Below are 56,649 nucleotides of genomic sequence, written 5' to 3'. Positions count from 1 at the left end.
GTACCGTCGGTTCGGCGTCGAGCACCTGTTGAATCGAACTGGGTACCGCGGACAACTCTTCGAGGATGCTCGCCCGCTCGTTCGAGGACAGAGCGTCCCGCTGTTGGCCGAGATACACCGTCACGAGCGTCAGCGTCGCCACCTGCGATACGAACGTCTTGGACGCCGCGACGCCGATTTCCGGCCCCGCGCGGATGTACACCGTGTCGTCCACCTCGCGCGTGACGGTCGAACCGACCGTGTTCGTCACCGCGAGCGTTCGAGCGCCCGCACCGGCGGCCTTGCGAAGCGCGCGGAGCGTGTCGGCGGTTTCGCCGCTCTGGGTGACCGCGACGACGAGCGTTCGCCACGGGTCGCGGTTCCCCTTGAACTCGTATTCGCTCGCGATGTGCACCGAGACGCGAACGTCGGCGTACTCCTCCAACAGCCCGGCGGCGTACAGTCCGGCGTAGTACGACGTTCCGCACGCGACGATCTGAATCTCGTCCAAGGAGCGACAGTACTCCTCCGACAGGGAGAGGTCGAGGTCCACCGTCCCGGCGAGTTCGTCGATACGCCCCGAGAGCGCCTGCCGTACCGCCCGCGGTTGTTCGTGTATCTCCTTTCGCATGTAGTGCTCGTAGCCCCCCTTCTCGGCCGCGTCGGCGTCCCACTCGACGGTTTGGGGCTCGCGCTCGACCACCTCGCCGTCGTTGACGATGGTCACTCCCTCCTCCGTGAGGCGTGCGATGTCGCCGTCTTCGAGGAACGTGACCGTTCGGGTGTGTTCGACGAAGGCCGTCACGTCGCTCCCGAGGAAGGTGGCGTCGTCGTCGTGGCCGATGACGAGGGGGCTGTCCTGTCGCGCCGCGACGATGCCGTCGTAGCCGACGGCCGTGACCGCGATGGCGAAACTCCCGGAGAGCTTCGAGACGACCCGTTCGACCGCTTCGCGGAGGTCCACGCCGTCTTCGTTCAGGGCCTCCTCGATGAGGTGGGCGATGACCTCGGTATCGGTCTCGCTGGTGAACTGGTGTTCGTCGAGGAGGTCCGCCTTGAACTCCTCGTAGTTGTCGATGATACCGTTGTGCACGACCGCTATCCGCTCCGTACAATCGGTGTGCGGGTGCGCGTTTCGCTCCGTGGGTGCCCCGTGCGTGCTCCATCGCGTGTGACCGATGCCGCAGGTGGCGTTCGACGTCGACGGAACGGTCAGGTTGTCTATCTCCCCGCTTCGCTTGTTCACCTCCAACGAGTCGTCGAGGAGGGCGATACCCGCGGAGTCGTAGCCGCGATATTCGAGGTTCTTCAGACACTGTGCGACGATGGTCGAGCAACTTTCGTTTCCGATGTAACCGGTGATTCCACACATGAACTATCCTCTCCGTACAACTGCACCGTCTTCGATTCGTTCACGAACGGTCGTTCCGCTCTCCACCGTTACCCCGTCACCCACGATAGCGCCCGGAAGGACCGTGACGTTGCCACTGATTCGAGCGTTGTCTCCGATGAGACCGCCGAACGTCACGTCGTGATGGACGGTATCGTCCAGCGTCACGTCCGTAACGCCGCCTTCGACGGTGGTGTTCGGTCCGATGGTCGCGTTCGCGCCGACGATGCAATCCCTGACGACCGCTCCCGGTTCGATGGTCGCGTCCGGGAAGACGACGGCATCCTCGACGACGGCGTTCGCGCAGACCGTCGCGTTCTCGCCGACCGACGTTCCCCTGCAGACGACCGCGCCGGCGCGCACCGTCACGTCCTCTCCCATCATCACGTCGTCGTGGACGACCGCGCTGGAAGCGACGTGTGCCGTCCGAGCGGTGTCGCCTTCGCCGATGGAATCTTGCTTGTCCAACACGTAGCCGTTGAGCCAGAGCAAGTCCCACGGGTGTGAGACGTCGCCCCAGAGGCCGTCGTAGGGAATCGCACGCAGCGGATGGTCTTCGACGTAGTTTCGCAACGTTCGCGTCAGCGCCAACTCCCCGCGACTTTCGGTTTGGCGAATCGCGGCGAAGATGTCCGGGCCGAACACGTACACACCGGCGTTGATCTGTTCCGACGTCGTCGTCCCCGGTATCGGTTTTTCGATGATGTCGGTGACGGTCTGCTTGTCGCGTTCGACCACGCCGAACCGACTCGGCGTTTCGACCCGCGTCGTCGCAAGCCCCGCCGCCCCCGTCTGTCGGTGGTCGTCGATGAGCTTTTCGACGGCGGACGGTTCGATATATCGGTCGCCGTTCATCGCGATGAAGTCCGACCCGATGTACGGTTCGGCCTGCAAGAGCGCGTGTCCGGTACCCAACTGTTTTTCCTGTACCGCGTACGTGATATCGACGTTCCACCGGCGACCGTCGCCGAAGTACGTCTGAATCCGTTCACGGTGATAGCCGACGACGAGGACGATTTCGTCCACACCCGCCGCGGCGATGGATTCGATTACCGACTCCAAGAGCGGCTTGTTGCCGACCGGGAGCATCGGTTTCGGGCGACGATTTGTGAGGGGTCGAAGTCGGGACCCTTCGCCAGCAGCGAGAACGACCGCTTTCATCGTCAGTAACACGCCGACCGGACAGTATATCACTTTTCATTGACAATCTGACCGGTTGGTTCTGCCGTGCCTCCGCAAAGTTCTTGGAACGGCGTCGGAAGATAATCGCCGTCGGAACCGAATTCAAGCCGAGAGACGTCTGGCAGTCCATCCGAATCGAACCCCCGTCGAGCGACGGACACCGCGTTCATTCGGCCATCGCTGACCGGCGCTATCCCCGTTAGGTCGCTCTTGTCCCCGGGTTTCTTCCCATCCTAACCCCATCCCACCTCGATGACTGGCCGACGCGTGGCATCTCTCGATGTCCGATTCGAAGCGACCGCAACGACCCGTTTCGCGTTTACACCCGACGGTCGGTACGCTTTTTAGGATGACCTTGTAACAGTATCGACGACCACCGATCGGTTTGGTGATCGAAATTTTCCCTACAACGGGTTTTATGATTCCTCGCCGAGACCATACGGTCCGATGACGGCCAACACGATTCGCGGAGTCGTACGAATAGTCGACACTAACGTCAATCCCAGCACCGGTGCCAACACTAACGTCAATCCCAGCACCGGAGTCAGCACGAAATCGGCGTCGGTCCTTTCGGTGGTGAACTGAATGGAGGAGATAAGCGCGGACGCCGCACCGCCGAGCATCGGCCCGTTCTCGCAAGCAGTCCGTGACGGCGACCGGATTTACGTCTCCGGACAGGGCCCCGTCGACCCGGCGTCCGGCGATATCGTCGGCGATACCATCGGCGAGCAGACGACCCGGACGCTCGAAAACATCGACGCCGTTCTCGCGGCGGCGGGTCGCTCGCTGGACGACGTGGTGAAGGCGACCGTGTTCGTTCAAGACATGGACGACTACGACGAGATAAACGAGGTGTACGCGGAACACTTCTCCGCGCCGTATCCCGCCCGGAGCGCCGTGCAGGTCGAGGACTTGCCCATCGACATCGGCGTCGAAATCGAGGTCGTCGCGAGCGCCCGCGGGGAGGAGTGACGGCGTGAGAGCGGTTGCAGTCCGTCGCGGCGAGTCGGGTCCGCAACTGGTGGACGTTCCGAAACCGGACCCCGAGTCCGGCGAAGCGCTGGTTCGGACCCTCCGGGTCGGCATCGACGGCACGGACCACGAAGTCATCGAGGGAACCCACGGCGGCTTCCCCGACGGGTCGGACTACCAAATCCTCGGCCACGAGGCGGTCGGCGTCGTGGCGGACCCGAACGGAACTCGATTCGAAGCCGGAGACCTCGTGGTCCCGACCGTCCGCCGACCGGTGGGCGAGCCGAACGACTACTTCGCCCGCGGCGAACCGGACGTGGCACCCGACGGCACCTACCTCGAACGTGGCATCGTCGGCGCGCACGGCTACATGGCTGACTTCTTCACCAGTCCCGCGGAGTTCCTCGTCTCCGTCCCCGACGCGTTCGCGGAGACCGGATTTCTGGTCGAACCCGTCAGCAACTCTGAGAAGGCCATCGAGTACGCCTACGCCTCGCGCTCGGCGTTCGAGTGGCAACCGGAGAGCGCGCTCGTGCTCGGCAACGGCCCGCTCGGCCTGCTCACGCTGGCCATGCTCGTGAATCACGACGACTTCGAGCGGACCTACTGCCTCGGCCGCCGCGACAGGCCGGACCCGACCATCGACATCATCGAGGCGTTGGGCGCGACGTACGTCGATTCGCGCGAGACGTCCGTTTCGGAGGTTGCGAACGGCCACGAACCGATGGATTTCGTCTACGAGGCGACGGGCTACGCGCCCCACGCCTTCGAGACGATACGGGCGCTCGCGCCGAACGGCGTCGCCGCGCTGCTCGGCATCCCCGGTGACCACACGTTCGAAATCGACGGTGGGGACCTCCACCGCGAGCTGGTCCTCCAGAACAAGGCGCTCGTCGGCAGCGTCAACTCGAACGTCCGCCACTTCGAGGCGGCGAAGGAGTCGCTCGCGGCGTTTCCCGACTGGTTCACCGAGAAGCTGATTACGGGCGTGTACACCCCGGAAAACGCCGAAAAGGCCTTCGAAACCGGTGACGGCGTTATCAAGACCGTCGTCGAGTTCGATACGATGTAGAATCCCGCGCTGGCGACCCCGAGGTAGGATGTTCGCCGAGATAGGACGTTCGACACCACCTTCGTCGCGTCGTTTCCTCGCTCGGTTCTCTCCCACGTTTTTCGTCGCGTCGTTCCTCGTTCGTTTCCCACCTCCGGTTTATCGGCAATGACCGTTGTTGCTGGCGGCGTTCATACCGCGACCGCACCGCCCTCGACCCTCCCCATCGACTCCTTCGCGTTCGCTCAGTTGTCCCTCGCGCGCGTTTCTCGCACGCGCCGACCGCAAACGGGCCTCCCACTCACGCCGACCGTCCGCCGCCGTGTCACTCCTCGACGTGTGCGACGATTCGCTCGACGGCGTAGTCCGCCTCCTCGTCCGTGAGGCACATCGGGTTCACGGTGAACTCGCCCGCCGGAAGCGCGTCCGCGCCGACGAAGACGCGGGGTTCCTCGCGTCGGAGGCCGCCAACGATGTCCGTCGCGGTGACGCCCGCCACTTCCGGGTCGACGAAGACCACGACCTCGGGCGCGACGGCGGTCTTGTCGTCGGCCGTGAGCGACGGTTCGAGGCCGTCCATCTCGTCGAGTTCGGCGGCGATTCGACGAGAGCGTTCGAGCCACTCCTCGATTGCGGCGTCGTGGTCCTCCTCCACGAAGAGTTGAAGAGCGCGGATGAGACCGACGAGTTCCTCCTTGCCGACCTTCATCGAGCGTCCGATTCCCTGCCGCGGGACGCCGCCGAGTCGCCCCGGATGGACGAGTTTCGGGGCCGGTTCCCACACCGCCTCGGCCGCGTGCATGTCGAGGTGCTGGGCGGCGACGGACTCGATGAGGTCCGCGCCTCCGGCGAGGATGCCGGTGGTTTGGGGGCCGCGAATGGCCTTTCCGCCGCTGAATGCCACGAGGTCGGCACCCGCGTCGATAAAGGCCGAGAGGTTGCTCGTCGGCGGGAGTTCGGCGGCGGCGTCCACGATGACCGGGACGCCCTCGTCGTGTGCGATGTCGCACACGACGTCGAGCGGCGGTTCGGTGTACGACTTCTCGACGTAGGCCACCGCCGCCGTGTTCTCGCCGATGGCGTCGGCGATTTCCCACGGTTCGACGTTGCGCGACCCGGTGCCGAGGTGGCGGTCGTTGGTTCCCACGTCCACGATTCGCGCGCCGACGGCGCGGAGCGCGTGGTCGTAGCCCGTCCGGTGCGTTCGCGGCATGACGATTTCGTCCGGCACGCCCTCCGTCTCGGGCAGTCGCGCCATCGCGCCGATGTCGTCGCCCGCGATGCAGGCGGCCGCGCCGAGCGCCAGCGCGCTCGACGCTCCGGCGGTGACGTACCCCGCGTCCGCGCCCGTCACCTCGGCTACCAACTCGCTCGCCTCGGCCTGCAGGTCGGAGAGGCGGACGAACGCCTCGGACGCGCGGGCCATGGCATCCATCGCTTCGGGCCGGATTCGACTGCCGCCGATTCGCGTCTTCGTCCCCGTCGCGTTGACGACGTGCGGAACGCCCAACTCCTCGTAGATGGTTTCGTTCGACATACGATACCTTCCCATGGCACGGAACAAATAGGTTCGTCGTTCGTGTCTCGAATGATTCGAGTCGGTTGCAGATCGCCATCCCGGGAACTCCGCGCGTTGGGTATCGTACCTGTACCCGGTCGCACTGTATCTGGTCGCACCTGTACTCGAACGCGGACGAAACGGCCGACAACCTCGGCACAGGAGAGCATACGCGACGCGGGAACCTGGCGGCGTTCATACCGCAACCGCACTCCTCGTCCCTCCCCAACCTCCTCGCTCGTTCCCACGGGAACGTCACTCGTCCCTCGCACGGGTCGCTCACGTCGTTCGCTCCCGCGCGCCGACCGTGAACTCCGGGTCACTGTGGGTGGGTGAATCCCTCTTCGATTGCTCCCCGCCGCTTTCGTTCTACCCCGCCGCGTCGATACGTTCATGGTCGATGGCTGTGCATTGATACCACGCCACGACCATGCCAGACATCGAACGCGGAGCGAGCTATTTCGGCGTACAGGACCCCGAACACGCGGCGACCGACCTCGAACGACTACGCGAGGAGGGACTGACCGCCGTCCTCCACACCTTCAGCGAGCGCGACCAAGCGTTCTACCGCGAGACGATGCAGGATATCGTCGCCGCGAGTCGCGACCAGTCGTTGTCGGTTTACGTCAACCCGTGGGCCGTCGGCGGCGTCTTCGGCGGCGAGGAGTTCTCTCGGTTCGTCGCGCACAATCCCGACAGTCGGCAGGTCCTCAACACCGGGGAGCGCGTGCCCGCCGCCTGCTTCAACGACCCGGCGTTCCGCGAGTTCATGCGCGAGTGGACGCGCGACGCCGCCGGACTCGACGCGGACGTACTCTTCTGGGACGAACCCCACTGGCACGACGTCCACTGGTACGGCGACGACCATCCCCGCGACGTGTGGTGCTGCCGCTGTGAACACTGCCGCGACGGATTCCGCGAGGAGTACGGCGAACCGATGCCAGCGACCGAAACGGAGGCCGTCTCGTCGTTCCGGGAGGAGTCGATGCTCGACTTCCTCGACGAGATGATGGCGCTGGCACACGAGGCGGGCGCGGAAAACGCGGTCTGTCTCATGCCCACCGGGTCGGCCGACCACGGGCCGCGCAATTGGGCGCGACTCGCGGAGAACGAGCACATCGACGTGCTCGCCACTGACCCGTACTGGGACGCGTTCGCGGAGGACACCGACCCGGCGGAGTTCGTCTCGCGGTTCGGCGAGGAACTGGTCGAACTCGCGGACGAAAACGACCTCCGGAGCCAGTTGTGGATTCAGGGCTTCGGCCTGTCCGGCGATTCGGCGACCGAGGAGGTCCGGACGGCCACGCGAACCGCGCTCGACCTCGGTGCCGACAGCGTGTTCATGTGGGGCTACGACGGCTGTCGGACCATCTCGGAAATCGCGTGTGAAGACCCAATGGGCGTCTGGAACGCGTATCTGGACGAAGTGAACTGACTAACAAACGCGGTCGAGAACCCGCTTCCAGAGCGTCGGCAGGCCGTCCCACGACAGAAGCCCGTCGGGTGCCCAGTGGGGCGCACAGTCCGTCGCGTAGGCGAACGAACTCCCGTCCCCGAAGTCCCCGACGGCGAGAAACGGGTCGCCCCGCACCGTCGCCCACACCTCCGCGTCCGGTTTCGCCGTCGTCCGATTGTAGCCGAGGACGTGCGGCCACTCGTCGGGCAGGTCGGCGTCCGGCACGCCCTCGTTTCGCGGCACCGCTCCGTCGGGCGTTTCCACGCGGTCGTCGCCCGCCGCGATTTCGACCGGAAGCACGTCGCCGACCGGCGTGTGTCCGTAGCGCGCTTGCCCGCCTTTTCCCGCGAAACTCATGTAGCCGCCGACCATGCCGAGCGCGCCGCCGTCCTGAACCCAGTCGGCGAGGAGCGCACAGCGGTCGACGTCCGTGTCGCCGCCCGCCACTTGTTCCGTTATCTGGAGCGTGTCCGCGCCGACGTCGCTCAGAATAACGAGGTCGTACTCGTCGAGCGCGTCGGTCGTCCGCGGAAACGATTCGGCGGCGACGTGACACGGCTGATACGTGACCGACGCGCCGACCGATTCGAGCGTCTCGATGAACCGGTCCGCCGCCTCCCCGTACTGGCTGTCGCGCATGACGTTTCTCCCCTTTATTTCGAACTGTACCGTCACCCACGACTCACCGGCGAGCAGGACGTTCGTCATCGGTTGACGCGTCAAACCGCCGCCTCATAACCCTGTCGTTCGCGTCAGAACGGGAACAGTCGCGCCTTCGCCTCGTCCGTCAGCGGCGCGCCGTGCTCGCTCACTTCGAACGCCTCGGCGTAGCGAACCTCCTCGCCCGCCGAGCCGTATCGCTCGACGAGGCCGTCGCGGTAGCGGTCCGCGACGGTCGCAAGCGCTTCCACGTGCGGCAGGCCGCCGCTTCGCAACCAGTCGAACCGCTCGTCCGGGTCGTCGGGGACGTCATCCAGCACGCCCTCGACGTACGGCAGCCACTCGTACAGTTGGGAGCCGTGGCGGTCGAGCATCTCGAACTTCCGGTCCGCGGCGTCGTCGATATCGACCACCACGTCCGGGGAAAAGGGATACGGGCGCTCGAAGGTGTCGCTCAGGTAGGCGAACACGGGATTCGAGTCGAGTGCAGGCGTCGCCGGGCAGACGTTCGGCACCGCGACGAGGTAGGCGGCGTCGCGCACGAGTTGCGCCGTGTAGCGGTGGTCGGGGTGGTAATCGTTCGGTCGATGGGTGAGCACGAGGTCGGGTCGAAACTCGCGGATGCGACGGATGAGTCGGTCGCGGTTGTCCAGCGACGGTTCGAGCCGACCGTCCGGGATGTCGAACTGCTCGAACTCGGCTCCGGCAACGGATGCCGCGGCGTTCGCTTCGGCGCGACGGCGGCGGACCAGTTCCGCGCCGCCGAGTTCGTGGTGTCCGGCCTCTCCGTTCGTCATCGAGACGAACAACACGTCGTGGCCGTCGTCCGCATATTTGCACGCGACGCCGCCCGCTTTGAGGTCGCAATCGTCGGGGTGCGCGCCGACGACGATAACCCGTACCGTATCCGAAGTCATCGATGTGACAGATAACGCTCGGACGCATAAGTTCTCCGGACGCGGAACCCGATTTCGCCGCCGTGCGGACTTATTTGTAGGTGGCCTTCGAGGATGTGGTATGTCGGTGACGAACGTGTCAGCCATCCCTGTAGAGATGGGTGTCAAACCGCTCGAGGACGAACTCGGATTGGCTCCCTACGTGAGCAACCACGACCAAGTGACGTCGGTCACGCGAATGCTCGTGAAGATCGAAACGGACGACGGCGTGACGGGGTGGGGCGAGATGCTCGTCGGGATGAAGTCCGCCGCGGTGACGAAGGCGGTCGTGGACGACGTTATCGCCCCGGAACTCGTCGGCCGCGAGGTGGGCGAAATACGGGATTTCGTCGACTCGTTCTACTTCCCCTATGTGAAAGTTCGGCCGTTCCTCGGAGCCGTCGAAACCGCGCTCTGGGACGCCTTCGGTAAGACGGTGGGCGTCCCAGTCCACCAACTGCTCGGCGGGAAGACCCGCGAGTCGGTGGACATCGCCACCTGCCTCGGTATCCTCTCGCCGGAGGAGTCGCGGACCTACGCCCGACGCGCCGTCGAGCACGGCTTTTCGACGCTGAAGACGAAGGCCGGGCCGGACTGGCGCGAGGACGTCGAGCGAATCCGCGCGATGCACGACGAGGTGGACGGCGAACTCGAATTCCGACTCGACCCAAATCAGGGCTGGTCGTTCGAGGACGCGGTTCGGGTCGCCACCCGACTCGAAGAGGAGGGCATCCTCCTGCAGTACCTCGAACAGCCGGTTCGCATCGACACCTACGGGACGTACGCCTCGCTCCGCAACCGCGTGCGGACGCCCGTCGCGGTCAACGAGGACACGTACTTCCCGCGCAACCTCCGCTTTTTGCTGCAGGCCGACGCCATCGACGTGGCCGTCGTGGACCTCGTGCCCGCTGGCGGCATCCTCGCCGTGCGCGAACAGGTCGCCATGGCGGCCAACGCGGGCGTCTCGGTGTCCCACCACTGCGGCTTCGACCTCGGCGTCAAGACCGCGGCGATGCTCCACACCGTCGCGAGCACGCCCGGCATCAACCTCCCGCCGGACAGCACCTACTACGGCTGGGACGACTACATCATCGAGGACCCGTTCGAGGTCGATAACGGAGCGCTCCGGGTTCCTGACGGGCCGGGGCTCGGGGTGACGGTGGACGAGGAAAAGGTCGAACGGTACCGGTGCGACTGAGGTTCAGTCCCCTTCTGCGGTATCGCGGGACGTTGCGGTTTTTCCGGCAGGTGCGTCGTCCGAGAGCGGTTCGCTCTCCCAGTAGGCGTGGTCTGCTTCGTTTCGGAAGCAGGCCGTCCGCCGACCGTCGCCCTCGTGGTCGGCGAGCGATGGACACGATTCCGTACACGCCGTCCGCGCCTCGGGACAGCGCGTGTGGAACCGACACCCGGACGGCGGGTCCACGGGGTCGGGGATGTCGAGTGTGCGAATCGGCGGCTCCGGCACGCTCTCGGACCGATTCCTGAGGTCGGAGGTCGCCCAGAGAAGTACCTTCGTGTACGGATGCTGTGGGTCGTGGATTATCTGTTCGGGCGTCCCGATTTCCACGAGTTCGCCGAGATACATGATACCGATGCGGCCGTTCGCCCGCTGGGTGAGGTGCTTGGCGTTGGCGAGGTCGTGCGAGATGTACAGGTACGAGGTGTTGAACTGGTCCTGCAGTTCGAGCATGAGGTCCATCATCTCGGCGCGAAGCGACACGTCCAGCGCGCTGATGGCCTCGTCGGCGAGGATGAGGTCCGGGTTCATCAGCAAGGCCCGGATGAGCGCCACGCGCTGTTGTTCCCCTCCGGAGAGTTGATGCGGATAGCGTTTGGCGTAATCCTCCGCCGGGGCCATCCCCACGTATTCGAGTAGCCCGTAGATGCGGGCGCGTCGGTCCGCCTCGCTCATCTCCGGTTGCCAGTGTTTCAGCGGGTCGGCGAGGCTCGACTCGACGGTGTAGTTCGAGTTCAGCGAACTGCCGGGGTCTTGATGAATCATCTGGAGCGAGCGGCGTATCTCCGCCGCAGAGTACTCGCCAGCGGACTTTTTTCCGTCGAACAGGCCGCCGGATTCCTTGGTTTCCCACACGTCCTGACCTCGGTACAATACCTTCCCCTCCGTCGGGCGCTGGACGCCGATGGCCGTCTTGCCGAGCGTCGTCTTTCCACACCCGGACTCGCCGACGAGTGCGACGATGTCGTTCTCGTAGATGTCGAGGCTCACGTCGTCCACGGCGTGAACGGTTTCCGACCCGGCGAGGCCGAACAACCGTTCTTTCTCGAAGTGGACGCTCACGTTCTGCAGCGAGAGGAGCGGGTCGCCGCGGCGGTCGGTCATCGTCGTTCACCTCCGCTGGCGTCGGTGGCGTCCGCCGCGTCTGCCGACTTCGGCGGTTCGTCGAGCAACAGCGGGACCGTCTCGCGGGCCTCTTCGGGGTAGAAGCAGGCCACCTTGTGACCCTCGTCCACGTCGCGGAGGTGGGGACTTTCGGCCTCGCACGTCCCGTCGGCCAGCGGACAGCGCGGGTTGAACGAACAGCCGTTCGGGAGCGAGACGGGGTCGGGACTCGACCCTTCGATTCCCTCGATGTCCATCGCCCGGTCGGAGATGTTCGGGACGGCGTTGAGCAGGGCGCGGGTGTAGGGGTGGGCGGCGTCGTCGAGGAGTTCGTCGGTCGGGCCGAGCTCCACGAGGTCGAAGGCGTACATCACGGCGAGGCGGTCGGCGAGGTCGGCGACGAGCGGCAGGTCGTGGGTGACGAACACCATCGTCAGGTCGTACTTCTCCTGGAGGTCCTCCAGCATGCTGATGATGGACCGCTGCATCAGCAGGTCGAGCGCCGCGGTCGGTTCGTCCATCACGACGACGTTCGGGTCGAGGACGAGGCCGAGGGCGATGAGCGCCCGCTGTTTCATCCCGCCGGATAGCTCGTGCGGGTGTGAACGTAACACCTGCTCGGTCGGCAGGTAGAGGTCCGCGAGGAGTTCGCGCGCAAACTCCATTCCCTCCGAGACGTCCGCGCCGTGTGCGCGAAGCGTCTCCTCGAAGTGACTACCGATGGTCATCGTCGGGTTGAACGCGCTCTGGGCACCTTGGATGACGAACGAAATCTCGTTCCAGCGGAGCTTCGTCAGTTCCTCGCGGGAGAGGGATAGCACGTCCACCGGTTCGCCGCCGTCCGGTGGATGGTAGATGACTTCCCCGTCCACCTGTCCCGGCGAGACGATGGCGTCCAGCATCGCGGAAGCGAGCATCGACTTGCCGGACCCGCTCTCGCCGACGACGCCGAGGACCTCGCCCGCGTGGACGTCGATACTGACGTCCCGAAGGACGCGGGAGTCCCCGCGGTCCATGCTGAACGAGACGCTGGCGTCCCGGACTTCCAGGATGACGTCTTCCTCGGTCGGCGTGTCGGTGTCCGCCGTGGACCGGAATTCGGCTGCCATCGGAGTCACCTCCGGCCGCCGGTTTCGCGGAACCGGTCGGTGTGTCGCGGTCGGTCGATGCGTTGCTCTTGGTCGGCGTGTGTTGCTCTGTCGTCGTGTTTGATATCGGCAGTGGTCATGGATTCGTGTGGTGCGTATCGAGTCATCAGTTGTACCCTATCAAGCGAAGTCCGAGGTGACCGAGGATGGCGTAGACGAACGCGCTCGTCCCCCAGATGGCGAACATCCCGGCGAGAACGGCGTGCGTCAGCGAGGGGAGGAGATACCCCGAGAGGAGGACGGCCAACAGCCAACAGACGACCCCCAACGCGACGATGAACGCGAGGAACGACCGCCTGATGGCGAGCAGGAGGGACACCGCCCGCCCGTTCTCGCCCGTGACCGAGGTGCTCATTCGTCACCTCCGGCGGTTTCGTGGCGCGCGCGAAGGCGGACGTTGAACACCCGGTCGAGCCCCTGCGCGAGCAGGATGAATCCGAGCGAGATGAGGATGATGAGCGCCATCGGCACCAGCAACCAGTGTATCTGGTCGGGGTTCGTCAGGTTCGCTTGGTTGTACGCGTCGTTCATCATCAATCCCCAATTCAGGTTCGAGCGGGGGAGGATACCGAGGAAGTACAACCCGACGGACTCGAAGATTATCTTCCGGGCGCTGGTCGCGAAGTTGACCGAGATGTACGGCATCAGGTTCGAAACCACGTCCTTGCGGAGGATGTGAAGCTCCGACAGGCCCATGATGCGCGAGGCTTCGGTGAACGCCTCCTCGCGGATGCTCAACACTTGCGAACGAACCGTCCGCGCCAACTTCGGCCAGTTGTCGATGCCGAGGATGAGGCCGACGACGAGGGGGCTTTCCGGTTGGTAGATGCTCGCCAGCACGATGACCAGCGCGATGCCGGGAATGGTGAGAACGACGTCCGTGAGCGTCATCAACGCGGAGTCGGTGCGGCCGCCGCGGTAGCCCGCAACGGTGCCGATGAGCGTTCCGAGACAGACCGACAGCAACGCACCGGCGAGGATCATCTCCAGCATCGCGGGCGTCGCGTGGACGACCTGTTTCAGAATCGACTTCCCCATCACGTTGGTTCCGAGCGGATACGCCCAGTCTTGGAACGGCGAGAGGTATATCGGTCCCTCCATCACGGTGGCTTTCTCGACGAGGACGATGCCGAACGGTGCCGCGGCGATGACGCCCATGACGACGAAGCCGAGGAGGATGAGCGACCCGACGAGCGCCCGCCAGTCGTTCAACAGCACCGCGATGGGCGCGTAGACGTGCCGCTCGAACGACCGCCGGGCCTTCTCGCGTCCCGTCAGTTCGGGGACGTTCGACGTTTGCGTGAAGATGCTCTCGTCCATCGGGGCGGAACCGGACCGACTGTTCGTCCCGCCGTCGGTTCGTGCGGATTCGTCGTCGGTTCGGCGAGGGGTGTCGGCGTGCGGCGTTTCGGCGTCGTCATTCTCAGTAGGCTTCACGTTCGCTCCCTCCTTTGACGCGGGGGTCGATGACGCCGTACGTCAGGTCGGCGATGAGGATTCCCAACAGCGTGATGCTGGTGAAGAAGATGAACGACCCCATGATGAGCGGGTAATCTCGGTTCAACAGCGCGTTGTACGTCACGAGGCCCATCGCGGGGTAGTTGAAGATGGTTTCGAGGATGATGCTGCTCCCGAAGATGCCCGCGATGCCCATCATGATGCTCGTGTAGACGGGCAACAGCGCGTTGCGGCCGACGTAGCGGATGGCGATTCGGCCCTGACTGATGCCGCGGAGTCGGGCGACGCGGATGTAGCCTTCGCCCATCTCGCGGATGCAGTTCCCCCGAAACGCCAGTGCACCGCCGAATCCGGCGATGAACGAGGAGAACACGGGAAGGATGGCGTGTTTGACGACGCCGACGATGAACGGGAGGTTCAGTCCGGCCGTCGTGTTCGGGTCCATCCGTCCGCCGCTCGGCAACCAACCGAGGGAGAACGAGAAGACGATGAGCGAGAGGATGGCGACGATGTAGTACGGAACGGTCGTGTTGGCGATGGAGAATATCGTCATCCCGGTGTCGAACGTACCGCCTTCGTTGTACGCCATGACCGCGCCGAGCAGCAGGCTGACCGTCGTCCCGAGCGCGAGGCCGTAGATGCTGATGAACAGCGACCACGGCATCGCCTCGAACAGGATGTCGAAGACGGGTCGGTTCTTAAAAATCGACCGTCCGAAGTCCTGATAGACGATGATGTTCCGGAGGTAGTCGTAGTACGCGACGTACCACGGTTTGGACGGGTCGATACCCGTGTACGTCTGCACCATCGCGTTGATGCGTTCCATCTGCTGTGGCGACGGACTGCTTCCCTGTTCTATCATCTGTTGCATCAGATGATTTCTCACCATCTCGACGGGGCCGAACGGTAACATCCGGTACAGGGCGAACGTCACCGTCAGCGCCAGCAGGAACACCAGCACTGACTGCCCGATCCGCTTCGAATAATACATCGTGCTACTGTGCTTGTGTTTTTCCCACCGCAATAAAGGTATGGGAGAGATTCTCTGTAACGGCCGGTTTCATTACCTCTGCGGCCCAGTGCGAGGTATGGCGCTTCTCACGCGACTCCGCGGCCTATTCGGAGACGACTCGGACGACACCGAGACGTACCAGTGTATCAGATGCGGCGCGACGTTCGACCGAGAGTTCTACGAGTGTCCCGTCTGTGGGGTCGCTCACGCCGTCGCCCGAATCGACGACGATGAGGAGTCGGGGCGAAACGTTTAATTCCTGACGTGCGAGTGACCCGAACGAATGTCTCACGCACCCACCGTCTTCGATTACGTCTGCTCGAACGCCGATAAGTTCGCCATGCTGCTGGCGTTCGAGTGTCTGGCCTGTTTCCTCTCGATACTTCTCTTTTTCTGGTCGAAACCGGGAACGGCAGCACACGTCGTGTCCGTCCTCAACGTCCTCGGTGCGGGCGCGCTCGGCGTCGGAACGGCGGCGCTCCTCGTGAAATGTCATCGGACCTGAGGACCGAAAAACCGTGAGTGGGATGACAGCGGCGGGGCGGTCACTTCGTTTTCGCGCTGATGTGCCCTTTCATCAGGAACTCGATAGCGTTCGTGAAGTGTTCGTTCTTCGCCTTCTCGGAGTGGCCGGTGTCGTCGTCCCCGGTCGGGAAGTCGAACTTGTTCTGGTTGCCCCAGTACACCCTCGTCTCGTCGTAAAAGCCGATGTGCGGGACCTGCCAGTTGGTGTACCACATGAGTTTCTTCGTGAGGCCCTTGACCTCCTTCGTGGACTGGGTTTGGGACATGATGTTACCCCACTTGACGGGATACAACGTCTGTTTTGCGCCGCCGTTGCCCGTCTGTCCGACGTTCTTCGGGAACTTCGGTCGGATCGGTTGGTTCAGCTTCTTGCTCCGTGACCGGGAGAGGTCGGGCGTTCGGCGATCGACGCTACAATCGCCGCTCGGCTCCTTTACGTTCACTACTTCGTCGAACTTACCGAGACCGGCCACGCTGACGGTCGAATACGCGCTCGCCGGGTGTGACGTCTTCGAGAACCAGTTGACCATGTCGAAGTCGTGGGTGTCTGTCCACCGCTTCCAGAACCCGCTGCTCGACGGAATGATGAGTTCGTTGCCGAAGCCGAACTCCTTGAGTTTGGGACTCAGGTACTTCCCGATGGTCTCGTAGATGGTCCACGGCGGCGTCAGGTAGGTGAGTCCCTCGACGCGACTGCCGTCCGGTCCGGCCCAGACGTCGCCGTCCTTCGTGTAGCCCGCGTCCTTGAGAACCTGTTTCGCCTTCTCGGGCTTCGACGTGCGACCGTAGTCGATGAGCTTGTTCTGGAACCCCTTGCTCGTCCACTGATTCCCGGTGCTCGCGGACATTCCGGTTACGGTGTCTCGGGCTTTGTAGTTCAGTCCCTGCGTGCTCTTGATGACTTTTACGAGTTCGTCGTGGTCCATGAGGTACGCGATGGCCCGACGAACGGGGCGGCGAGCGAGGTGTTCGTTGTTCCAATTCATGGCCAACTTCACGATGCTGGACGTACCGAACTGGTTGAATACGTCGACGTTGCCGTTGGACTTGGCCTGATTTATCGTCTTGTCCCCCATGTCGAGCTGGCCCGCGTTGAGCGCCTGAATCGCCTTCTGTTTCTCCGAGATGAGATGCCAGTTGAACGTCTTCAGGTTCGTCCAGTCGGCGCGGGGGTGGTCCTCGTACTTCTCGTGGACGGCGTTGGTCGGCGAGAGCTGTTTCGGCTTCCACAACCCACAGCCGAGACCCTTTTCGGTGAGGTCGTTCAGCGTGATGGTCGTCGAAGTCAGCTCCTTCGTCACCTTCTCCACGGCGCTCTGACCGCCCGCGTCCTCGTACTTGTCGAGCCACGATTTGAAATAATCGTGCTTGGCGGGAACGGTGTAGTACGCGGATGCCGTCTTCTGCAACGACGGATTGGCCGGTCCCGCGAGATGGTGTTTGAGCGTGTGTTTATCGACCACCTCCCAGCTATCGTCCGTCTCGTCCGGACCGTAGCTCTCCTTGTAGTCGGTGATGACCGCGGCGGTGCGGAAGTCTTGAGCGGTGACGGGCGTCCCGTCCCACCACGTGTACTCGTCGTTGAGTTTTATCTCGACCTCACAGCCGCTCCCTTTGATGTTGATTTCGTCCGCGAGGAAGTACATCGGGTCTCCCTTGGCGTTGGGCCAAACCAACGACTCCCACCACATGTTGTCCATCCAGAACTCGGTGTTCTTCGTATCAGTGAAGGGGTTGATATTGGCCTTGCTGGGTTGCCAACTGACCGGCGCGCGCATGTGCAGTTCGGTCGTGACGGGCGTCCCGTTTTTCCCGTTGGAACCGCTCGAATCGTCACCGGGGGTCCCCGACATCGTTACGTCCGGGTCGTTGGGGTTGCTGCCGCCGCAACCGGCCAGTCCGGCCATCGTCGCGCTGCCGCCGAGCGCGAGCCACTGTCGCCGCGTCAGCGAAGCTCTCTCAGGCTCACCGCTAGCACCGTGGTTGCTGTTAACCATGCTCGGTTCGATTTTAAAATGAACATAGAAAAATGTTTGGGTTAGTGACGCTCTGCTTCGGAGAACGACTCGTCGTCGGGATACAAACCGTTTTGTGGTCCGGGAACAGGTGGAGCGTATGGAAACCAGTACGGACCAGCGGAGTAACGACGTCGCCATCGTCACCGGTGCGGCGAAGGGTATCGGCCGAGCTATCGCGGAGCGATTCGCGGCCGCCGACACCACCGTCATCGTCGCGGACGTGGACGCGGACGGCGGCGAGGAAACGGTCGCCCGCATCGAGGAGAGCGGCGGGACGGCCGAATTCGTCGGGACGGACGTCAGCGATTCGGCGGACGTGTCCGCCATGGTCGAAGCGACGACGGAGCGCCACGGGAGCGTGGACGTCCTCGTGAACAACGCGGGCGGGTCGTTCGACGACGGCAACGTCGCCGACGTGACCGACGCCACGTGGGAGCGCATCATCGACGTGAACCTGAAGGGCCAGTTCCTCTGCGCTCGGGAGGTCCTCCCGGCGATGGTCGAATCGGGCGGCGGGTCGATGGTCCACGTCTCGTCCATCAACGCGAAACTCGGCATCGGCCTCGCCTCCTACTCCGCCGCGAAGAACGGCATCATCGCTCTCTCCCGACTCATCGCCACGCAGTACGGCCGCCACGGCGTCCGCTCAAACGCCGTCTGTCCGGGGAGCATCATCACCGACGCGTCGAGCGAGAAGCTGACCACCGAGGGGCCGGTCCGCGAGGAGTGGCTGAACCAGTATCCAGTCGGTCGATTCGGGCGACCCGAGGACGTGGCCGAGGCCGCGTTCTACCTCACGTCCGAGAAGGCGTCGTTCGTCACCGGCACGGAACTCGTCGTTGACGGCGGTCTCTCCGCCGGTCTCGACCAGCGGTTGGAGACGATGATGTACGACATCGACGAACCGCCGACGCGGAATTACGACGATAACTGACGTCGCTCCCGTTCGGCGAACGGAAGTATAAGTAGCGGGACGAGAAACAGCGGGGAGATGACCACCGAGTGCCGCCGACTCACCGACTACGACAGCGTTTTCGCCGGAATCGACGTTTGGAATCGCTCCCATCCGGATTTTTCGATTCCCGATAGGCTCGTCACACAGAACGTCTTCGCCCCGTTCGACGGCATCGACGTAACCGCGTGGGGTGTCTTCGAAGACGACGAATTCGTCGGATTCGCGCTCGGAAAGCGACTCGTTGAGTCGATTCCCGACTACACGGGCCGCGAGTTGGGATGGCTCAGCCTGTTCGCGGTGGACGGGGAAGCGGGAGACGCAACATCGGTCGCCAGCAACCTGCTCGCCACCGTGGAAGGAGAGATGGCAGAGCGGGGCGTGACCCGCGTTCGTTTCGGCGGGGACCCAGGTCACTTCCTCCCCGGCGTCCCGAGCGAGTGTTTGGACCTCGAAGCGACCCTCCGGGACGCCGGATTCTCTGTCGGCAGGACGTTTCACGACGTTCTGGCCGACCTCAACGAGTACGAATCCCCGGACAGAATCGCGGCGGTGAGAGACACGTGGCCGGACCTGACGCTCGAACGGGTCGGCGCGGACGCGGATACGCTGTTGGATTTCCTGTCCGACCAGTTCCCCGGTCGCTGGCAGTACGAGGCCGAGAACTTCACGCGAGTGCCGGGCGGCGGCGACGACTACTGGCTCCTCAGAAACGAGGGAACACCGGTCGGGTTCGTTCGGACTAACACACTCGAATCAGGATACCGCGGTGGCAACGTCAACTGGGCGGGGAGGCTCGACGGTGACGTTTGCGGTCTCGGGCCGCTCGGCGTCCACGAGGCGTACCGCGGCCGCGGGTTGGGGTTGTGGCTGGTCGCCACGCTGGCCGAGCGCTACCGCGATGCGGGCTACGACCGGATGGTCATCGATTGGACGGACCTCGTGGACTACTACGCCAAACTCGGTTTCGAGCCGTGGCTGGCCTACGAGACGTTCACGAAGGAAATCGAGGGGGTGACGGCGTGACCGAGCGCGTCGTCGTCGGCCTCATGTCGGGCACGTCGCTCGACGGCGTCGATGCGGCCTGCTGTCGGATTCGGAGGGACGGCGAGACGATACGCGACTACGACGTGACCGTCGAATCGTTCGTCACGCGGGAGTACGACTCGGCCTTCCGCGAGCGACTCGAACGCGTCTGCTCGGACGAAGGGTCCGTCGCCGAGGCCTGTCGGCTGAACGTCGCGCTCGCGGCGGTCTTCGCGGACGCGGCGGAATCGGCGGCAGACGCCGCGAACCTCGATATCTCGGCCGTGGACGCCATCGGGTCGCACGGCCAGACGATTCGTCACGAACCGGAGCCACGACGACTGCCGGTGGGCGACGACCGACGCCGTTCGACGCTCCAGATCGGCGACGGGAGTTACATCGCCGAGCGAACCGGCGTCACGACGGTCGCTGACTTTCGCACCGCGGACGTGGCGGTCGGCGGACACGGTGCGCCGCTGGTTCCGTTCGCCGACCTCGCCCTGTTCGCCGACGACGAGTCGTTCCGCGTCGCACAGAACGTAGGCGGCATCGGGAACTGCACCGCGTTGCCGCCCGGAGCGGAGCGCGAGGACGTGACCGCCTTCGACACGGGACCCGGAAACATGGTCATCGACGGCGTCGTGGAACTCCTGACGGACGGCGAGCGGACGTACGACCGCGACGGTCGCATGGCCCGCGAGGGGACGGTCCACGACGCGATACTCGACGATGCGTTGGACGAGCCATACTTCCGTGCGGAACCGCCGAAGTCCACCGGACGGGAGCAGTTCGGCCGCTCGTACGCACGGGAGTTCGTCGCCGCCTGCCGGGAGCGAAACTGCACGGACGAGGACGTCGTGGCGACGGCGACGGCGTTGACGGCCCGCTCCATCGCCGACGCGTACCGGCGATTTCTCCCGAACGCGCCGGACGAAATCGTCGTCTCGGGCGGCGGGGCGTACAACCCCGTGCTCCTCGACATGCTCGACGCCGCAGTGAGCGCCCCGGTCCGAACCATCGACGAGTACGGCGTCGGAAGCGACGCAAAAGAGGCCGCCGCGTTCGCCCTGCTCGCCGCGGCGGCGCTGGACGGTGTGCCGAACAACGTCCCCGACGCGACCGGTGCGGTCCGACCGGTCGTCATGGGCAAGCGCTGCCCGCCGACGTGAGCGCCCGTCGCTCCGTCTCGTCCCCTTTTTCGACCGTTCGATTCGCCGCGGTATTCTCGCTCCACGAACCCTCGGCTTTCGATTCCGTCGAACCGCGTACCACTGGTTTTCCTCCTCTCAGCGGTCATGCGGACTGCTATCTTCGTTTCCATCGGTCGAGAGGGGAGCTTCGGCGGACCCGAAATCGCCCCCGATTCGTCACGAAAATATATGAGTTACAACTCGTCGAGAAGTGAGCCGAACACACGATTCGCATCCCCGTTACAGACATAGCTCCGTAATGGGATTGTTCGAGCGGGGAACGCCGTATTCGTCCACGAGAGGTATTCGCACACGCGGTGTGCCGTCGTTTCTTCTCTCCCGAATGTGTTCCTCCCGCGAATACGACGTGAAATCCTCTGACACCGTTCTAAAACGGCGCTTCGAGACCGCTCCGTTCCGTTTCGGCTGTGTCGAAACGATATCCAGTGTCCGACGCGAGGTGGTCGCGTTTCGAGAACGACGAAAATCCGGTCGGACGAAACCGGGCGGAGAATGGGTGGGGGAACGGATGGAGAACGGACGAAAACGGGGGGAGCGGGTTGAAACGGCGGTCCTTACGCGGAATCAACGACACCGGGGAGGTCGATGAGGTCCGCGAGCGACTCCACCTCGTAGGTCGGGTCCTCCGGGAGGTCGTAGCCATCGCGGTGTGGTCGTCGGATGAACGCCGAATCGAGCCCCGCGCGGTGGGCGGCGCGAACGTCACAGGCGCTGTCGCCGACGTAGAGGCCGTCGGTCACGTCGAGGTCGGCCATCGCCTGCTCGATGTAGTACGTCTCGGGTTTGGTCTGCTCGAATCCCTCGACCGTCGGTTCACGGCCGTAGGCCGTCTCGAACAGGTGGTCGAAGTCGAACCGGTCGAGCATGTACTCGATGGTCGCGTGTTGGTTGCTGCTGACGACCCCCATGTCGTGATGCGCGGCGAGGTCCGAGAGGACCGTACAGTCGTCGTAGGGGACCCGCTCGCCACGGTCCATCATCCCGGATTGGAGGCGCGACGTGTTCGCCTCGCGCTCCGGCCAGAACCGCCCGAAATCGATGCCGAGGTCGTCGCACGCACGCCGCATCTCGTCGATAGTTCCCCCGGCGATGAAGGCGTCCACGTGGGCGTCCTCGGGCGACACGTCGAACGCGTCGAACGTCTCCACGACGGCCTGCCGGTAGACCGTCGGGTGGTCGGGATGGAACGCGAGGAGGACGCCATCCACGTCGAACAACAGCGAATCGTAGGTCATCGAGTCGTTCTTTGCGTCGGCGACCACAAATAGGTTGTTCACCGCGGACGGACCGGACGGAGGGATTAAGACGGTTCGCTCCCCTCGTCCACGGGAATGAGAGGCTCCACAGGAGGCGACTCGCTCGACGCGGTTCTCGCGCGCGGGTTGGAGGAAGGCGTCTATCCCGGTGCCGCGGCGGCGGTCGGGACGGCGGACGGTATCGATGCGGTCGGCGTCGTCGGCGAACGCGACCCCGAGCGCGGCGCGGCGATGACCCGCGAGACGATTTTCGACGGCGCGTCGCTGACGAAACCGGTCGTGACGGCGACGACGGCGCTCTCGCTCGTCGAATCGGGCGCCATCACCTTGTCGGACGAACTCCGACGGCACGTCCCGTCCCTCGACGGCTATCGGCGCGGCGACGTTCGGCTACTCGAACTGCTGACCCACAGTTCCGGCTTTCAGCCGTATTCGTTCGCGGAATCGTGGGAGTCGCCGAGCGACGTGCTGGCGGGCCTTCGAAACCGGTCGATACTCGAAGCCGAACCCGGCAGTCGAAACGAGTACAGTTGTCTCAACTTCGTCCATCTGGCCGAGGCGCTCAGGGGCGCGACCGACCGCTCACTCGGCGAACTCGCGGAGCGGCACGTGTTCGGTCCCGCCGGGATGGAAACCTCCCGACTCGGGCCGTTGGAAGACGTCTCGAACGTCGCCGCGACCTACGACCGCGAGTACCGCGGCCGCATCCTCCGCGGAGAAGTCCACGACCCGCTCGGCTGGGCCATGAACGGCCAGAGCGGGAATGCGGGTCTGTTCACGACGGTCGACGACCTCGCGGCGTTCGCGCGGGCGTACCTCGCCGCGGACGGAACGCTGCTCTCTTCGGCCACCGTCGAGCGGTTGCAGGACGACTGGGTGCCGGACCTCGATACCCGCCACAGCCTCGGGTGGCGACTCGCCGACGGGACGTATCCCGCGCCGAACTGGTCGCGCGTCGGACTCGGACACACGGGTTACACCGGCACTTCGCTGTGGCTCGACCACGCCCGCGACCGGTTCGCCGTCCTGCTCACGAACCAGGTCTACGACGGGAAAGACACCGGTCTCATCCGCTTCCGCGAGCGGTTTCACGCGATGGTCGCCGCCGGGCGTTTCGACTGATTCGACGTCCCGTTCGCGCCGCGGCCGGGGAATATTTATTACACGGCGCCGACGTTGGCTGGTATGGTCGCAGTCTGGAGCTATCCGTGGCGTTTACTCTCGCAGCCCCCCGAGACGACGAGACGGGAACTCGCCGAACTGGGCGTGACGAGCGTCACCGTCGCCGCACACTATCACTCCATCAGAACCCTCGAACCGCGTTCTTCCGACGGTCTGTTCGAATCGTACGAAGGCGGGTGCTACTTTCGCCCCGACCCGGAGTCGTTCGCCGATACGCCCATCGACCCGCCCGTGAACGAAATCGACGGCCATCCCGAGCCGTTCGGCGAGGTCGTCGAGCGGTTGACCGAGGCGGATATCGACGTGACGGCGTGGTTGGTCTGTTTCCACAACACGAACCTCGGCGCGTCGAACCCGGAGTATCGCGTCGAAAGCGCCTTCGGCGACCCCCACGACCACGCGTTCTGTCCGTCCCATCCCGAGGTTCACGACTACTTCGAGGGCGTCGTGCGCTCGCTCGCCGAGTACGATATCGCCGCCATCAACCTCGAATCGCTCGGCTTTCCGAACGCCTTCCACGGCCACGGTGCCGCGTTCGGCCACTCGAAAAACCACGTCGTCCGCGGCAAGCCGGAAGAAGTCCTCCTCTCGCAGTGTTTCTGTTCGGCCTGCCGAACGCGGGCGGCGAGCCACGAGGTGAATTTCGAACGCGCCCGTGAGGTCGTCCAGTCGCTCGCCCGCGACGTGCTTCGGACGCCGACTCCCCAAATCGAATCGCTCTCCCGACTCGCGGAGGAGTATCCCGTTCTCGCCGACCTCTTCGACTTCCGCGCGTCGGTCATCGACTCGTTCCTCGAACGCATCGCGGCGGCTAGCGGCGACGTGGAGCTAACCTACTCGGCGTCGGACGGCCTCGGGCGCGACCCGAACGACGGATGGCCCGCGGGTGTCGTCCTCGACCGCGTTCGCACTCATCTGGACCGCATCGTCGCGCTCTGTTACACCGACGACCGCGACCTCGCTCGCCGTCGCGTGCGGGGGTATCGGGAGGCGGTCGAACTACCGGTCGATGTCGGCCTCACCCTCGACCCCGCCGTCATCGGTTCGGAAGCGGAGTGGCGGCGATTCGTGACCGACGTCGGCGACCTCGGCGACGAACTTCGCGTCTACAACCACGCGCTGTTGACCGAGGACCACCTCGACTGGTTCGACGTCGCCGCCGCGCCACTCGGTGAGTGAGTGGGTTATCGAATGGATGAGCGAGAGGCGAACAGGGGAAGAAGTGAAATAAAATCTCGCCCCCATGATGTAATTATATTGATACCTATCATCTCGCACACGGGGTTTTTTAAGGGGGTACCGCATTGCCGAAGATATGGTAACACTCGGCGTAGAACGGTTGCTGAACGACCGTTTCGAGACGGTCGATGGAGAACGATTGGGACTCATCACGAACCCGTCGGGAACCGACAGCAACCTCACCACCACGATAGACCTCCTCGATGCCCGCGAGGAGTTCGATCTCCGGAAGCTGTTCGGGCCTGAACACGGGATTCGGGGTGACGCGCAAGCGGGCGTGAAGGTCGAGGACAGCATCGACGAGCGCACCGGTCTTCCGGTGAAGAGCCTCTACGGGGACCAGAAACAGCTAACCCCCGAGATGATGGACGGCATCGACACCGTTATTTACGATATGCAAGACGTCGGGTGCCGGTTTTACACGCTCATCTACACGCTGGGCTACGCGCTGAAAGGGGTCGCGGAGGCCGGAAAACGGATGGTCGTCCTCGACCGGCCGAATCCCATCTCGCCGCTATCCGTCGCGGGCAACCGAATCGACGACGAGGTGGCCTCGTTCGTCGGCGCGTACGAACTCCCCATCGTCCACGGGATGACCGTCGGCGAACTGGCGACCTACTTCAACGGCGAGTTCGACGTGGGCGCGGACGTGGAGGTCGTGGAGATGCGCGACTGGTCGCGGTCGGATTGGTTTTCGGATACCGGCCTCCCGTGGGTGTACCCGTCGCCGAACATGCCGACGCCGGGAACGGCCACGTTATATCCCGGCATGTGCTTTTTCGAGGGTACCAACCTCTCGGAGGGGCGCGGGACGACGAAGCCGTTCGAACTCGTCGGCGCGCCGTGGATAGACGCGGACGACTGGGCGGCGGAGCTTTCGAACCAAGGGCTGGAGGGCGTCGCCTTCCGCCCGGCGTACTTCTCGCCGACGTTCTCCAAACACGAGCGCGAGAACGTGACGGGCGTCCAGATACACGTCCTCGACCGGGACGCCATCGACCCCGTGACGGTCGGTCTGACGGTCCTCTCTTCGGCGTTCACGGCATACGACGACTGCGAGTGGATAGCCTACGACGACGAGTTCTTCATCGACAAGCTGGCGGGCGGGAGCTATCTCCGCGAGACGATAGACGCCGCCGACGAGTCGTCCGAACCGCGTGACATCGCCGAAACCATCGCGGACAGGTGGGAAGACGACCGGACGGAATTCCTCGACGTGCGAGAAGATTACAGGCGGTACTGATACCGATGAGTTCGACAACCGAACCCGAGTCGGCGGAATCGACGAACCCACCCGCCACTCACACGGATTTCGAGGTGGACGTGTCGTCCCTGTCGCTCCCCGAGAAGGTCGGGCAGTTGTTCATCGCGGGCTTCGACGGGACGACGCCCACCGCGGCGATAGAAGAACTCGTCTCCGAGCGCCACCTCGGCGGCGTCATCTACTTCAGCCGGAACGTCGAATCGCCGGGACAGCTTCGGACTCTCTCGCGCACGTTACAGGGGTTCGTCCCCGACGGAAAGCCGTCCCTGCTACTGTCCATCGACCAGGAGGGCGGCCGAGTCGCGCGCCTCCCGTGGGGTACCGAACTGCCGAGCGCGATGGCATTGGGTGCGACGGACGACCCCGAACTCGCGTCCCGCGCGGGGCGAGCTGTCGGGCGTGAACTGCGCGCGCTCGGCGTCGATATCGACCTCGCGCCGGTCCTCGACGTGAACAACAACCCCGACAACCCCGTCATCGGTGTTCGGTCGTTCGGCGAACGACCCGAGCGCGTCGCGGAACTGGGCGCGGCGTTCGCCGATGGGTTACAGGACGCGGGCGTCGTCGCCTGCGGGAAGCACTTTCCGGGACACGGCGACACCGCGGTCGATTCCCACCTCGACCTGCCGGTCATCGACCACGACCGGGAACGCCTCGACGCGGTGGAACTGAAACCGTTCCGGCGCGCCATCGACGCCGGTATCGGCGCGATAATGACGACGCACGTCGCGTTTCCGACCATCGCGGAGGACGCGGAGCGACCGGCGACGCTCTCCCCCCGCGTCGTCACCGACCTCCTTCGAGAGGAACTGGGGTTCGAGGGATTGGTCGTCACGGATTGCATGGAGATGGACGCCATCGCCGACGGGGTTGGAACCGTCGAAGGCTGTGTGCAAGCGGTCGAGGCCGGGTGCGACCAACTCTGTGTCTCGCACACACCGGCGAAACAGCGCGCCGCCATCGACGCCGTCATCGAAGCGGTCGAATCGGGGCGCATCGCCGAGTCCCACATCGACGCCGCGGTTCGGCGCGTCCTCCGCGCCAAACGGGTCTACGGAGCGGGCTACGTCGGCGGCGAGAACGAATGGAACGACGGCGCCGCGGAGTGCCGGGTCACCGCGCGGAAAGTCGCCGAACGTGGCGTCACGCTCGTCCGCGACGAGGCCGACGCGCTTCCGCTCGCCCAGCGCGTTTCTGTCTACGAGTTCGACGGCGGCCGCGCGTCGCCCGCGGAGGAGGCGTCCGGCCGCGGCGGCGCGTTCGCGTCGGCCCTGTCGGCGGCGGGCGTCGCCGTCGATGGCACCGTGCTCGCACCGGGGGAACTACCGGAGGAACGAACCGACTCGTCCCGCGAAACGGTGGTCTGTACGTCCGACGCCGCCTCGAATCCGGACCAAGCAGCGGTCGTCCGAGCCCTGCAAGAGGCGGGCGCGAACCCTATCGTCGTTGCAACGCGGAACCCGTACGACCTCTCGGCGATGCCGAACGTGGAGACGTACCTGACGACGTACGACGACACGCCCGCGTCGCTCGCCGCGGCGGCGGAACTGCTGGCCGGGAAGGGAACCCCGTCCGGGCGATTGCCGGTGACGATACCGGACGATGACTAGTAATACTGAATGGTAGTACTAAATGTTAATACTGGGTAGTATCTCTAGACGGCAATATCTGGGAGTATTTTCCTCCGGAAAACCGAGGAGTCCGTGTTAGACGTCTTAACCGCTGTATTCGGACGTTCTACGTTTCGGCGACCAGCGATTCTCCAAGTATTACTGACGAGTCATACCGGGACGATGAGAGTGACGAGACGCGAAAGCGGAGAACGGTATCGTCGTTAGCGCGCCTGTTCGGAGACGTTCCGGAACACGTCCGCCAGTTCGTCGGTCAATCGGTCGAGGAGTTCCTCTCCCTTTTCCGCGTTCGCCAGTTTCGGGTCGCCGATGGCCCCGGTGTCCGAGTACTCCTCGAACGGCCGGTACGTCGCAAGCGGGCCGCCGTCGAGCAGGTCCTTGGTGCCGCGGTCGTACGGTTCGTCGAGATACTCCGCGTCCGCGTCCTCCATCCGAACGAGTTCGGGGTAGAGGTGGAGCATCAGCGAGGTTTCGAACTCGCCGCCGTGGGACATGCCGCCGGGTTCGCTCTCTCGAACCTCGTCGACGAACGGTTCGGCGAGTTGGAAGTACGTTAGCCCCGCGACTTCGACATCCGGATGGGATTTTCCGACGACGCTGACGGCGTTGCCGATGGCGGCCGCGTTGCCGCCGTGACCGTTGACGAAGCAGAGTCCGTCGAACCCGTTTTCGAGCGCGGTATCGGCCACGTCCGCCAGCGCATCGAGGAGGTCGTCGAGTTCGAGCGAGATGGTCCCGCCGAGCGAGAGGTGATGTGGCGAAAACCCCGACCAGACCGGCGGCGTGACGAGGATGGGAACGTCGTCGTCGGCGCGTTCGGCACCGCGATGGGCCACCGCGTCGGCCAGCAGGGTGTCGGTCGAAACCGGGAGGTGGTGGCCGTGCTGTTCGATACTGCCGACGGGAACGACGAGAACCGACCCGTCGGCGGCCCCGACGTCTCGGATTTCGCGCCGAGTCTTCGCCGCCCACGCGACGGCGGACAGACGCATCGCTGCAGTCATAGCGAACAGTGCTCGCGTCGGTCGTATAACGGTTGGGGTCCCGTCAAAGGGGACGGACGGTGAATTCTGAGCGTATATATTTCTTAGCAATTCACATAAAATTTATTCATTCTCGAACCGTCGTTGGTGACGTATGTCGAACGGCGAGAAACATGTACCGAAACGCATCGGCCGAAAAATAACTACCGACGCATCGAGACGCGAGTTCCTCAAGGGGACCGGCGCACTGGCGGTGACCGGGACGCTCGGTGTCGAAATCGCCTCGGCACACGGCGATTACGGCAACCGGGTCGTCGGCTATTACCCCTCCTACGCGGGCGAATACACCCCCGCGGACATCCCCTTCGACAAACTCACTCACATGAACTTCGCCTTCCTCGACGTCCGATCGGACGGCACGGTCAGCGTGGCCGATTCCGCCGACGAAGCCCTCCTCGGCGAGTTGGCGACCTACGACGACACAGGAACCGTGTTCCTCCTCTCCATCAGCGCCGGGTGGTACTCGGGGACGTTCTCGGACGCCGCATCGACCGCGGCACGACGCCGACGATTCGCCACGACGGCCGTCGACGTCATGGAACGGTACGGCTTCGACGGTCTCGACCTCGACTGGGAGTTCCCGGACGGGTCTGTTCGTTCGGAGGACCCCCACAACTTCACACTACTCTTGAAAGCGTGTCGTGACGAACTCGACGCTCGATTCGGCTCGTGGACGCACTTGACGATGGCCGGGTCTCCCAACCCGAATATCGTGGACGATGCGTACGAAGTCGGTACCATCAGCGAGTATCTCGACCACGTGAACGTCATGACCTACGATTATCACGGAAGTTGGAGCAGCGAGACGAATTTCAACGCGCCGTTCGAAGCGCCGACCGCATCGTCGGATTTCGACACCAAACACCACATGCAGTATTGGGCGGACAAATCAATAGCGAAGGACAAACTCGTCATGGGAATGCCGTTTTACGGGCGGTCCTACTCGGGCGTGGCGTCCACCAACGACGGGTTGTTCAACTCCTTCGACTCGTCTACGTCGGTGACGTACTCCGAAGTCGTGGAGAACCTCAAGCCGCAGTCGGATTACGAGTACCACTGGCACTCCGACGCGAAGGTACCGTGGCTGTACTCGGCCGCCGAAAACATGTTCGTCTCCTACGACGACGTGTCGTCCATCTCCAACAAAGCCTCGTTCGTGAAGACCAACGGATACGGCGGCGGGATGTGTTGGGAGCTTTCCCAAGACTCCAGCAACACCCTCATCACCGAGATGCACGATACGCTCCACGCCTGAGCGTGTGCGGAGAACGAACGGGAGAGATGTGGACGGAAGTGATGCGGACGGAAGGGATACGGGCGGGAACGGTGTTCGACGCCCGCGCTACGCGTGTGCAAGCTTCAGTTCGATGATGTTCTTCGCGCTCCGGAGGCCGTCCAAGAGTCGGTCGCGGACGTCGCCCTCGACTCTGCTCGCCGGGCCGGAAACGCTGATGGCCCCGATGACCTGTCCGTTTTCGTTCTTGATGGCGACCGCGAGACAGCGCACGCCGCGGACGCGCTCCTCGTCATCGACGGCGTAGCCTCGCTCTCGGACCGCCGCCAGTTCGCCGCGGAGTTCGTCGCGGTCGGTTATCGTCTTCGATGTCTGGGCGGGCAACCCACGACGGTCGAAAATCGATTCGGTCTTGCTCTCCGGGAGGAACGCGAGGATGGCCTTCCCGAGCGCGGTGGCGTGGAGCGGGACGCGTGTTCCGGGATGCGTATCGAGCGGGATGGCGTTTCCACCCTGTGCGTTGTAGATGTACACGCCCATGCCGTCCTCCTCGACGAGGAGGTTCGCCGATTCCTCGGTTTCGGACGCCAGCTCGTCGATTTCGGGGCTGGCGACTTCGTACACCTTGCGCCGGGAGCGGGCGTACTCCCCGAAATCGAGGAACTGGAGGCTCACGTGATACGTGTTCCCGTCCCTGACCACGTACCCCCGCTGCACGAGCGTTCGGAGGTGGTTGTGCACCGTGCTGTCGGGGAGGTCGAGGTGGGCGGCGATTTCCGTGAGGCGAGCACCGTCGAGTTCGCGCAGCGCGTCGATGATGTCGAGCGACCGCGCTGTCGTCCTGACGGGCGTGGTGGATTCGCGAGTCATTGCCCTCTTCGTCCGTTTTTTCCCGGAGGGGAGTTATATAACTTCCCTCGTCCTCGACTGACGCCAACCGGGACTCCGGGGGCCGATACTTCCATACGACTGCCGACTGTAGCCGGGCGTGACGATGCCTGCAAGACAAGCCGACACGACGTGGCAAGGAGGAAAGGACGGAAGCGGCGACTTCGAAACGGAGAGCGGCCAGATAGAGGGAACGTTCCGGTTCCCGACCCGCTTCGAGGACGAACCCGGAACGAACCCCGAGGAACTCATCGGCGCGGCCCACTCCGGCTGTTTCTCGATGCAACTGACGGCGTTCCTCGAAGAGGAGGGCTACACGCCGGACAGCCTCCAGACGGAGGCGGACGTGCACCTCGAACCAGCGGACGGGGGCGGCTTCGAGATTCCGCGCATCGACCTGACGCTGACGGCGGAGATTCCCGACATCGACGAAGAGACATTCGACAACCTCGCGCAGAACGCCAAGGAGAACTGCCCGGTTTCAAAGGCGCTCGCCGGACCGGACATCACGCTCGACGCGACGCTGGAGAGCTAACGACCGCGACCCGTTTTTCGGCGACGTCGGTGGTGTCGTGTTTCCCCCGATGATCGATTCCATAGGAAATTTAACACTCCGCGCAAACGGTGCAGTCATGGTACACTGCCCCGACTGCGGTGCGACCCTCGAAACGGAGTCGGACGTCGATTTCGTGGAGATGGACGCCACGACCGGCTTTTTCGCGGCCTCCAAACGGTTCTACGTCGTGAACTGCGCCGACTGCGGCGCGACTATCGGAAGCGGCGTCGCTGGTGCGAAGGCCGGTGGCGGTGCTTGAAAGAAAAAAGCTATAGGTTAGTTATCACAATTCGGGGTATGGTACACTGCCCCGAATGTCAAGCGGAACTCTCCGAAAAGTCCGACGTCGAATTCGTGGAGATGGACGCCACGACGGGTTTCTTCGCGGCCTCGAAACGGTTTTACTTAGTCGCCTGTAACGAGTGCGGCGCAGCCATCGGCGGCGGCGTGGCGGGCGCGAAGGCCTGAATTGGCTGTCTCTCATTCCGACCGCGAACCGACGTTCGACGACGACCACATTGGTATTATCATCCAGTAACACCAAATAGGAAATACGGAAATACTGACCGGTATTACTGTCTAGAAATACTTCGACGGGGCTGGTCGTCCGTTTCGACGCTCGGTATCTCTTACCCGTTGGAAACCGAGTCCGATACCGTGTAGAACGCTGTTCCCTCCATGAGACGGCGCTGCGTTCGAGAGACCGTCACGGAGCGAACGGAATCCGACTCGATGCCGACCGAAACGGTCATCGTCCCCCGCGGATGCCCGAGCGTTACTTCGGTTCCGCTCGCGGCCGCGACCTCGTTCGGAATCGTTCCGGGGAGCAGTGCCGCCGCCGCCGTACACGCGCCGCCGGTCACGGCGTAAATCGGATGGAGGTACTGCATGCTCATGATGCGCGCCGTGAGGTCGATACGTTCCGTATCGACTCGACCGTTTTCCGTCTCGTACGACTGCGGTTCGGAGACGAACGCGAGCTTCGGATAGCCCGGCGACTCCCGCGCCGCACCGTCGGGGTCATCGACGAGTCCGAGTTCCGCGCAGACGTGCGCTCGAATCCGTTCGATTCGTTCGAGGAGCGGTCCATCCGTATCGACGACGGACGGCCCTTCCGTCCCGTCGAGACCGAGGTCCCTCGCTCGAACGAACGCGACGGGCGTCGTCACGTCCAACACCGTCGCGTCGATACGCTCGTGTTCGGTTTCGACCGTGACCGTCGGCCCCCCCAGCGGAAAGAGCGACCCCGTTTTCGACCCACCCGGATCGAGAAACGTCGTATCGACCCGCGCGCCGGTCCCGGGGACGCCCTCGATGGAGAACGAACCGGTCGATACCGCGCGCGTCCCGTCCACCGGGAAGGATTGTTCCAGTTTCGTCTCCGTGTTCGTGTTGTAGAGGGTGAGCGAGACGCGACCGTCCGCGTCGGGAACGGCGTCGATGAGTCCCTCGTCGTACGCGAACGGCCCGATGGCCGTCGTCATGTTCCCGCAGTTCCCCCCGTAGTCGATGAGGGGTTCCGTGACGCCGACCTGTCCGAAGGTGTAGTTCACGTCCACGTCGGGCCGCGAACTCGGGGAGACGACCATGAGTTTCGAGGTCGTCGAGGTCGCGCCGCCGAGTCCATCGACCTGTCGCGGTTCGTGGCTTCCGAACACCGAGAGTATCGCCTCGTCGTGGTGTTCCGCCGGGAGTTCACCGCTCGCGATGAGGACTCCCTTGCTGGTTCCGCCCCGTACTAACGCACAGCGAATCGTCTCTTGATTCATTGATTTCTAAGATCGAAAAGTGATTTTATCGGTGGATCACTGGTTGGTTGCCCGACGATGCAGCTGGTGGAAGAGCGGTCGCACGTACGGCCCGACGACGACGAACAGGATCATCGCCACGAGCACGATGCGCAACGGCGTCGCGAGGAAGATGTCGAAACTGCCGCCGCTCAGTTGGAGCGACCGGTACAGGTTCTCCTCGGCTATCGGCCCGAGAATGAGTCCCAACAGGAACGCAACGAGCGAGTAGCCGTAGGAATCCATGAGATAGCCCACGATACCCATCACGAGGACGACGAACACGTCGATGTAGTTCGAGTGAAGTGAGTATGCTCCCAACACCGAGAGGCAGACGATGACCGGAATTATCAGGTCGGTGTTGACCGTCGTGATGTATCCCGCCCATCTAACGACGAGCAACCCGAAGACGATTATCACGACGCTGCAGACGACGAGCGTGGCGAAAATCGAGTAGGTCAGTCCTATCTGTTCGTCGAACAGCGCGGGGCCGGGCCGCAATCCGTGAAGCATGAGCGCGCCGATGAGCACCGCGGTCGTCGTGCTTCCCGGAATGCCGAACGTCAGCGTCGGAATCAGCGCGCCGCTGACGGTCGCGTTGTTCGCGGACTCGGTTGCGATCACCCCGTCCTCGACGCCGGTTCCGAACGCGTCCGGGTCCGTGCTCGACCGTTTCGCTTCTCCGTAGGCGATGAACGTCGAGACCGACCCGCCGGACCCGGGAATCGCACCGACCAAGAGGCCGATGCTGGACGATTTTATCAACGTCAGCGGTTTCGAGAGCACGTCCGAGATACCCGATTTCACGCTCCCGCTCAGGCTCACGTCGCCGTCGCGGGAGATGCTACCGTCCCGGAGACTGAGCCGGAGCATCTCGGAGATGGCGAAGATGCCGATGAGCGCGGCGACGAAGTTAACGCCGTCGTAGAGTCCGAGCATCCCGAAGGTGTATCGCTCCGACACCGACATCGGCGCGACGCCGATGGTGGCGATGAGCGCACCGAACCCGCCCGCCATCACGTCCTTGAGGAAGGACCCGTCGGAGACGACGATGATGAGCGAGAGGCCGAAGACCGCTATCAGGAAGTACTCCGGCGTCCCGAACATCAGCACCAACGAGACCATCACCGGCATCAGGAGGATGATCACGATGGCGCCGAAGAGGTCGCCGAGTCCCGAGGAGAGGGCCGAAATCGTCAGCGCGTCTATCGCGCGCCCTTGTTTCGTCATCGGATAGCCCTCTATCGCCGTCGCGGCGGCCGAGGAGTCTCCGGGAACGTTGAACAGAATCGACGAGATGCTGCCGCCGTACATCACGCCGTTGTAAATCGCCATGAGGAAGATGATGGCGCTCGTGCTTCCCATCCCCAGCGTGAACGGCATCGCTATCGCGACGGTGAGCGCACCGCCGACGCCGGGCAACGCGCCGCCGATGATGCCGATGAGGACGCCGAGCAGGATGAGCAGGACGTTCGGCCACGCGAATATCGTCTTCGTCGCCTCGACGAGGATGCCAACGTCCGCCATCAGAATCCCCCCGTCAGCAGGTCGAGGTTCATGAGCGTCATGAATCCGTAGGCGACCCCCGTCATGACCGCGGTGAGAAGCGCCGTCCGCCAGAGCGGTTGGCGGTTGTACAGGAGGTACAGGAAGACGAACGGCGGCGTCAACCAGAACAACCCGACGAGGAACCCGCCGAGGACGTACCCGGCGATCAGGAACCCGAGGACGAGCATCGATTCCAGCGACGCTTCTTCGTCGTCGTTCGCCTCCGACTGCCCACCGCTCAGTACGACCGATTCGCTCCGCTCGACGCCGATATTCAGCCGCGTTACCGCCAGCCGAAGCGCACCGGCGACGAGTACCGTTCCGGCTGCGAGTCTGGGGAACAGCCGCGCCGAAGCGGTGAACCCGGCGGCGGTAACGAACATGTATCCGGCGACGGCGATGAGGAATCCGAAGAACACCGGCCCGCCGTCGACCTCTCGGAGGAACTCGGCGAGCGGCGTCACCGGACTTCGTTCGAGGGTCTTCGATCGCTCTTCGTTGCTCATGGTTGTACGTGCGTATCAGCCGATTCCGCGGCGATTTTCCCGTAGACGGCCGCGTTGGTCTGTGCCGTTCCACCGGGGTAGTTGTCGTAGAACAGTTCTCCCGTGCTGTTCCCCGCGGCGAACAGGCCGGGAATCGACCTGTCGCGGGTGTCGATGACCGTCGCGTCGGTGTCGATTTTCACCCCCCCGAAACTGAAGGTGATGCCGCCGGTCACCGCGTAGGCGTAGTACGGCGGTTCGTCTATCGGAATCGCCCAGTTCGATTTTTCGAGGGGCAGTCCGTCCGTCGCGTTGCCGTCCAGCGTTTTCGGGTCGAACTCGCCCGGGTCGCACGCGTCGTTGAACGCCCGAACCGTCTCCGCACCGACCGCGGGGTCGCTACAGCCGACCTCCGAGAGGAGGCTTTCGAGGTCGTTCGCACGAACCGGGTCGGACGGACCGGTTGCCCGCACCATTTCCTGTGTCTTCGAGTCGAGGACGATGTACGCGACGTGATTCGGCTGTTCGAAGATGAGGCGACCGAACTTCGCGTACGTGTGCGCTCTGGCGTCCTCTCCTTCGTCGACGAATCGCTCGCCATGGTCGTTGAGGATGGCACCGTACTGATAGCCGTCGACGCGATTCGCGCCGCCTTCGACGTCCGGCGACGCCGCGTCGATGAGCGCCATGTGTGCGCCGCCCCACTGACCGACGAGGTTCGCGCCTGCCGACTCGGCCATCATCAGGGCCTCCCCGGTGTTGTACCGACTGCCGCGGACGCTCATCTCGTCGTAGCCGGGGCCGTAGTAGCGAACCCGTTTCTCGTCGCTGGAGCCGTAATCGCCCGCCGCGAGGATGACCGCGCCGACCTCGAAATTCACCCGTCCGTCCGCCGTTCGTGCGGTGAGTCCGTCGATTTCGCCGGTCGGAGAGCGGTGCAGCGACTCCGCTTCCGTCTCGAACCAGAAGTCCGCACCTTCGTCCTCGGCGGCGGCGGTGAGGGTCTCGACGTACTCCTCCCCGTCGAACCACGTTCGAGCGGCGGTGTATCCCACAGCGAGCGGTTCCATCTGCCAGTCCACACCGGCCGCGGTCAACCACTCGACGGTATCCCCGGCGTTCTCGACGAGGGTGTCGGTCAACTCGTCGTCGGCTTTGCCGCTCGTCTGGCTCATGATGTCCCGTCGGAAGTCCGCCGTCGTGTAGTCGTCCACGGCGAACTCGTAACCGTACTGTTCGAGGTCCGTTCCGACCGACGGGACGCGGAAGGATTCGCTGAATCGGGTGTGCCCACCCTGGCGCTCCTTCGGCGCTTTCTCCAGGACTGCGACCGAGTTGCCGAGTTCCGCGGCGCGAAGACCAGCGACGAGTCCCGCGGTTCCGCTCCCCACCACGGCGACGTCGTAATCGTACGTATCCAGATAATCTTCTGTCATTGTGTAGGTGTGTGTGCGTTATTCGTTCGCGATTTTGTCCAGATCGACTTTCTTCGGAATCGTCTCGATGGAGTCGTTCAGCGCCTTTTTGGCCTTCTCGTGGCCGCCGAACTCGACGATGTTTCCCGTCTTCTCGGACCACTGTTGCACCGAATCCTTCTTCAGGGCCGATTTCACACCCTCTTCGAGCGTGTCTCGTTTCTCCGTCTCCGCTCCCTTCGGGAGGAACATACAGCGGGTCAGCTGCCCGATGTAGTCGATGCTCGGGAGCCCCTCGTCCGAGGGTGACGGGGCGTCCTTGAACACGTTGCTTCCCTCGCTCGAAAGGATGGCCACGGGTTCCAGATCGCCGGATTCGACGGCGCTCATCGCGGCTGTGTCGGTCGTCGCGACGACCGGGACCTCGCCGGAGATGGCGGCTTTGATCGCCGGACCGCCGCCGTCGTATCCGATGTACTTCTGGTACTGCAGGTCGTATTCCGCCTTCATCACGTTCGCCGCGACGTGAACGATGCCGCCGCGAGCCAGCCCGGCGAACTTCGAGAGGTCGCCGTTCTTATACCGCTTCGTCAAATCCTTCATCCCCTCTATCTTGAGGTCCGGGCGTGCGAAAACGGCGTACGGCGTCCGGGCGTACGTCGCCACCGGAACGAGGTTCGTGATGTCCCAACTCGGGTCGTGGACGAGGTAGGAGATCGGCGTCGACGGAGGATTGAAACCCCCGAACGTGTAGCCGTCGGATTTCTCCCGCAGTATCTCGCCGGTACCCTTCAGCGACGCCGCTCCGGGGACGTTTTCGATGGCGATGTCGGTGTCGAGTTCGTCGCCAATCGCGGGGACGACCTTGCGAGCGTAGGTGTCGGTCCCGCCGCCTTGGCTGAAGGGGACGATGTAGGTCATATCCTTGCTCGGGTAGGAACCGCCGCCGCCGCTACTCGTACAGCCCGCGAGAAGGGCGCTACTTGCCACCGTTCCTGCTATGAACTGTCGCCGTGAGACACGGTTCTTGTTACCAGTCATCAACAGACACGGCCTTCTCGAACTAGTATTTAATAATTACGTTCCAACTACCGAATCATCGGCGAAGGAGCAATTCGAATATCGTGAAAGGGCGACCGGTTTCCGTCTCGCGACGGTCGTCCGTTACTGATATTTGAGGTCCAACTCGATTTCGTTGGCGACGCCGAGGACGAGGTTGGGTACTTCCTCGTCGTACCAGTCGCCGGTGAGACGATGCGCCGGTCCGGAGAAGCTGATAGCGCCGATGGGGTTCGACTCGTACGGCTGTATCGGCGCGCCGACCGCTCGAAGTCCCGTTATGGACTCCTGTTCGCTCGTCGCGTAGCCCATCTCTCGAATCGAGTGGAGTTCGTCGGACAGTTCCTCGCGGTCCGTGACGGTGTGCTGGGTGTACTCGGGCATTCCCCACCGATCGAGGATTTGGTGGACGCGTTCCTCGGGAAGGGTAGCGAGAATCGCCTTCCCGGCCGAACTCGCGTGGAGGTGAATCTTCTTTCCGATGTGGGCATCGACGTGGACGGCGTTTTCGCCGATAGACGTGTGGATATAGTAGCCACGACCGTTCTCCTCGACGATGAACTGAACGCGCTCGCCGGTCTGCTCGGCCAAGTCGTCCAGTTTTCCGATGATGAAGTCGTACTCGCGTTTTCGCTTGCGAGCGTGACCACCTTTGTTCAAGAATTCCAGACCAACGTGGTACTCCCCGTCGTCGACGGTGAGGTAACCACGATTTTCGAGCGTTTTCACGTAGCCGTGGACCGTACTCTGTGCGAGGTCGAATTCCCGAGCGAGTTCTTGAACGTCCGAACCGTCGGACCGCTGAATCGCATCGACGATATCGATGGCGGTCTCGACGGTTTTCAGCGGACGACTCGGGGAGGAATCACCCACCATCGTCACGCAGTACCAATGCCGCGTATTTACGTTTTGTGAATGCGTGAATATAGACGCAAAACGGATTGAAACGCGTGAATTCGACGATATACGCCATTGAGTGTGGTGTTCAGTAGTTCACGATATGTGTGACGGTATTGTTTAGTTATTCACTCAAGATACGCGTATTGATTCCTATTATACGTATACTGTCCTTGTATCTTCAGCATGTGTTCAGATATGATCGGTGCGGCGCACGTTTGGACGGAACGGCCGTTACAGATATCGAATAGGGGTACTAGTATTTATTCCGACCAATTCAGCCCCGTATCCGCACACTCTATTTTATTTTCATACTTTAAATTTCTAATATAATATTTACTATTTAGAAATTAATCGCGCGCGGTTTCCACGACGCACACGAGCCACGCGACCGACGTCCGACCCCGACGAGCGAAAAAATCAGTTCGTTTTCACAACCAAACGCTATGATGCCGCATCCCGAAGGCAACCCCATGGGAGACGACCGAACGCCGATCACGGTGGTAACGGGCTGTCTCGGGGCGGGCAAAACGACGCTGATAAATCACGTCCTCCGCGACCCGGGGGACCGACGGGTCGCGGTCGTGGTCAACGACGTGGGCGAGATGAACGTCGATACCGAGCTGATACAGGGGGAAACCGACGACGTAATCGACCTCTCCAACGGCTGTATCTGTTGTCAGCTACAGGACGACCTCCGCTCGACCCTTTCCAGACTCGACGACCGCGAGTTCGACTGCCTCCTCATCGAAGCGTCGGGCGTGAGCGAGCCCATCCCGCTCGCGCGGACGCTGCTCGGGATGGACGACGAAACGCCCGACCCGACCGAGGAGTACCGACTCGACACCGTTGTCTCGGTCGTCGATACGGTCGGATTCGCCAACGCGTTCGACGCGGAAACGGGGCAGTTGAGCGACCAAGTGGCGGACGGACAGCGGCCGCTGACCGACGTCTTGGTCGAAACCGTCGAGTTCTGCGACCTGCTGTTGCTGAACAAGTGTGACGCCGTTTCCGACGAGTCCCTCGACGAAGTGGCGGCCCTCGTGCGGGAACTGCAACCGAACGCGGACATGATTCGAACGACGTACTCGGAGGTTCCCGCGGACGAAATCCTCGACACCGGACGGTTCGATTTCGACGACGCGCGCCAATCGCCGGGCTGGAAACGCGCGCTGGCGAGAGGTGAGGACGAGCACGACCACGAGGGGAACCACATCCACGCGGACCACGACCATGACGACCGCGGAGGGCACGCACACGATACAGGGGAATCCGTCGCCGACCGCATCGAAACCGTCGTCTACGAGCGAGAGCGCCCGTTCCACCCGGAGCGGTTGAACGCGTGGCTGGACGACTGGGACGGAAATCTCGCCAGAACCAAGGGCATCTGTTGGATCGCCGGATGGGACGACAACGCCATGGGATTGAATCAGGCCGGACCCTCGGTTCGTTGTGGCCCCCTTGGGGAGTGGTCCCCGGACGAGCGGGAGACCCGTCTCGTGCTCATCGGCACCGACATCGACGAGACGGAGGTGACCGCCGAACTCGACCGCTGTCTCGTCGAGGACGAAGAGACGGAATCCCCGCTCGCCGAGAGCGGACCGTTCCCGCGACGGTGACTACGCGAGTTGGTCGCGGAGGTCGTCCCACGATTCGTGGAACCCGTACTCGTCGTCGCCGCCGGAACCGACGGCGCGTTGATACACGTCGTCGTAGGCGAGGAGTTGGGTCCAGCCTTCCTCGCGAACGGAACAGTATTGACACATCGTCCCACGAAAGGCGCCGAAACGGTATAATGCTTTGCGAGAACGACCTCCGGTCGGGCGTCCGAACCGGTCGCGTTCGTCGTGATTTCGGGGCGAATCGTTTTGTGGGTACCGTTCGGTGGTACGACCATGACCGTACTCGATGCGTTCGACCTGCGGGACCGGACGGCCATCGTCACCGGCGGCAATCGCGGTATCGGCTGCGCCATTGCGACCGCGCTGGCCGACGTCGGCGCGAACGTCGTCGTTGCGAATCGGAGCGCGGCGTCGGGCGAAACCGTCGCGGACGAACTTGCTAACACGACGGGCGTCGAAACCCTCGCGGTCGAATGCGACGTGACCGACGAGGACGATGTGGCGGCGATGGTCGAAGCGACCGTCGAACGGTTCGGCGGGATAGACGTGCTCGTGAACAACGCCGGAATCGTCGTCCACGAGGCGGCGGAAACGATGTCGCTCGACGAGTGGCACGCGGTCATCGAGACGAATCTCACGGGCGCGTTCCTCTGCTCGCGCGCCGCGGGCCGCGAGATGATGGGGGACGGCGGCGGCGTCATTCTCAACGTCTCGTCGATGTCGGCGTTCATCGCGAACCATCCCCAGCGACAGGTGGCCTACAACGCCTCGAAGGCCGGATTAGAAGGCTTCAAGAATCAACTCGCCTCCGAATGGGCGGAACACGGCATCCGCGTGAACAATCTGGCACCGGGCTACGTCGCCACCGACAACGCGGACCAAGGTGCGGAAGTCGCGGAGAACGCCGTCGATATCTGGACGGGCGAGATGTTGCAGGACGAGATGGCGTCGCCGGAGATGCTCGGCCCGACGGCGGTGTATCTGGCGAGCGACGCCTCCGCGTACATGACCGGCGAGACCATCGTCCTCGACGGCGGCTACACCGTCCGGTAATCGATACGCCACCGGAATCCGCGAACGAATTTTATACCCGTTCCGTCTCTACTCGGGTGTACGCCGATGTCACAGACCCCATCCCCGGACCACCACATACCTACCCGAGACGAGCACATTCACACGAGTTGGAGCCGAGACCACGACCCGATTCGAACGGTCGAATCGGGCGACGTGGTGCGCTTCGACTGTCGGGACGCGACGAACGGCCGCCTCGACGCGGACTCGAACGTCGAGGACGTCGCCGCCCTCGCGGGGACGCTCCCCGGCCACGCCCTGACCGGTCCCGTCGACGTCGCGGACGCGCGACCCGGCGACGTGCTCGCGGTGGACCTCCTCTCGTTCGACCACGAGGGCATCGGCTTCTCGTACTTTTACGGCGGCGACGAGGGAACCGGACTGCTCCCCGAGGAGTTCCCCGACCCGGGGCTGCACGTCTGGGACCTCGACGGCGACGTCGGCCACTTCGTGAACGGAATCGACGTCCCGCTCGCGCCCTTCCCAGGCAACCTCGGCGTCGCGCCCGCCGACGGCGGGGAGCACAGCACGACGCCCCCGCGCCGCGTCGGCGGCAATCTCGACGTGAAGCACCTGACCGCGGGCTCGACGCTGTACCTGCCGGTCGAAGTCGCGGGCGCGCGGTTCAGCATCGGCGATTGCCACGGCGCGCAGGGCGACGGCGAAGTGTGCGTCACGGGCATCGAAGCGCCGATGACGGTGACGGCCCGCCTCCGACTCGTCTCGGGCATGGACATCGAGCAACCGCAGTTCGAGACGGACGGGCCGTTTTCGGCGAGCGACGGCGGCCGGGTGTACGCCACGACCGGCATCAGCGACGACCTGATGGACGCCAGCAAGAAGGCGATTCGACACATGATTTCGCACCTCCACCGAACCCGCGGCTTGACGCGCTCGGAGGCGTACCTGCTGTGTTCCGCCGTCGTGGACCTCAAAATCAACGAAGTCGTGGACGCCCCCAACTGGGTCGTCTCGGCGTATCTCCCGCAATCGGTATTCCCGGAGTAAGTCCACCCTACTCCTCGAACCGCCGTCGAAGCGCGTCGCGGTCGATGTCGTCCCGCCGAACGTAGTCGTTCTCGCTGATATCGTAAAGGCGCGATTCGTTGATGTCGAGGTTCCGTTCCTCGATGGCGTCCTCGACCTTCGTCCCGTCCACCCGTTCGGTCACGACGTCCTCCCGGGAGACGCCGTGTCTGGCGAGCTCCGTAAGAACCGTCTCCGCGTCCTTGAGCGATTTTCGCGTCCGGCGACGGCCGCTGACCGACCCGAACGACCCCGCAACCTCTTCCCCCTCGCCGACGCGCGAGGAAAGCACGTCCCGAACCTCGGTTCGGAGGGTTTCGACCTGCCCCTTGACGTCCGAAAAGAGCGCGTACATGTCCGCGAGTTCCGCCGTCGAGCGATCCTCGAAATCGGGCGTCCCCGCGTCGCCGAGCATCGTCGCCAGCGACCCGATGGCGTCGATACGGGGTCGAACGTCGGGATTCGTCGCTTCTCGGGACTGCATCTCGCTGCCGGGATGGCCACCCCTCTCGTCACCGTTCTTCCGTTCGCGTCCGTTCTCCCGTTCGCTTCTCGCTCGCTCGCGCTCCCGCTCGCTCGCGTCGTACCCGTCGAGCGGAATCGTCTCGCGCTCGAACGACTCCCCGCGGACGGTGAACAAACTCACGAGGGGTTCGTCCTCGTCGTCGCGCACCCGCGCGGCGTCGGTGGTTCCGGTGTAGTAGACACAGAGGTCGTCGCCCTCCCATTCGACCGCGCGGTCGGTTCCGCCACAGAGGAACGCATCGACCCAGCCGTCGATGTGCTCGATGGCCAGTTCGTAGGCCTCGACGTCCGCGCCGTACTCCGAGTACGGCGGGGAAACCGCTTGGTGGATGCAACACAGTTTGGGACCGTGCTCTTCGGGGTCTTCGAGGCGAATCTCCCCATTCCACGCCCCGGCGTCTCGCCGGTGGTCGATGCCGTACAGGGCGACCGACTCGTCGATAGTCGTCGGCGTGGTCCCGAGGCGACGCACGCCAGCCGTTTCGGTCAGCGCATCGAGCGCGTCGGTATCCTCGACCTCGTTTCGACCCGTGACGACGAAGAACGGGATGTCGCGTCGGTGCAGTCGCTCCAGTCGCTCGCGACAGGCGGCGTTCACCTCGTCTGAGGGTGTCGCGCTCGAAAACAGGTTCCCGGTGTGGACGACCGCATCGACGGCCGCGCCGACGGCGACGTCCACCGCCTTCGCGAAGCCATCGAGACCGTGAACGCCGTCCACGTCGCTCTCCCCTCCGGGTTTGAGGTGCGAATCGCTCACGTGCAGGACGGTCGTGGCGGAGCGGCGGTCCGATGCGGTAGACGCGGACTTCGGCGAGGAGAAGCCCGCATCCGATTCGGGCGTCCCGTCCGATGCTTCCCCTTCACGGACGAGCGATTCGGTCGTCTCGACGTGGGTCGAAAGCGCCTCGCGCTGGCGTTCGTCGAACCGTTTCGATTGCAGGTGCTCGGCGAGCGCGCTCGCCTCCGCGTCCGCCATCTCGACGTCGCCGTTCGGTCGGGCCAAATCGTCTCCGGTCTCGACGGGGCTATCCGTCGCGGAGGGGAGCGACGCGTCTCCGGCGTAGACGAGCGCCCGAAAGCAGTTCCACGGGACGATATCCCCTTCGTCGTATCCGAGTTCGTCCCGGAGGAGCCGCTCCGCGGCGGGCGTCACGCTGAACTGATACCGACCGCTGCTGAACGACCCCGCCAACTTCCACGCCCCCTCGTTGTCGCGGGTGAGTTCCGGTGGTTTCGCCATCGTTCGATGTACGATATCGTATGACTCTGCTACTAATAAATCGTTCTCACGGACGAAACCGGAACGGTCCGCCACAACCTCTAACAGACGGCGGGTTGACCCGTTCGTATGGTACGAGCCTCGACGATAGTCCTCCTCGCTGGTATCGTCCTCCTGTTCGTCCCCATCCCGCCGGTGGCGACGGTGCTCGGCGTCATCGTAATCCTCATCGGCGTCGCGCTTCGCCTGCTCACCGGAAGTTAGGTGAGTTCGGGCGCTCGGCTTGTCGAGGGGTGTAGTGCTCGGCCTACCGAGGGGTCAACTCCGCCGCCTCGGCGAGCAGTTCGTGCGACCGGAGTTCGTCCTCGGGGTCGGCGAACTGGTTCTGGACGATAATTTCATCGACGCCGGTCTGGGCCGCCATCTGGTCTAGCAGGTCGCGGACCGTCTCGGGACTCCCCGAGACTTGGCGGGGCCAATCGCCCGGAGTGAGGGTGTTCGGCGTCGGGTCCGGGACGTGTCCGAGTTCGTCGATGGCCGTCTCGACCGAGTGAATCGGCGGGCGGTCTATCTGCCCGCGACGCAACCGCTGGCGGTTCGCTTCGGGGACCGAACGAAGTCGTGCGGCCTCCTCGTCCGTCTCCGCGCAGGTGACGTTCGCGGCGAGCATGCCGTGCGGTTCGTCCGGGCCAGCGCCCATGTCGGACGGTTGGAAGTGGTCCCGGTACACCTCGAACGCCCGCACGGCGGGTTTGGGTCGGATGAACGCCGCGAAGCAGTATCGAAGCCCTAAATCACCCGCGATGGCGGCGCTCGATGGACTGGAGCCGAGCACCCACACGTCGGGGATGCTCTCGCGGGACCGCGCCAGCGAGAGCTCGCTGAACCGGTGGTCGTCGTCGAACCCGTCGTAGAGGTGCGCGGCGACCTCTTCTATCTTCCCGGCGTGGTCGGTCGGTTGCCGTCGTTCGCTCCGGTCGTCCTGTAACGCGAAGTCGGAGACGGGGTTGCCCGTCGCCCTTCCCAGTCCGCAATCGATACGACCGGGGGCGAGGGCGTCGAGCACGCCGAACGACTCGGCCACCTTGTACGGGCTGTAGTGGTTGAGCAACACCGTCCCCGACCCGATGCGGATGTCCGAGGTGTGGGCGGCGAGATTTCCCATCAGTACCTCGGGGGTCGTGCTTGCCAACCGGTCGGTGAAATCGTGGTGTTCGGCGACCCAGAAGCGGGAGTAGCCGAGTTCCTCGGCGTGACGCGCGCGCTCTATCGTGTTTTCGAACGCTTCCGTCGCCGTTCCGCCCTCCGGTATCGGTGCGAGGTCGACGAGCGATAAGTCCATGCCCGTGTTTACGAACCGGTACCCATAACGGTGACTACCCCGGAAGTCCGAACCGGTTGAACACGGTATCGTCCGCAGCCACCGCCCGCATCACCGTCCGAACATTCGACGGAGGCGGTCGAGTAGGCCGTCGTTCGTGCCGAGTTCGCGGGCGAGTTCGTCGAGTTCGTCGTCGGAGAACTTCGGGTTGTGGCGCGCCTCGCGGAGCCACCCGTTCCACTCCTCGTCCGTGAGCGTGCCTCGGGAGTCGCCTTCCCACTGTTCGACCAGCGCCTCCCGGTCGGAAAACGGGACATCCATTCCGCTGTTCCCCCAGTACAGGGGAGAGAGTTCGAACTCGTACTCGTCGTCGTCCACGAACCGGAGCCGGTACGGATAGCCGTCGTAGAGGATGATGTCGTCCTCGGTTACCTCCTCTCCGTTCGGGAGCGTGAGCGTCCGTGTCATCGCGTCGGGGTGAGCTACGGGACGCACCCTTTTCCGTGTTCCGTGCACCGCACCGCGGCGGTGGGGAAAGGGACTCACGGGACCCGATGTGGGGTGCAATCTGTTTCGATGATACGCGAGGTGTTCCGAGTCGAGACCTACGAAACGATTTCGGCGGGTGTGAACAGCGAAACGTCGTCACGCTCGTCGGCAGTGGCTCGAAGCCCGTCCGAAAACCCGGATCGACAGAAACAGCAGTAGTGGTACGCCGGTTCGGTGCCGTTTTCCGGCGTCCACCGAACCTGTGCCGCACTCCGCTCTAGGTCCGCCAGGTCACCTTCGTTCATCTCCCGAGACGTGTACTTACATTCACCGGCGACGAGTGTGCCATCGCTTCCGAGACCGACGACGTCAAGTTCGTGCTGCCGATGCCACCAGTATCCGATTCCTCGGTACGTCTTCGGAATTAGCGACGGAAGTGCTTCCTGGCAGATTATCTCGAACATCGACCCCATGTAATCGGAGAACGACGGCTCGACCGACCGCTCGTACGCGTCATCACCGAGTTGAACGAGCGTTCCTTCCTGACCGTAGACGTACCGAAACCAGAAACGGAAGAGCGGTTCGTTCAATCGATATCGGCTCTTGCGCGTCGCGTTGGGGTCGGCCGTCACCGGGATATCTCGCTCGACCAACCGGAGGCGACGAAGTTTCGAGAGATACGATCCGAGCGTGTTCGAATCGACGCCCGCGAAGTTTGCGATTTCGTTTGCTTCACGCTTTCCGGTCGCTATCGCCCGGAGAATGGTGTAGTACGTCTGCGGTTCTCGGATTCCGAACTCCGTCCGGAGCAGGAACTCCGGCTCGTTGTGGAGGACGCCGTGTTCCGAGAGCACGTGAGACTGGATGTTTGCAGGAAGCGATACGGAGGGGGTGAGTGCTCGCAAGTAATACGGGGTCCCACCGAAGACGCCCCGATATCGAAGTATCGTATCCGGATCGTCCGTGGGATAGAATCGGCGCGCGTTCTCCAGCGAGAGCGGCGGGAGGTCGATTGCGGCCGTGCGGCGACCGTACAGGGGACTCCCTCCACCGAGGACCTTCTCCTCCATGACGCTTATCGACGAACCGACGAGGACGAGCGTCATCGCCGTGTTTTCGAGGTGCAAATCCCAGACGCGCTGAATCTTCGATGGAAGCGCGTCGTCCGACTGGACGAGATACGGAAACTCGTCGAGGACGACGACCGCGTTCTCCCGACCGAGCGCACGCAACAGGGCCTCCCAGTCACGTTGGATGTCGTCTAAGAGGGGAAACGTCTCACTCGCCGTCTCGACGAAATTAGCGAGTTGCACCTCCGGCGTCTCCTCGGTTGCCTGCCAGTAAACGGCACCGTCAGTCTCTCGTATCGCCTCGCGGACGAGTGCGCTCTTCCCGAGTCGTCGGCGACCGTAGATGACGATCAGGTCGGCGGTGTCGCTTCGAAACCGTGACTGCAACGTATCGAGCTCTTGCTCGCGGTTGACGAAACGCGGTGGGTTCATGCGTCGATTACGAGACGACGGTAGATAATGCTGGCGATTATCTAAATCACGATTTTACTAACCTCGATTTTACTAATCTGGGTAAAACGCGATTCGGTACGTTTCGTTGACGACGCGAAGGGGACGCACGTCGGGTGAAGAGGGTCGTTTCGTTGAGCATGCAGGCTCAAGCCTTAGACGGGTTCGGCGGCAGTGTCCAAACACAATGTTCGGTCTCGGTCCACTCACCATCGGCAAGAAGGCGGCGAAGTTCGGCTACAAACGATACGGGATACCGGGCGCGGTGATGGCCGGTAGCGCGGGCGCGGTCGGGTACATCGCGGTCCGACGCGCGGTCAAAGCGGCGGTCGAACGAAAGGACGTCAGCGGAGCCATCGACGCCGGGACGATTCAATCGGCGGTGGACGAGAAGGGAATCGACGCGATAACGGACCGCGAAACGCTCGAATCCGCCATCGACGAGGAAAAACTCGGCACGGACGTCGATATCGACGAGGTACAGTCTACGACGGAGGAGGAGACGGACGAACTCAACGAAACCGCGGAGACGGACGAGGACAGCGCTTCTGACGCCGACGGCGGAGACGAGTCCGAGTCGTAGACTGGGAGCCGTGACGACCGGCGTCTCGTCGCCCGTTCGTCAGTCCGATTCGAGCCACGCCTTGTACGAATACCGGTCCGCGGACAGCGATTCGCCGATGTCGATATCGAGTCTGATTTGATACTCCTTTTCGGTGTGCGCCGGGACGATCACGTTTTCCGATTCCTCGTACGTGCTGCCGCCATCGACTTTCACTTGCGCCCAGAACGTGCCCGATTTCGTCTCGTCCGAATCGTTGCGCACGCTCGCGGTGACGACGACGTTTCCGAATCCCGTGACCCGAGAGTCAGTGGTCGTCACTTCGAGGGACCCCGTGAGTTTCGAGACGACACCGCTACAGCCGGAAAGGGTCGTCACACCGCCACAGACGAGTAAACCGCCGGTGCGGAGCAGGTCGCGTCGTTGCATGGTCTATCGCTCCCGAAGAACAACGGACACATAATTTTTCCGTCCCGTCTCCGCGGCGACCCCAAAAAAGAGATCGTTGGGCGCGGAATTCCGCGTCGAGCGCTTCAGCTGAAGTCGATGAGGGGTTTGATGATCCCTTCCTCTTTCGTGTCCATGAGCTGAAACGCATCGTCGATGTCCTCGAAGTCGAACCGATGGGTCGTCATCCGCGTCGGGTCCACCTTTCCCTCATCGAGCAACCGAAGCAGGCGACGGAGTCGGAGGCGACCGCCGGGACAGAGCGACGTCACGATGTCCTTCTCGGCCATGCCGACCCCCCACGCGTCCCGTGGGATGTCCACGAACTCCCCTTCGCCGTGGTAACCGACGTTGGAGACGACGCCGCCGGGTTTGGTGACTTCGATACACTGTTTGAACGTGGCGTTCGACCCCAGAGCTTCGATGGCGGCGTCTACGCCCTCCCCGCCGGTCAAGTCCGTGATGGCGTCGACGGTATCGACCTCGGTGTAATCGACCACCTCGTCTGCGCCGTAGAACTCGGCGAGTTCTTGGCGCTTTGGAACGCTTTCGACGGCGATGACCTGCCCCGCCCCGCGGAGCGCGGCCCCCTTCGTTGCCATCAACCCGACCGGCCCTTGGGCGAACACCGCGACCGTCCCGCCGATTGGAATATCCGCCCGTTCAGCCGCGCCGAAGCCGGTACTCATCATGTCCGTAACGTACACCGCGGCCTCGTCGCTGACGCCGGACGGGATGTGAGCCATGTTCGCGTCGGCCTCGTTCACGTGGAAGAACTCGGCGAACACGCCGTCCTTGACGTTGGCGAACTTCCACCCGCCGAGGGCCTCGTTCGATTGCGACGGATGGCCGTCCTGTGCGGCCGGGGACCCCCAATCCGGGGTGATAGCGCCGACGGCGACGCGGTCGCCGGGTTCGAATTGCTCGACCTCGCTCCCGACCGATTCGACCACACCCACGGCCTCGTGGCCGAGCGTGATGTCCTCGCGTTCGCCGATTGCCCCGCCGACGGTGTGCACGTCGGAGGTACACACCAGCCCCTTCGTCGGCCGAACGATGGCGTCGTTCGGTCCCGCTTCCGGTTCGTCCTTCTCGATAACGTCGGTTTCGCCGATGGAACGCATCACGTACGCTTGCATGAATATCCCCCGGCACCACTTCCACGTCCACCCACTTCAATGGAATTACCGAGTTCGGGAATGGGGGTTCGGATACGTGGTCTCGAGCAATATTTAAACAATTGAAGTGGTTCTCGCGACAATAAGAGAAATCGAGTCGGCGGCAGACGGCAGAGTAATCGAACGTCGTGACGGTTCAGTCGTCGGACGCCGATTCCGCCGTCTCGACGAACGACCGCCGTTCGCTCATCTCCCCGACGGAGAGGTGACAGGAGATTTGGTGACCGCTGTCTCCCTCCTTTTCCTCCAGCGCCGGTTCGGTCCGCTCACAGACGTCGCCGATTTTCTTCGGACACCGGGTCTGGAACGGGCACCCGGACGGCGGATTCAGCGGACTCGGAACGCTCCCTTCGAGGAGGATGCGGTCGGTCTCCCGCGACGGATTGGCGTGCGGAACCGCCGACAGCAGGCTCTCGGTGTAGGGGTGGAACGGGGCCGAGAACACCTGTTCGACCGTGCCGAACTCGGCTATCTTGCCGAGGTACATCACGGCGATGCGGTCACAGATGTGTCGGACGACGCCGATGTTGTGAGAGATGAACAGGTACGACAGCCCGTACTCCGCCTGAATCTCGTCGAGCAGGTTCAGAATCTGGGCCTGGACGGACACGTCCAGCGCCGACACCGGTTCGTCACAGACGATGAGTTTCGGTTCCACTGCCAGCGCGTGCGCGATGGCGATGCGCTGTTGTTGCCCGCCCGAGAACTGGTGGGGATACTTGTGGAGCGCGTCGGGCGAGAGGCCGACGCGCGTCAGCAACTCGCGGGTTCGCTCCTGCTTTTCCTCGCCGGTCGCGATGTCGTGTTTCTCCATCGCTCGGCCGATGATCTGACCCACGGTCTTTCGTGGATTGAGCGAACTCTGCGGGTCCTGGAATATCATCTGCATCTCGCGGCGGAGGCTCCGCACCTCCGACCCGCTCATCTCGTGGATGGGTTGCCCCTCGAAGTACACCTCGCCGTCGGTCGGTTCGAGGAGTTTGAGCGCCGTGCGCGCGACGGTCGATTTGCCACACCCGCTCTCGCCGACGAGACCGACCGTCTCGCCCTGGTAAATCTCGAAGTCGATGCCGTCGACCGCCTTGACGGCCCGTCGTTCGAGCGTCGGCATACCGCCGTCCGAGCGCGTGAGCGTGAGATCGCCGAAGAACCCGTCGCCGGACGGGAAGTGCTTTTTCAGGTTTTTCACCGCGAACAGCGGTTCGCCGCTCCGGTCGATGCGTTTCCGCTCGCCGCTCGATTCGTCGGGGGTGTATCCCTGCCTGAGGTCGATTTCGTCCGTGCGGATACACGCCGCACGCGACGTCGTTCCCGCGGCCGGTTCGAGCGGGGGATTGCCGCCGGTCCGACAGGCCTCGGTCGCGTACTCACACCGGGGCGCGAAGTTACAGCCGCGGGGCAGGTCGGTGAGGTCCGGCATCGACCCGGCCAGCGTCGGCAGGTCGTCGTACTCCACGTCCGTCTGCGGAATCGAGTCGATGAGGCCGCGCGTGTACGGATGCTGGGGACTGTCGAATAACTCGTCGAGTTCCGCCGTCTCGACGAGGTTCCCCGCATACATCACGCCGACGTGGTCGCACGTCTGGGCGACGACGCCGAGATTGTGCGTTATCATCAGGATGGCCATCCCCTTTTCCTCCTGGAGTTCGTTCAGGAGGTCGAGGATTTTCGCCTGCGTCGTCACGTCGAGCGCCGTCGTCGGCTCGTCCGCGATTATCAGGTCCGGCTTGCAGGACAGGCCGATGGCGATGAGCACGCGCTGGCGCATCCCGCCCGAGAACTCGTGCGGGTAGTCGCCGAACCGCTCGGCCGCGTCCGGGATTTCAACGTCGCGCATGACGTCGATGGCCTGTTCGCGCGCCGACCCGCGGTCGCCGCCCTGATGGTGCAGTATCGTCTCGACGATCTGCTCGCCGACCGTGAGTACCGGATTCAGCGACGACATGGGGTCCTGCGGGATGAGCGCGATTTTGTTCCCGCGGACGGACCGCATTTCCGCTTCGGAGAGGCCCAACAGGTCCTCGCCGTCGAAGACGACTTCGCCGCCGGTGATTTCGCCGGGGCTATCGACGAGTTGGAGCAGCGAGCGCGCGGTGACGCTCTTTCCGGCCCCGCTTTCGCCGACCAATCCCATTGTCTCGCCCGAATCGAGGGCGAACGATACGTCGTTGGCGGCGACGACCGTCCCGTCCTCCGTCAGGAACTCCGTCCTGAGGTCTCGAACGTCGAGGAGGGGGGCGGACCCGCCGTCCGCGTCGTTTCCGTTCATTCTATCGAATCCACCTTGGGGTCGAGCACGTCTCGCAGGCCGTCGCCGAGCAGGTTGAACCCGATGACGGTGACGGCGATGGCGATACCGGGAAAAATGATGATCCACGGCGCGGTTTGCATGAACCCGCTCCCGTTGTTTATCATCAATCCCCACGACGGCGTCGGCGGTTGCGCGCCGAGGCCGAGGAACGACAGGCTCGCCTCCGCGAGCATGGCGAAGGCGATGTTCAGCGACCCCTGCACGAGCAGCGGGGCCGAACAGTTCGGCAGCACCTCGCGGAAGATGATGTGCGAATTGTTCTCCCCGCGGGCGATGGCCGACTCGACGTACGCCTCGTTTCGCTCGGAGAGCGTCGCGCTCCGGGCGACGCGAGCGATGTACGGCGTGTAGACGAACGCCAGCGCGATGATGACGTTCGTGAGTTCGGGGCCGAGGACGACCATCAACGTCAACGCGAGCAGGATGGGCGGGAAGGACATCGCGGCGTCCATGAACCGCATCAGCAGTTCGTCGATGATGCCGCCGTAGTAACCGGACACCAGTCCGATTATCGTCCCGACGAGGAGCGCGCCGGTGATGGCACCGAAGCCGACCTTCAGCGAAATCCGACTGCCCATCACGACGCGGCTGAAGATGTCACGGCCGAGGTCGTCGGTTCCGAACGGGTGGTCCATCGACGGCGATTGCGTGCGGTCGGCGACCGACGTGTGCGAAATCGAGTACGGGGCGATGAACGGCGCGAAAATCGCCACTACGACGAGCGACAGCACGATGACGAGTCCGATCATCGCCTTGGTGTTGTTCCTGAACTGCCGCGCGAATCGCTGGAAGCGTTCTATTCGCGCGGACGTGACCGTCGAATTCGAGTTCGACGTCGAAGTCGCCATTATTCGTCACCCCCGTAGCGAATCCGCGGGTCGAAGTAGCCGTAGAGGATGTCGGCCGCGAGGTTCGAGAGCATGTACATCAGCGCGACGACGACGATGCATCCCTGCAACAGGGGGATGTCGCGGCTCTGGATGGCGGTCAGCGTCAGCCTGCCGATGCCCGGCCAGAAGAACACCTGCTCCAGCACGACGACGCCGCCGAACGCGTAGCTGAACTGGAACGCGATGACCGTGATGACGGGGATGATGGCGTTCCGGAGCGCGTGCTTGAGGACGATGACCCGCTGGGTCATCCCCTTCGAGCGCGCCAGTTTGATGTACTCCTCCGACATGACTTCGAGCATCGACGAGCGAGTCATCCGCATGATGTAGGCGGTGAGGGCGAACCCCATCGCCGACGCCGGGAGGACGAGGTGGGTCAGCGTTCCCACCGGGTCCTCGCTCGGCGGGACGTAGCCCCCCGTCGGGAAGATGTTCAGCCAGACGGCGAAGACGAGGATGAACACGAGTCCCCACAGGAAGATGGGGATGGAGACGCCGACGAACCCGAACATCGACGCGAACAGGTCCGGAAGCTCGTTCTGTTTCACCGCGGCGATGACGCCGAGCGGCAGCGCCAGGACGACCGCGATGAGCGTCGCCGCTCCGGCGAGGAGGAGCGACTTCGGGAGTTTCTCCATGATGAGCGCCATGACCGGGTCGCCGAAGCGGAGCGACGTTCCCATGTCGCCCCGAACGAGTCCGAACACCCAGTCCACGTATTGGACGTACAACGGCTTGTCGAGCCCCATCTGTGCTTGGAGCGCCTGAATCGACTTGTCGGTGGCGTTCGGTCCGAGGATGAGCAACGCGACGTCCCCCGGAAGAATCGTCGTCACGATGAACGTGATCATCGTCACGAACAGGAGGGTTAGCACCATGAACCCCAACCGCCTCAGTAGATAATTAGACATTGACATGGTGGGTCACCGAGTTATCCGTCGAGCCAGTTGTCGTCGAACCGAAGCGTCGAGCCGTCCGGCGTGCCGATTTTTCCTTTGTAGTCCGTCGAACCGGCGTACAGGTTCGCCTGCCACCAGAGCAGGAGGTGCCCCGCGCGGTCCTCGTGGAGGATTTCGGTCGCCTCGTGGTACAGTTCGGCGCGCTTGTCCTCGTCGTACATGTGGCGGGCCTTCTCGACGAGTTTGTTGTATTCGTCGTTGTTCCAGCCGGTGAAGAAGAACGCGCCGTCGGGGTGGAGGAACTTGTAGAACGACACGTCCGGGTAGGTCAGCGCGAGGTACGAACTGGTCGTCGCCTCGAAGTTCTGCTTGCTGTAGACGTCCGAGAGCCACGTACTCCACGTGATCTTCTGGATGTTGAGGTTGATGCCGACCTCGGACGCTTGGTCCGAGATGACCTTCGCACCCTGCACCTGCGTCGGGTAGGACTGCGGAATCTTGAACGAAACCGAGAAGCCGTCGGGCATACCCGCCTTCTTCAGGTGTTCTCTGGCCTTATCGAGGTCACGCCCCCGCGGTTTGATGTCGGGGTTCACCCACTTGCTGCCGGGCGCGGCGGGCGTCGCCGTCGTCTTGCCGGTGCCGTAGAGCGCCGCCTCGCTGATTTTCTCCTTGTCGAGCGCGTAATCGAGCGCGAGGCGGGCGTGTTTGTCGTCGAACGGCTTTTTGTTGCAGTTCAACCCGAGGTAGACGAGCGCCTTCGGGAACTGCTTCTCGAAGCGGACGGACGAATCGTTCTTGAGCGATTCGACGTCCTTCGGCGGGACGCCGTTGACGAAATCGTACTCGCCCGCGCGGAACGACTGTAGCCGCACGTTCGGGTCCGTGATCTCGCTCTTGACGATTTTGTCGAGGAACGGGCCGTTCTCGTCGCTGGCGTTCCAGTAGTCGTCGAACTTCGTCATCGTGAACGACGTCTCCACCTCGTGGCTCTCGAACTGGTACGGCCCCGTTCCGATGGGTTCCTTGATCTTCTTCTTTTGCGCCTGTTTCTCGGGGACGATGTGCATCTCACCGGTCGACATCCGCGAGAGGAACGGCGCGAACGGTTCGGACAACTGCACGACGAAGGTCTGGTCGTCGGGGTTGTCCATCGAGTCCACGAAGTCGAAGAACCCGGTGGCGAGGTACTCGCCGTTCGCGATGCGCTCGTAGGTCGCGAGAACGTCTTTGGACGTCATCTCGCTGCCGTCGTGGAATTTCACTCCCTTCTGCAGGGTGAACTCCAGTTTCGTGTTGTCGTCGGAGGTCGTCCAGTCCTTCGCGAGATGGGGTTTCAGCGAGTAGTCGGGAGCCAACCGGATGAGCGGTTCGGTGATGTTTTCGAGCACGCGGTTGGTCGCGGCGGCGCTTTCGAGGTGCGGGTCGAGTCCCTGCACGGGCACGGCACCGCCCCATTGGAGCGTGCCGCCCATCTTCGCGTTTCCGTCTCCGTTTCCGCCGCCGGAACCGTCCGAGTCTCCTCCGCCGAGACAACCGGCGAGCGCGACGGGAACACCGGTCGCCGTCGCGGCGAGGAACGCCCGGCGGTCGACGCGTCCGTGACCGGCCGTATCGCTATTATTTTCATTCTTGCGGCTATTGCTATCGCTTGGCATAGAATAGCGCACTCAACCGTCCGTGATAAAGATTATGAAAAAACCGATACGATAGTTGGATTTCTGAAGTGAAGCGGGGAGCCAAACCTGTAAGCCGAATGCCCGATTGGGAAACAGTCAAATAGGCGGGTGGGCCACTTGCCTTGGTACGCATGCAGGTACGCGAGCAACGGCTACGACGTGACATCGAGGCCAACGCGGCGTTCGGGTCGGTCGCGGTCGAAAACGGCCACGGTCGAACCGTCCTCACCGGAACCGAGGCGGACAGGGAGGCACGAGAGTATTTTTGCGAGCGATTGCGGGACGCCGGTCTCGACGTTCGCGTGGACGGCGTTGGAAACATCGTCGGCCGGTGGACGCCCCGGAGCGCGGACCCCGACGCGGCCGCGGTCGCCGCCGGAAGCCACCTCGATTCGGTCCCGGAGGGCGGCATCTTCGACGGGCCGCTCGGCGTCTACTCCGCGCTGGAAGCGGTTCGGGCGATGCAGGACGCGGGCGTCGAACCGGCGCGCCCGATCGAAGTCGTCTGTTTCACCGAGGAGGAGGGCCAGCGGTTCGACGGCGGGTTGCTCGGTTCCGCCGTCGCCGCGGGGGAGATGAGCCTCGAAACGGCGCTCGCGCTCGAAGACGAAGCGGGCGTGACGCTCGAAACAGCCCTCGGCGACATCGGGTTCCTCGGCGAGGGGCGCGTGGCGGCCGACGAGTGGCACGCATGGCTGGAACTTCACATCGAACAGAGCGAGCGCCTCGAAGGGGCCGGAATCCCCGCCGGAATCGTGACGACGATAACGGGACTCTCCCGGTGTGCCATCGAAATCATCGGCGAAGCGAACCACGCCGGGTCGACGTTGATGGACGACCGGTCGGACGCCCTCGCCGGGGCGAGCGAGTTCGTTCTCGACGTCGAACGCGCCGCGCGTGAACGCGTCGAAGCCGAATCGGACACGGCGGTCGCCACCGTCGGCAAACTCGACGTGGGACCGGGCGCACCGAACGTCATTCCGGGACGGACGGAACTGACCCTCGATGTCCGCGACATAGAACAGGAGTCCATCGAGTACGTCGTGGACCGAGCGAAGCGGAGCCTCGACCGCATCGAAACCGAGCGCGACGTGACGACCGCGTTCGAGCGGCCGTGGAACCGTCACCCCGTTCCGATGAGCGACCGCTGTCGCGCCGCGTTGGAGGCCGCCGGGGAGACCGCGAACATCGACACGTTGTCCCTGCACTCGGGTGCCGCCCACGACACCATGCACGTTGCGAATGTCACGGACGCTGGCTTGCTTTTCGCCCCGTCGCGGGACGGCATTTCCCACAATCCGCTGGAGTGGACCGAGTGGGAGGATTGTGCCGCATCGACGCGCATCCTCGCTGGTGCGCTATCGCGGCTCGCCGACGCTGCCGAATAACGGCGTTCTCGAACGAGCAAATCGGACTGTTCTCCGACAGAAGACCGAAAATCGAGCGTTTCAGCCTATCCCCGACGAGATTCTCGTTCGAACACCTCCCGCGGAAAGTACGCTCTATCCGCACAACAGCCCTGATAAGCGGTT

General features: G+C 63.6%; 54 protein-coding genes (1 of these 54 running past the window's edge). 23 read left to right on the top strand and 31 right to left on the bottom strand.

The genetic code is table 11. The annotated features are described in order from the left end of the window. A protein-coding gene (gene glmS, locus V5735_RS21030; RefSeq protein WP_423747104.1) for a glutamine--fructose-6-phosphate transaminase (isomerizing) crosses the window boundary here: on the bottom strand, window positions 1-1,351 show its 5' portion. The gene continues 455 nt to the left of window position 1, outside the view; only the first 1,351 of its 1,806 coding nucleotides appear in the window; its start codon is at window positions 1,349-1,351; its stop codon lies off the left edge, out of view. Between the two features lie 3 nt (window positions 1,352-1,354). Beyond that, on the bottom strand, window positions 1,355-2,530 hold the full coding sequence (locus V5735_RS21025; protein WP_423747103.1) for a sugar phosphate nucleotidyltransferase: 1,176 nt from the start codon (window positions 2,528-2,530) through the stop codon (window positions 1,355-1,357). A gap of 606 nt (window positions 2,531-3,136) precedes the next feature. Here V5735_RS21025 and V5735_RS21020 point away from each other — a divergent pair. Continuing rightward, complete coding sequence (locus tag V5735_RS21020; protein WP_423747102.1) at window positions 3,137-3,523, top strand: Rid family detoxifying hydrolase; 387 nt, start codon at window positions 3,137-3,139, stop codon at window positions 3,521-3,523. A gap of 4 nt (window positions 3,524-3,527) precedes the next feature. Next, window positions 3,528-4,595 carry a glucose 1-dehydrogenase gene (locus V5735_RS21015; RefSeq protein ID WP_423747101.1) on the top strand — a complete coding sequence of 356 codons (1,068 nt, stop codon included), beginning with the start codon at window positions 3,528-3,530 and terminating at the stop codon, window positions 4,593-4,595. A 304-nt stretch (window positions 4,596-4,899) separates the two neighbouring features. Here V5735_RS21015 and V5735_RS21010 read toward each other — a convergent pair whose 3' ends face one another. Next, window positions 4,900-6,111: an aminotransferase class V-fold PLP-dependent enzyme gene (locus V5735_RS21010; protein ID WP_423747100.1), complete on the bottom strand. Its 1,212-nt coding sequence runs from the start codon at window positions 6,109-6,111 to the stop codon at window positions 4,900-4,902. Between the two features lie 451 nt (window positions 6,112-6,562). On the opposite strand from V5735_RS21010, the gene V5735_RS21005 reads away from it, so the two are divergent. Then, window positions 6,563-7,567 carry a hypothetical protein gene (locus V5735_RS21005; RefSeq protein WP_423747099.1) on the top strand — a complete coding sequence of 335 codons (1,005 nt, stop codon included), beginning with the start codon at window positions 6,563-6,565 and terminating at the stop codon, window positions 7,565-7,567. Here the strand turns inward: V5735_RS21005 and V5735_RS21000 are convergent, their stop codons facing one another. Beyond that, window positions 7,568-8,296 carry a glutamine amidotransferase gene (locus tag V5735_RS21000; RefSeq protein ID WP_423747098.1) on the bottom strand — a complete coding sequence of 243 codons (729 nt, stop codon included), beginning with the start codon at window positions 8,294-8,296 and terminating at the stop codon, window positions 7,568-7,570. Between the two features lie 44 nt (window positions 8,297-8,340). After that, window positions 8,341-9,165, bottom strand: a complete 825-nt coding sequence (locus V5735_RS20995) for a PIG-L deacetylase family protein (protein ID WP_423747097.1) — start codon at window positions 9,163-9,165, stop codon at window positions 8,341-8,343. Between the two features lie 100 nt (window positions 9,166-9,265). Here V5735_RS20995 and V5735_RS20990 point away from each other — a divergent pair, with 100 nt between their 5' ends. Beyond that, complete coding sequence (locus V5735_RS20990) at window positions 9,266-10,381, top strand: mandelate racemase/muconate lactonizing enzyme family protein (RefSeq protein WP_423747096.1); 1,116 nt, start codon at window positions 9,266-9,268, stop codon at window positions 10,379-10,381. Between the two features lie 3 nt (window positions 10,382-10,384). Here the strand turns inward: V5735_RS20990 and V5735_RS20985 are convergent, their stop codons facing one another. The 5 genes from V5735_RS20985 to V5735_RS20965 form a co-directional block, all read right to left on the bottom strand. Continuing rightward, a complete protein-coding gene (locus V5735_RS20985; protein WP_423747095.1) occupies window positions 10,385-11,524 on the bottom strand; it encodes an ABC transporter ATP-binding protein in 1,140 nt (379 codons plus the stop codon). After that, the gene (locus V5735_RS20980; protein WP_423747094.1) at window positions 11,521-12,633 is read right to left on the bottom strand and encodes an ABC transporter ATP-binding protein; all 1,113 of its coding nucleotides are present in this window, start codon (window positions 12,631-12,633) and stop codon (window positions 11,521-11,523) included. Before V5735_RS20980 ends, V5735_RS20985 begins: the two co-directional genes overlap by 4 nt. Before the next feature lie 145 nt (window positions 12,634-12,778). Continuing rightward, entirely contained in the window at window positions 12,779-13,027 is a 249-nt protein-coding gene (locus V5735_RS20975) for a hypothetical protein (protein ID WP_423747093.1), read from the bottom strand. Beyond that, a complete protein-coding gene (locus V5735_RS20970; protein ID WP_423747092.1) occupies window positions 13,024-14,109 on the bottom strand; it encodes an ABC transporter permease in 1,086 nt (361 codons plus the stop codon). Before V5735_RS20970 ends, V5735_RS20975 begins: the two co-directional genes overlap by 4 nt. After that, on the bottom strand, window positions 14,096-15,121 hold the full coding sequence (locus V5735_RS20965) for an ABC transporter permease (RefSeq protein WP_423747091.1): 1,026 nt from the start codon (window positions 15,119-15,121) through the stop codon (window positions 14,096-14,098). The genes V5735_RS20970 and V5735_RS20965 overlap by 14 nt, the downstream gene beginning before the upstream one ends. A 97-nt stretch (window positions 15,122-15,218) precedes the next feature. Here V5735_RS20965 and V5735_RS20960 point away from each other — a divergent pair, with 97 nt between their 5' ends. Both V5735_RS20960 and V5735_RS20955 read left to right on the top strand, forming a co-directional pair. Continuing rightward, window positions 15,219-15,398: a hypothetical protein gene (locus V5735_RS20960; protein ID WP_423747090.1), complete on the top strand. Its 180-nt coding sequence runs from the start codon at window positions 15,219-15,221 to the stop codon at window positions 15,396-15,398. 27 nt (window positions 15,399-15,425) lie between these two features. Then, window positions 15,426-15,647, top strand: coding sequence for a hypothetical protein (locus V5735_RS20955; protein ID WP_423747089.1), 222 nt, complete (start codon window positions 15,426-15,428; stop codon window positions 15,645-15,647). A 40-nt stretch (window positions 15,648-15,687) separates the two neighbouring features. Here V5735_RS20955 and V5735_RS20950 read toward each other — a convergent pair whose 3' ends face one another. After that, window positions 15,688-17,664: an ABC transporter substrate-binding protein gene (locus V5735_RS20950; protein ID WP_423747088.1), complete on the bottom strand. Its 1,977-nt coding sequence runs from the start codon at window positions 17,662-17,664 to the stop codon at window positions 15,688-15,690. A gap of 118 nt (window positions 17,665-17,782) precedes the next feature. On the opposite strand from V5735_RS20950, the gene V5735_RS20945 reads away from it, so the two are divergent. Genes V5735_RS20945 through V5735_RS20935 form a run of 3 tightly spaced genes read left to right on the top strand, consistent with a single transcriptional unit; the run spans window position 17,783 to window position 20,832 of the window. Next, window positions 17,783-18,619, top strand: coding sequence for an SDR family NAD(P)-dependent oxidoreductase (locus tag V5735_RS20945; RefSeq protein WP_423747087.1), 837 nt, complete (start codon window positions 17,783-17,785; stop codon window positions 18,617-18,619). Window positions 18,620-18,676: 57 nt separating this feature from the next. Further along, window positions 18,677-19,663 (top strand): GNAT family N-acetyltransferase, encoded by a 987-nt coding sequence (locus tag V5735_RS20940; RefSeq protein ID WP_423747086.1) that lies wholly within the window; start codon window positions 18,677-18,679, stop codon window positions 19,661-19,663. Continuing rightward, window positions 19,660-20,832, top strand: a complete 1,173-nt coding sequence (locus tag V5735_RS20935) for an anhydro-N-acetylmuramic acid kinase (protein WP_423747085.1) — start codon at window positions 19,660-19,662, stop codon at window positions 20,830-20,832. The genes V5735_RS20940 and V5735_RS20935 overlap by 4 nt, the downstream gene beginning before the upstream one ends. Before the next feature lie 596 nt (window positions 20,833-21,428). Here V5735_RS20935 and V5735_RS20930 read toward each other — a convergent pair. After that, the gene (locus V5735_RS20930) at window positions 21,429-22,151 is read right to left on the bottom strand and encodes an HAD family hydrolase (protein ID WP_423747084.1); all 723 of its coding nucleotides are present in this window, start codon (window positions 22,149-22,151) and stop codon (window positions 21,429-21,431) included. 54 nt (window positions 22,152-22,205) lie between these two features. On the opposite strand from V5735_RS20930, the gene V5735_RS20925 reads away from it, so the two are divergent. From V5735_RS20925 to nagZ, 4 genes are all read left to right on the top strand, one after another. Continuing rightward, complete coding sequence (locus V5735_RS20925) at window positions 22,206-23,252, top strand: serine hydrolase domain-containing protein (protein WP_423747083.1); 1,047 nt, start codon at window positions 22,206-22,208, stop codon at window positions 23,250-23,252. Between the two features lie 63 nt (window positions 23,253-23,315). Then, window positions 23,316-24,491 carry a hypothetical protein gene (locus tag V5735_RS20920; protein ID WP_423747082.1) on the top strand — a complete coding sequence of 392 codons (1,176 nt, stop codon included), beginning with the start codon at window positions 23,316-23,318 and terminating at the stop codon, window positions 24,489-24,491. A 136-nt stretch (window positions 24,492-24,627) separates the two neighbouring features. After that, the gene (locus V5735_RS20915) at window positions 24,628-25,794 is read left to right on the top strand and encodes an exo-beta-N-acetylmuramidase NamZ family protein (protein ID WP_423747081.1); all 1,167 of its coding nucleotides are present in this window, start codon (window positions 24,628-24,630) and stop codon (window positions 25,792-25,794) included. Window positions 25,795-25,799: 5 nt separating this feature from the next. Continuing rightward, a complete protein-coding gene (nagZ, locus tag V5735_RS20910; RefSeq protein WP_423747080.1) occupies window positions 25,800-27,425 on the top strand; it encodes a beta-N-acetylhexosaminidase in 1,626 nt (541 codons plus the stop codon). 224 nt (window positions 27,426-27,649) lie between these two features. Here the strand turns inward: nagZ and V5735_RS20905 are convergent, their stop codons facing one another. Further along, complete coding sequence (locus V5735_RS20905) at window positions 27,650-28,450, bottom strand: creatininase family protein (RefSeq protein WP_423747079.1); 801 nt, start codon at window positions 28,448-28,450, stop codon at window positions 27,650-27,652. Between the two features lie 133 nt (window positions 28,451-28,583). On the opposite strand from V5735_RS20905, the gene V5735_RS20900 reads away from it, so the two are divergent. Further along, a complete protein-coding gene (locus V5735_RS20900) occupies window positions 28,584-29,744 on the top strand; it encodes a glycosyl hydrolase family 18 protein (protein WP_423747078.1) in 1,161 nt (386 codons plus the stop codon). A gap of 87 nt (window positions 29,745-29,831) precedes the next feature. Here the strand turns inward: V5735_RS20900 and V5735_RS20895 are convergent, their stop codons facing one another. Next, complete coding sequence (locus tag V5735_RS20895) at window positions 29,832-30,593, bottom strand: IclR family transcriptional regulator (RefSeq protein ID WP_423747077.1); 762 nt, start codon at window positions 30,591-30,593, stop codon at window positions 29,832-29,834. Between the two features lie 124 nt (window positions 30,594-30,717). On the opposite strand from V5735_RS20895, the gene V5735_RS20890 reads away from it, so the two are divergent. The 3 genes from V5735_RS20890 to V5735_RS20880 all read left to right on the top strand — a co-directional run bounded on the left by V5735_RS20890 (window position 30,718) and on the right by V5735_RS20880 (window position 31,635). Beyond that, window positions 30,718-31,146, top strand: a complete 429-nt coding sequence (locus tag V5735_RS20890; RefSeq protein WP_423747076.1) for an OsmC family protein — start codon at window positions 30,718-30,720, stop codon at window positions 31,144-31,146. A 97-nt stretch (window positions 31,147-31,243) separates the two neighbouring features. After that, window positions 31,244-31,426, top strand: a complete 183-nt coding sequence (locus V5735_RS20885) for a hypothetical protein (protein ID WP_026177913.1) — start codon at window positions 31,244-31,246, stop codon at window positions 31,424-31,426. A gap of 38 nt (window positions 31,427-31,464) precedes the next feature. Further along, window positions 31,465-31,635 (top strand): hypothetical protein, encoded by a 171-nt coding sequence (locus V5735_RS20880; RefSeq protein ID WP_007983401.1) that lies wholly within the window; start codon window positions 31,465-31,467, stop codon window positions 31,633-31,635. A 161-nt stretch (window positions 31,636-31,796) separates the two neighbouring features. On the opposite strand, the gene V5735_RS20875 is transcribed toward V5735_RS20880, so the two are convergent. From V5735_RS20875 to V5735_RS20850, 6 genes are all read right to left on the bottom strand, one after another. Beyond that, window positions 31,797-32,936, bottom strand: coding sequence for a PrpF domain-containing protein (locus V5735_RS20875; RefSeq protein ID WP_423747075.1), 1,140 nt, complete (start codon window positions 32,934-32,936; stop codon window positions 31,797-31,799). Between the two features lie 36 nt (window positions 32,937-32,972). Next, window positions 32,973-34,481, bottom strand: a complete 1,509-nt coding sequence (locus tag V5735_RS20870) for a tripartite tricarboxylate transporter permease (protein ID WP_423747074.1) — start codon at window positions 34,479-34,481, stop codon at window positions 32,973-32,975. Further along, window positions 34,481-35,008, bottom strand: coding sequence for a tripartite tricarboxylate transporter TctB family protein (locus V5735_RS20865; RefSeq protein ID WP_423747073.1), 528 nt, complete (start codon window positions 35,006-35,008; stop codon window positions 34,481-34,483). Before V5735_RS20865 ends, V5735_RS20870 begins: the two co-directional genes overlap by 1 nt. Further along, complete coding sequence (gene tcuA, locus V5735_RS20860) at window positions 35,005-36,423, bottom strand: FAD-dependent tricarballylate dehydrogenase TcuA (protein WP_423747072.1); 1,419 nt, start codon at window positions 36,421-36,423, stop codon at window positions 35,005-35,007. The genes V5735_RS20865 and tcuA overlap by 4 nt, the downstream gene beginning before the upstream one ends. A gap of 18 nt (window positions 36,424-36,441) precedes the next feature. Next, window positions 36,442-37,392: a Bug family tripartite tricarboxylate transporter substrate binding protein gene (locus tag V5735_RS20855; protein ID WP_423747071.1), complete on the bottom strand. Its 951-nt coding sequence runs from the start codon at window positions 37,390-37,392 to the stop codon at window positions 36,442-36,444. Between the two features lie 174 nt (window positions 37,393-37,566). Next, entirely contained in the window at window positions 37,567-38,337 is a 771-nt protein-coding gene (locus tag V5735_RS20850) for an IclR family transcriptional regulator (protein WP_423747070.1), read from the bottom strand. A gap of 494 nt (window positions 38,338-38,831) precedes the next feature. On the opposite strand from V5735_RS20850, the gene V5735_RS20845 reads away from it, so the two are divergent. Next, window positions 38,832-39,977: a CobW family GTP-binding protein gene (locus V5735_RS20845; RefSeq protein ID WP_423747069.1), complete on the top strand. Its 1,146-nt coding sequence runs from the start codon at window positions 38,832-38,834 to the stop codon at window positions 39,975-39,977. On the opposite strand, the gene V5735_RS20840 is transcribed toward V5735_RS20845, so the two are convergent. After that, complete coding sequence (locus V5735_RS20840; protein ID WP_007983385.1) at window positions 39,978-40,124, bottom strand: hypothetical protein; 147 nt, start codon at window positions 40,122-40,124, stop codon at window positions 39,978-39,980. 129 nt (window positions 40,125-40,253) lie between these two features. Between V5735_RS20840 and V5735_RS20835 the strand changes: the two genes are divergently transcribed. Beyond that, window positions 40,254-41,033, top strand: a complete 780-nt coding sequence (locus V5735_RS20835) for an SDR family NAD(P)-dependent oxidoreductase (protein ID WP_423747068.1) — start codon at window positions 40,254-40,256, stop codon at window positions 41,031-41,033. A 66-nt stretch (window positions 41,034-41,099) separates the two neighbouring features. Further along, window positions 41,100-42,059, top strand: a complete 960-nt coding sequence (locus tag V5735_RS20830; protein WP_423747067.1) for an acetamidase/formamidase family protein — start codon at window positions 41,100-41,102, stop codon at window positions 42,057-42,059. Between the two features lie 7 nt (window positions 42,060-42,066). Here the strand turns inward: V5735_RS20830 and V5735_RS20825 are convergent, their stop codons facing one another. After that, complete coding sequence (locus tag V5735_RS20825; RefSeq protein WP_423747066.1) at window positions 42,067-43,842, bottom strand: metallophosphoesterase; 1,776 nt, start codon at window positions 43,840-43,842, stop codon at window positions 42,067-42,069. Between the two features lie 108 nt (window positions 43,843-43,950). Between V5735_RS20825 and V5735_RS20820 the strand changes: the two genes are divergently transcribed. After that, on the top strand, window positions 43,951-44,085 hold the full coding sequence (locus V5735_RS20820) for a transporter (RefSeq protein WP_423747065.1): 135 nt from the start codon (window positions 43,951-43,953) through the stop codon (window positions 44,083-44,085). Window positions 44,086-44,128: 43 nt separating this feature from the next. Here the strand turns inward: V5735_RS20820 and V5735_RS20815 are convergent, their stop codons facing one another. From V5735_RS20815 to V5735_RS20805, 3 genes are all read right to left on the bottom strand, one after another. Beyond that, window positions 44,129-45,163: an LLM class flavin-dependent oxidoreductase gene (locus V5735_RS20815; RefSeq protein ID WP_423747064.1), complete on the bottom strand. Its 1,035-nt coding sequence runs from the start codon at window positions 45,161-45,163 to the stop codon at window positions 44,129-44,131. A 90-nt stretch (window positions 45,164-45,253) separates the two neighbouring features. After that, window positions 45,254-45,610, bottom strand: a complete 357-nt coding sequence (locus tag V5735_RS20810; protein WP_423747063.1) for a hypothetical protein — start codon at window positions 45,608-45,610, stop codon at window positions 45,254-45,256. A gap of 137 nt (window positions 45,611-45,747) precedes the next feature. Next, on the bottom strand, window positions 45,748-47,133 hold the full coding sequence (locus V5735_RS20805; RefSeq protein ID WP_423747062.1) for an ATP-binding protein: 1,386 nt from the start codon (window positions 47,131-47,133) through the stop codon (window positions 45,748-45,750). A 205-nt stretch (window positions 47,134-47,338) separates the two neighbouring features. Between V5735_RS20805 and V5735_RS20800 the strand changes: the two genes are divergently transcribed. Further along, window positions 47,339-47,734, top strand: coding sequence for a hypothetical protein (locus V5735_RS20800; RefSeq protein WP_423747061.1), 396 nt, complete (start codon window positions 47,339-47,341; stop codon window positions 47,732-47,734). Window positions 47,735-47,773: 39 nt separating this feature from the next. On the opposite strand, the gene V5735_RS20795 is transcribed toward V5735_RS20800, so the two are convergent. The 6 genes from V5735_RS20795 to V5735_RS20770 all read right to left on the bottom strand — a co-directional run bounded on the left by V5735_RS20795 (window position 47,774) and on the right by V5735_RS20770 (window position 55,096). Continuing rightward, on the bottom strand, window positions 47,774-48,142 hold the full coding sequence (locus V5735_RS20795; RefSeq protein ID WP_423747060.1) for a hypothetical protein: 369 nt from the start codon (window positions 48,140-48,142) through the stop codon (window positions 47,774-47,776). Window positions 48,143-48,246: 104 nt separating this feature from the next. Continuing rightward, entirely contained in the window at window positions 48,247-49,299 is a 1,053-nt protein-coding gene (locus V5735_RS20790; RefSeq protein WP_423747059.1) for an NAD(P)-dependent alcohol dehydrogenase, read from the bottom strand. A gap of 175 nt (window positions 49,300-49,474) precedes the next feature. Next, window positions 49,475-51,607, bottom strand: coding sequence for a dipeptide ABC transporter ATP-binding protein (locus V5735_RS20785; RefSeq protein WP_423747058.1), 2,133 nt, complete (start codon window positions 51,605-51,607; stop codon window positions 49,475-49,477). Continuing rightward, the gene (locus tag V5735_RS20780) at window positions 51,604-52,497 is read right to left on the bottom strand and encodes an ABC transporter permease (protein WP_423747057.1); all 894 of its coding nucleotides are present in this window, start codon (window positions 52,495-52,497) and stop codon (window positions 51,604-51,606) included. Before V5735_RS20780 ends, V5735_RS20785 begins: the two co-directional genes overlap by 4 nt. Then, complete coding sequence (locus V5735_RS20775) at window positions 52,497-53,456, bottom strand: ABC transporter permease (protein ID WP_423747056.1); 960 nt, start codon at window positions 53,454-53,456, stop codon at window positions 52,497-52,499. The genes V5735_RS20780 and V5735_RS20775 overlap by 1 nt, the downstream gene beginning before the upstream one ends. 14 nt (window positions 53,457-53,470) lie before the next feature. Beyond that, the gene (locus V5735_RS20770; protein ID WP_423747055.1) at window positions 53,471-55,096 is read right to left on the bottom strand and encodes an ABC transporter substrate-binding protein; all 1,626 of its coding nucleotides are present in this window, start codon (window positions 55,094-55,096) and stop codon (window positions 53,471-53,473) included. 152 nt (window positions 55,097-55,248) lie between these two features. Here V5735_RS20770 and V5735_RS20765 point away from each other — a divergent pair, with 152 nt between their 5' ends. Continuing rightward, a complete protein-coding gene (locus tag V5735_RS20765; protein WP_423747054.1) occupies window positions 55,249-56,505 on the top strand; it encodes a Zn-dependent hydrolase in 1,257 nt (418 codons plus the stop codon). Window positions 56,506-56,649 lie beyond the last annotated feature (144 nt).

The organism is Haladaptatus sp. SPP-AMP-3, from assembly GCF_049568665.1.
Classification (GTDB): Archaea; Halobacteriota; Halobacteria; order Halobacteriales; family Haladaptataceae; genus Haladaptatus; species Haladaptatus paucihalophilus.
The sequence above is the reverse complement of the archived record's forward strand: the minus strand, read 5'-3'. Positions and strand labels throughout refer to the sequence as shown.

Bases quoted from the DNA above. Each gene is read 5' to 3' on its own strand.
- V5735_RS21025 (WP_423747103.1), bottom strand. From the start codon at position 2,530: ATGAAAGCGGTCGTTCTCGCTGCTGGCGAAGGGTCCCGACTTCGACCC.
- V5735_RS21020 (WP_423747102.1), top strand. From the start codon at position 3,137: ATGGAGGAGATAAGCGCGGACGCCGCACCGCCGAGCATCGGCCCGTTC.
- V5735_RS21010 (WP_423747100.1), bottom strand. From the start codon at position 6,111: ATGTCGAACGAAACCATCTACGAGGAGTTGGGCGTTCCGCACGTCGTC.
- V5735_RS21005 (WP_423747099.1), top strand. From the start codon at position 6,563: ATGCCAGACATCGAACGCGGAGCGAGCTATTTCGGCGTACAGGACCCC.
- V5735_RS21000 (WP_423747098.1), bottom strand. From the start codon at position 8,296: ATGACGAACGTCCTGCTCGCCGGTGAGTCGTGGGTGACGGTACAGTTC.
- V5735_RS20995 (WP_423747097.1), bottom strand. From the start codon at position 9,165: ATGACTTCGGATACGGTACGGGTTATCGTCGTCGGCGCGCACCCCGAC.
- V5735_RS20990 (WP_423747096.1), top strand. From the start codon at position 9,266: ATGTCGGTGACGAACGTGTCAGCCATCCCTGTAGAGATGGGTGTCAAA.
- V5735_RS20985 (WP_423747095.1), bottom strand. From the start codon at position 11,524: ATGACCGACCGCCGCGGCGACCCGCTCCTCTCGCTGCAGAACGTGAGC.
- V5735_RS20980 (WP_423747094.1), bottom strand. From the start codon at position 12,633: ATGGCAGCCGAATTCCGGTCCACGGCGGACACCGACACGCCGACCGAG.
- V5735_RS20975 (WP_423747093.1), bottom strand. From the start codon at position 13,027: ATGAGCACCTCGGTCACGGGCGAGAACGGGCGGGCGGTGTCCCTCCTG.
- V5735_RS20965 (WP_423747091.1), bottom strand. From the start codon at position 15,121: ATGTATTATTCGAAGCGGATCGGGCAGTCAGTGCTGGTGTTCCTGCTG.
- V5735_RS20960 (WP_423747090.1), top strand. From the start codon at position 15,219: ATGGCGCTTCTCACGCGACTCCGCGGCCTATTCGGAGACGACTCGGAC.
- V5735_RS20955 (WP_423747089.1), top strand. From the start codon at position 15,426: ATGTCTCACGCACCCACCGTCTTCGATTACGTCTGCTCGAACGCCGAT.
- V5735_RS20950 (WP_423747088.1), bottom strand. From the start codon at position 17,664: ATGGTTAACAGCAACCACGGTGCTAGCGGTGAGCCTGAGAGAGCTTCG.
- V5735_RS20945 (WP_423747087.1), top strand. From the start codon at position 17,783: ATGGAAACCAGTACGGACCAGCGGAGTAACGACGTCGCCATCGTCACC.
- V5735_RS20940 (WP_423747086.1), top strand. From the start codon at position 18,677: ATGACCACCGAGTGCCGCCGACTCACCGACTACGACAGCGTTTTCGCC.
- V5735_RS20925 (WP_423747083.1), top strand. From the start codon at position 22,206: ATGAGAGGCTCCACAGGAGGCGACTCGCTCGACGCGGTTCTCGCGCGC.
- V5735_RS20920 (WP_423747082.1), top strand. From the start codon at position 23,316: ATGGTCGCAGTCTGGAGCTATCCGTGGCGTTTACTCTCGCAGCCCCCC.
- V5735_RS20915 (WP_423747081.1), top strand. From the start codon at position 24,628: ATGGTAACACTCGGCGTAGAACGGTTGCTGAACGACCGTTTCGAGACG.
- nagZ (WP_423747080.1), top strand. From the start codon at position 25,800: ATGAGTTCGACAACCGAACCCGAGTCGGCGGAATCGACGAACCCACCC.
- V5735_RS20905 (WP_423747079.1), bottom strand. From the start codon at position 28,450: ATGACTGCAGCGATGCGTCTGTCCGCCGTCGCGTGGGCGGCGAAGACT.
- V5735_RS20900 (WP_423747078.1), top strand. From the start codon at position 28,584: ATGTCGAACGGCGAGAAACATGTACCGAAACGCATCGGCCGAAAAATA.
- V5735_RS20895 (WP_423747077.1), bottom strand. From the start codon at position 30,593: ATGACTCGCGAATCCACCACGCCCGTCAGGACGACAGCGCGGTCGCTC.
- V5735_RS20890 (WP_423747076.1), top strand. From the start codon at position 30,718: ATGCCTGCAAGACAAGCCGACACGACGTGGCAAGGAGGAAAGGACGGA.
- V5735_RS20885 (WP_026177913.1), top strand. From the start codon at position 31,244: ATGGTACACTGCCCCGACTGCGGTGCGACCCTCGAAACGGAGTCGGAC.
- V5735_RS20880 (WP_007983401.1), top strand. From the start codon at position 31,465: ATGGTACACTGCCCCGAATGTCAAGCGGAACTCTCCGAAAAGTCCGAC.
- V5735_RS20875 (WP_423747075.1), bottom strand. From the start codon at position 32,936: ATGAATCAAGAGACGATTCGCTGTGCGTTAGTACGGGGCGGAACCAGC.
- V5735_RS20870 (WP_423747074.1), bottom strand. From the start codon at position 34,481: ATGGCGGACGTTGGCATCCTCGTCGAGGCGACGAAGACGATATTCGCG.
- V5735_RS20865 (WP_423747073.1), bottom strand. From the start codon at position 35,008: ATGAGCAACGAAGAGCGATCGAAGACCCTCGAACGAAGTCCGGTGACG.
- tcuA (WP_423747072.1), bottom strand. From the start codon at position 36,423: ATGACAGAAGATTATCTGGATACGTACGATTACGACGTCGCCGTGGTG.
- V5735_RS20850 (WP_423747070.1), bottom strand. From the start codon at position 38,337: ATGGTGGGTGATTCCTCCCCGAGTCGTCCGCTGAAAACCGTCGAGACC.
- V5735_RS20845 (WP_423747069.1), top strand. From the start codon at position 38,832: ATGGGAGACGACCGAACGCCGATCACGGTGGTAACGGGCTGTCTCGGG.
- V5735_RS20840 (WP_007983385.1), bottom strand. From the start codon at position 40,124: ATGTGTCAATACTGTTCCGTTCGCGAGGAAGGCTGGACCCAACTCCTC.
- V5735_RS20835 (WP_423747068.1), top strand. From the start codon at position 40,254: ATGACCGTACTCGATGCGTTCGACCTGCGGGACCGGACGGCCATCGTC.
- V5735_RS20830 (WP_423747067.1), top strand. From the start codon at position 41,100: ATGTCACAGACCCCATCCCCGGACCACCACATACCTACCCGAGACGAG.
- V5735_RS20825 (WP_423747066.1), bottom strand. From the start codon at position 43,842: ATGGCGAAACCACCGGAACTCACCCGCGACAACGAGGGGGCGTGGAAG.
- V5735_RS20820 (WP_423747065.1), top strand. From the start codon at position 43,951: ATGGTACGAGCCTCGACGATAGTCCTCCTCGCTGGTATCGTCCTCCTG.
- V5735_RS20815 (WP_423747064.1), bottom strand. From the start codon at position 45,163: ATGGACTTATCGCTCGTCGACCTCGCACCGATACCGGAGGGCGGAACG.
- V5735_RS20810 (WP_423747063.1), bottom strand. From the start codon at position 45,610: ATGACACGGACGCTCACGCTCCCGAACGGAGAGGAGGTAACCGAGGAC.
- V5735_RS20805 (WP_423747062.1), bottom strand. From the start codon at position 47,133: ATGAACCCACCGCGTTTCGTCAACCGCGAGCAAGAGCTCGATACGTTG.
- V5735_RS20800 (WP_423747061.1), top strand. From the start codon at position 47,339: ATGTTCGGTCTCGGTCCACTCACCATCGGCAAGAAGGCGGCGAAGTTC.
- V5735_RS20795 (WP_423747060.1), bottom strand. From the start codon at position 48,142: ATGCAACGACGCGACCTGCTCCGCACCGGCGGTTTACTCGTCTGTGGC.
- V5735_RS20790 (WP_423747059.1), bottom strand. From the start codon at position 49,299: ATGCAAGCGTACGTGATGCGTTCCATCGGCGAAACCGACGTTATCGAG.
- V5735_RS20785 (WP_423747058.1), bottom strand. From the start codon at position 51,607: ATGAACGGAAACGACGCGGACGGCGGGTCCGCCCCCCTCCTCGACGTT.
- V5735_RS20780 (WP_423747057.1), bottom strand. From the start codon at position 52,497: ATGGCGACTTCGACGTCGAACTCGAATTCGACGGTCACGTCCGCGCGA.
- V5735_RS20775 (WP_423747056.1), bottom strand. From the start codon at position 53,456: ATGTCAATGTCTAATTATCTACTGAGGCGGTTGGGGTTCATGGTGCTA.
- V5735_RS20770 (WP_423747055.1), bottom strand. From the start codon at position 55,096: ATGCCAAGCGATAGCAATAGCCGCAAGAATGAAAATAATAGCGATACG.
- V5735_RS20765 (WP_423747054.1), top strand. From the start codon at position 55,249: ATGCAGGTACGCGAGCAACGGCTACGACGTGACATCGAGGCCAACGCG.